Genomic DNA, 57,671 nt, shown 5'->3' on the forward strand with positions numbered 1-57,671 from the left:
GTGAAAGTTGCACGCTGGGTTCTTAGGAGGGCGGCACTTGGTAACAAGTGTCGTCTATCCGACATTTCCGTGTTAGAAACCGAACCATTAGTTCCTAATTTTGTACAGCAATTACCACGTGTAGATACGGCCGTGACCGTCCATGACATGGACGTCATGGCCGAGCCTCCAGGGAAGGACTTGCTGCGTGTCACGGTAGTGTCTGCACATACCCCGCTGGAGGCGATGGATAAAAACATGATAGACAGGCATTGTTAATGGCATCAATAGGATTAATCATGCCTGGCTTGTTGGTTTAGTTATGTTGGTTTATCGAAGAGGCATCTAATGAATGAACATATTCACATGTTGTTTGTTGCCAATAAGGCCTAGGTTTGCCGAAGGGGTTTAACTTATGTGGTTTGTTTGGTATATTTTATACAATGAGTTCTGTGTGATGTAATTTTTAATAAAAAGGTAATATGATGGAAACAAATAGTACAGATTGGCGATATACAGTTATGCCGGCCGTGTTTACATGGCTAAAAGAGTCAGAATCCGGTGCCGTTGAAATAGACCTTGAAGCAACCCAAAAATACGCTGCAGATATTTTGAAAGTTCAAGGCAAGGGCGGAAGCAGAATGGGTGGGCTTGTCGGCTCTGGCACTCTGGGTGAGAATAGCTACCTAAGCTCTGAACAGCGTCTTTCTTTACTTAAAGCCCTTTCTGATGTTGCTAAACAATATAATGTTCCATTAATCAGCGGCGCTGCGGCCGAAACTAAAGAAGAGCTGGCTAAAATCGTTGCAGAACTCGCGACGGTTGGAGTGGATACTGTAATGGTGATGCCACCCAAAACTAAGGAAGCGCCTTCTGATGAAGAAATGTATGCTTACTATGAGCTTTCTGCAATAGCTGCAAAAGAGGCGGGCATAACAATTATGCCTTACAACAACCCAGATGCAGCCGGATATCATGCGCTTTCAACAGATATTCTTAGAAAACTTGCAGCTCTACCTGAAGTAACGGCTCTTAAAATATCAACTACAGATGTTTCAACTATCGAAACGCTGATGTTAGAGAACAAAGATTTAAAAATCTTGGCAGGTGTTGACACTGTAACTGTACATGCAGGACTTGCTGGCGCATGCGGTGGTATTACCGGTGTAGGGTGTATATTCCCAAAAGCGAGTGTCTCTATGCAAGAGTACGTTAATAATGGCGAATGGGCTGAGGCAAACAAAATTTCTCAGGCTATGAATTCTATCTCATACCTTGATGCTCAACCATTGCTTATGGAATACCTTAAGTTTGCTTTTGGTATTCACCATAATGACGCTGATGGCGGTCTTCTTACCCTTGGTAAGAAGCTAACTCAAGAGCAAATTGATGATGTCCGCGCAAGATATCTTCTAGCGAAAGAAAGACTTGAAGTTCTGGGTTTAGCTGACTAATCCTTTCAAATCTTCAAAAAGAGAAAGCTCCGTTTTTACGGGGCTTTTTGTTTCCGCCTTCAGAATTAAAAAGCGTGCTTAATTTGGAGGGATTATCAAGATATTCCTTTTTTAAATCTTGTAGCCTACAGGCAATTCATAATCGGTTATGCCTATTGCACCAATATCATGGTCTATTGCTTTCTTAAATAATGTAACAACGTAATTATCCCTGTCAGTCCCATTTTCGCCACTCAGGACCCTTAGGGTAAATTTGCATTGTTAACTCCATTTAAAATTAAAACTTTTAGACTGAAAACATTTAGGTGCCTAAGAAATTAGGGTCTTACCAGACCATCCAGACCATTCAGACCATCCAGACCATCCATGTTTCTCGTTCGTAGCACAAAGCTTTGCTTTACTCGCTGGCTTCAGTAATGTTTGCGCATGCGCCCGCAGCAGGCGATTGATAACCATGAAGCAATAATCCAGAACACACTTCCCCGTAGCGAATACAAAAAATGCAATCAGCCTTCATTCGAAGGTAAGCATATTTTTTAAGCTTAAATTAATAAAAGGCTATTAATTCTTATTTAGATCCGCTAAAAATATTATTACCGTTCATCAGTTTTTGAGTGCAATGCAACAGGCCTGCAGTTATAAACCACATATGAGGGTAGGTGATCAGTCATATCCTGCCTATGAGCTAAAGAACTTACTTTGCTATCTTAAACAGCATTATTCGCCAGCATCTGTCGCTCAGCTATATGCAGATATTGGCATCGGTGAGGCTGAACTTATGCTGAGTGAGTTTGTGTATGTGTGGCAGGTTGATTATGCAATGAGTTATATCCGCCGCTTGAGCCAAGATCCTGAGGTTGCAGCAAAAGCTGCAACGGCATATCGAGTGATAGATCTGGCTGTATTACTGCCTTATTTAGCTGAATTTAACACTTTGGGACAATGCTTACAGTTCGCTGTCTCTCACCCTGAACTTGTAGGCAGCTTTTCTGACACCTTGCTGAGAAATTATGACGGTAAGCTGCATGTTAGATGGTTAAATACCAATAAAGTCGATACAGAGCGTTATAGCAGTCAGTTCCAGCATAGTCTCTGCTCTTTGTTGGCATTTGCTAAGGAGTTGACTGGGAACAATATCCGGCTCTGTCAGGTGAATTTTGCTGAGGCTGAACGTGGGGCTGAGTTTCTCATTAACCAGTCTGGTGCTGACGTTCATTTCAACTGTGAATTTTTTGAGTGGTCGATTGAGCACCGATATCTTAATTTGCCGATAATCTTTAAGTTTGAGCAGCCTGTTAATCGGCTATGCATTGATAATTCGGGATCTTATGTTTCTGATGTTTTGAGTGTTTTACGATTACACGCACCAGAGCTACCGAGCATGGAGGCGATGGCTGAAACACAAAATATGAGTGCTAGAACCTTTAGGCGTAAGTTGGCCAATGCTAATACCAGTTATCAAAAGTTGGTGGATCAAGTTCGCTGCCAAATGGCGATAGACTTGATTTTAACCAGTGATTATTCGATTGAAGCGATCTCGGAACTGATGGGCTTTAGCGATGTGAGCCATTTCAGACAGAGTTTTAAGCACTGGATTGGTCATCCTCCTGGTCACTTTCATCGGTTAAATCGCCCACTTACAGAGAGTGTTACTCGTAACTAGGCGACGGTTCTGCCGCCTATATCGCGAATTAATTTCAGTGCTGACAGTTACCTACCTCAGGTGCCATCTCATCAATCCATTGCTCAATGAGCGCTACTGCATCAGTATGAGCGATACTGCGGCCAATGGGCGGCATCCTGTCCTTGGCTGAATTTAACTCCTGTCGATACACCAAAATCGAATGGTCTCCGTCTCCAGGAATAATATCGTAAGACAGTCCTCTTGCACCGCCATCCCAACCAGGAGGTTGTTTACAAATCCCGTATTCAAAGCTGGTATGGTCAACATAGAAGCCCAGTCTTAATCCTGAAATACTGGCAAACCCTTGCGGGTTATGACAATGGGCGCAATTAATGTCGAGATAGCCTTTTGCTCTGCTTGTGAGTGGTGCTGACTCATCAAAAATATCATAAGCCTTACCGACATTGCCAAGAGCGGGTAAACCCGTTAGCCTGCCAGTTTGTTGCCAAAGGTGGAGCTGGTTTATCTGAGAACCTTGATAACGGACTTCGCGATTAAGCAGGTGCGCTTTTAAGCCGATCGGCTCAATACGACTGCTATCGCTACTGGTTTGGTGGCATAACTTACATTCAGCTCGACTGGGAACGTGATAATCAAAACTTTGGCTCGTGCCTTTATGGTTTAGTGTATGTGAAATGTCTTTTCCGGCGACCTGCAGTGTAGCTTCTCCGTCTTGCCAGATATAGGGCAGCGTCGTCCAGCCAGTGTCTCTGTGGATCAAAAGCCGTGTTTCAATCAATACTTCGTTATTTGCACCGGTAACTTGCGTATCAAATGGCAAAGAGAAGGTTTTCACCAGCACCGTTCCAACTGGCATATCGAAGGTTCCGGTAGGGTCAAAAGCGATAACTTTATCTTCAGGCACAAAAATAAAGCGGTGTTTGCTGGCATAGTTAGAGAAAAGTTGAGTCGATAGTTGGTAGTTTATCCCCGGAGCCACAGGGGAGCTTGTAGGGATACTGGGGTCGATAAATAAGCCATATTGAGCCAAAGTGTCACACTCTTCATTCATCAATGCGTCCCAATTTACCTCAGTCGTATTGGCTTCGCAGGCAGAGCTTGGAGCCGAGTCAGGTGTGGGATCTGGAGTGACGCTAGGAGTATCTGGTTGTATAGCCACTTCAGCCGGCTCATCAGAGCCACCGCAGCTCATTAAAGGCATGAGTAGGGTAAGTAAAATGAGTTTACGCATACATCACCTAGGGTTATTTTGGTGTTAGAAAAAAGGCCGGGAGTTCCCGGCCTTTATATTAATGAGTGCTGCGCTGACTTATGTAAGCTAAATCATTAGCAGCGCTCTCATACCATTACTCTTGCAGTCAGTCAGTTAGTTAGAGCAGCTTGCTTGTGGTAAGCGCTTAATCCACTCGTTGATGAGGGCGACACCTTCAGCGTGGGATAAGCTACGTCCAATCTCAGGCATTCTGTCACCAGGGTTATTGGTTTCCATTCTAAAGTGAAGAATTGACTCCTCAGGTTTACCTGGAACGATATCAAAACCGAGTGAACCACCGCCATAAGCAACAGGTGACTTACAGGTACCGTGGGATAGACCCGCATCATCAGCATAGGCTCTCCAATACTCGAGCTTGAGGCCGGTATTCGATGCATTACCCTCAGGGCGGTGACAATGGGCACAGTTTATATCTAAGTAGCCCTTAGCTGCATCCATGAGATCGCTATCTGATAGCTGAGCAACACTGGCTTCATCACCATCGTTATAAGCGGGCACTGTATCAATGGTCGCAATATCTGGTACACCTTGCAAAATACCTGCTGCTTGCCACTTTAATAGCTGGTTCATGCTGCCGTCACTGTAGGCGTAATCTTTATTCAGATGACGTGCTTTAGGACCAATAGGCACAAATTTAGCGGGGCTGTCAGCATCAGGTTTAAACTGATGACACTGCTTACACTGGTTCATGCTCGGTACAACATAGTCAAACTCCATGTCTGCACCGTTATGCATAACGCTCTTGCCTTGGATTGCACCAGCTTTTGCTAATACGGCATCAGATTTTTGGGCATTCCACACATAAGGTAGTGCAGTCCAACCTGTTGCACGGTTGATTAGTAGACGTGTTTCAACTAAATCTTCGTTAGTAATACCGCGTTTGCTGGTATCTGCAGGTAGCGCGAATGATTTCACTATGACAGTACCCACAGGGAAGTCCATTGATTCTGTTGCCGAGTAGTTGGCTTTCATTCCTTCAGGCACAAATACATAGCGGTACTTACTCGAATAATCGGTAAATAGCTGGGTATTCATATCGTAAGGAATACCGCCAGAGTTTGGCGCGTCGGTTGGGTTGCTCATATCAGAGAACAGATTGTAGTCAGATAGGTTCGGGCAGTTAGCCTTGAGTAGGGCATCCCAAGATGCGTTTGCCCCTTCAGCCTTACAAAGACTTAAGTCACCATCACCCTCTAAGCCACCTTCGTTTTCGCCGATGCTGCCACCGCCGCCAATGAGGTTACCGCCATCACAGCCTTCGGTTTCATCATCGACACCGCAACCAAAGATTTGGTCACCAAAGGTAACGGTATGAACAGGCAAGCTGACTTGTTGACACTTCATGATGTCGGCTTGAGTTTTCTCATACAGGAATTCAGGGCGGGCCACATCTGTGTTGTCATTTGCATATAAACGACCAAAAGAGACGTCGCCATTGTCGCTGGCACACACGTTATCACTCCCGTCGGCGGCGAATGGCAGTTCTTGTAGACCTAAATAAGCGGCGGTACCGTTGTTTGACAGTAACTCACCGAGTCCATCGTAAAGAACGCCCGGGAACTGACCGTGAGTAAACAGATAGCCTTTAATAATATCGTCAATCAGATAGCCGTTTGGCTTTTTGCCGTAACCTTCAATAACATTATCGTGAAGGTAGATATTGCGTGGCGTAGGTCGCCAGCCATCTTCGATCGGCTGACCTGGTTGACCGTAGTTAGCAACAAAGGTCGAGATATCGGGCTCTGCGATGAAGAAACTTGAGATGGTTACACCCATGGTATCGTGGTTAGTGATCTCATTGTTGAAGATCTCGACATCATCGGTAGACAGAATAATCATCCCAGTTCCCGGTGGAACGATATGTACACCTGCTGGGTTGGCTGAGGCGTTAGCAAAGTTCTTTGTATTGTTATCATAAACTTTGTTATTAAAAATTCGCACACTTGAGCCGTACCTGTGGTTACCAATGGGTAAGTCAAATACTAAAATACCACCGGTATTACCCATGGCTTCGTTATCATATACGTCGGCATACTTTGAATTTTCAATCTCAATACCAGCCACGTTTTCTTTGGCGATATTGCGACGTACAACGATATATTGTGACTGACCGACATAAATACCAGCGTCTGCACTACCACGGACATAGGTATCTTCAATAAGGATGTTTTCACACTCTACCGGGTAGAGACCGTAGGCCCCGTTGCCTTCATCTAGCTCACCTTCCCATACTGTCGCGAGGCGGCGTAAGATAATCCCATTAGTATTTTTGAGCTTAATACCATTGTTTTTGGCTTCGTTAACCGATAGATCCTGAATGATAATGTTGACCGCATTCTGAACAAAAATACCATCACCTGAGTTAGCGTTTGAGAAGTCTAGAACCGTCTCTTCCATGCCGTAACCCATAATGGTCACGTTCTTTGCATAGCTGCCGTCACCATCAACATCGCCATCAAATAGCAAGGTTGATTCGATCTCAAAGTTGCCCTTAGGCAGAACGATGACATCGCCACTTTGGGCATTAATCAGCGCTTCCTGAATACGGATAGTTAGGTTTTCACCCTCTTCTATCATGATGGCGCCATCGGGGAAGGCGGGACTCGGTTCTGGTGCAGGTGTTACGACTTCTGTCGTTTCGTCTACTACCTCATTTTCGTCATCTGATGAACAAGCCCCTAAGCTTATTGCAATAGCGCTGGCTATCAAAGTCGGCATGAGCCATGAAGGTTTCTTGTTGAGCATAGCGTCTCCAAAATTATTGTTATTATGCGACTACTAGATTGCACTGACGTACAATATAAGCAATGTGAAATGTGGACAACAATTTCGCAACATGGTGTTATCAATTGGTTTTTGGGCATGGCTTAAACAAGGCCGGTGGTTTTAACTACTGAAAAATATTGTGAAGACGGTCACATTTAAACGCGCGTGTTAAAACAGCATGATTGAATGTATCGATTGATATTTTACCGAACCCTTACTGGTTTATTGGCCTCTTTCACTCAATTCATTTAGTGGCAGCTGAGCAATATGCAGCGTAGATAAAGGCCGGGAGACAGGCAAATACTGACAACATAACCAAAAAATCCCTGACATGGATCATGGCAGGGATTTTATTTAAAGCGTCAATACACTTACAGCGGATCTTAGATATCGATACCAAAACCGACGATAAACTGATAATCGTCTTGCTTAGGGATAAAGCCATTTGAGTCTGGCTGCGGATTATTGATGCGATCCCAAACAAATGACAAATCTAAGTCGAATATGCTCGTTAGCTCAATCGCTAATGTTGCAATTGCATGGTGGGTGTAGCCACCTGATTTTTCGTTGCCGTACTGAATGCGGTACAAGGTATTGAAATCGATATCACTGGTGATTTCGGTGTCATACACAGTTTCAACCACCATGGCGGCACTGCCGTCGTCAATTTTTTCGCCTGCTGCTACTTCATCAAAGCGAGTGTAAGTATATGCAGGACCGCCACTGATACTCCATTCTGTTTTAGAGTTGTCTATGATGTTGTAACCCAAACCCGAACCGACTGTGATTCGATAAGCGATGTTTGAGAAAGGGTCTTTATAGACTTCGGCAAACACAGGTCTTAAGTAGAACTGCTTTGAGATAAACCAGTCAAAGTTAGTGTTGATACGGTGGTTATTAATGCGGTTTTCACCATCAGTTTTAGAGTAGTTACCGATGTAATCTAGGTTAAATCGAGACTCGGTTGTACGGCGCATCGTTTTTGCTAGTGCGCTGTAATCGATTTGATCTGTATTTCCACTTCTAAAGTTGGCACCTAAGCTGATTTTACTCGACCAGTAATTGGCCTCAGATTGATCGCCAGCAATAATCGTCATGATCTGTGAGTTATCAAACTCCTCACCATTGATATAAGACTTACCGTTCTCTACTAATAAGTGACCCGTTTTAGTCGTAAGATCGGTAAAACCTATGCTGACGAGATTGCTACTTTGTAGCACTTTAACGTCTTCCCAGTCGATATAAACGGTATCGAGTTCATCACTTTCAAACTCTAGCTTATCGTCATAAAGGTTTTTAATTTCACCTTTAAGTAGTTCAAGAGACGTGAGCTGTAGCCAATCATATTGACTATCCACTGGTGGGTAGAGCAGCTCTGGTGTCATCGACTGTTCTTGAGCGACGGCTTGTGCTTTTAGTGTGGTATCTTCTGCAGACAAGGCAGAACTGGAGTAAACGGCGGCGAGACAACTCGCCGCTATAAGTGTATAGCGCATTTGGTATTCCATTAAAATCGTCCTGAGTTACAACTGTCCTATGGCTGACTTTATTATGTTGAGATCAGCTTTTATTAAGATACGAATTCGCGAGTCAGGTTAAATATTAAACAATTGGTGCAATGATTTAATGCAGATTATAAGGCCTGCTCAAACCATGGCAACATAAAATCGGCAATTGTTGGCTGCGCTTTTTGGTTAGGATGAATACCATCTCTTTGCATTAATGAGGAGTCGGTGACTATCTGCTCCATGAAAAATGGCATCAAGGTCAGCTCATGTTCTGTTGCGAGCTCTGTAAAAACGGTACGTATTTGTGACGCATACCTTGGCCCATAATTTGGGGGCACCATGATCTCGCTAAGCAAAATAGTGATTTGCTGCGCTTTTGCAAGCTCAATGATTTTTGTAAGATTTGTTTTCAACTGTTTTGGTGGAAAACCACGTAGTCCGTCGTTACCGCCAAGTTCAATTAATAAGACTTCAGGCTGAGCAGACTCAAGCAGAGCGGGCAGTCTACGTAGACCGCCTGCGGACGTTTCGCCGCTAACCGAGCCATTTACAATGGTGTGCTCTGGCATTTTTTCACGTAATAATTGTACCCAGCCTTCATTTTCAGGCATACCATAACTTGCACTTAGGCTATCACCTAGGATTAATATAGGGGCAGCACTCAGTGGAAAGCTGCTGAAAATCAATAATAAGACCAAACCGCCGAGCCGGCTTTTTAAGTCGAAGAAGGATTCTATGTCTGAAAATAGCGCCATAACCGTAAGTCACCTAGTTAAATCAGTTGTTACTCAAGAGGGAGAACTGACTATCCTCAACGGCATTAATATGGATGTCAAGCAGGGAGAGAGTGTGGCGATCCTTGGACCATCGGGTTCGGGTAAATCAACCTTGTTAGGACTACTCGCCGCATTAGACTCACCAACCAGTGGTTCGATACACCTCGATGGTGTGGCTTTAGAAAAACTAAATGAAGAGTCTAAAGCTGCACTACGTAAACAAAAGGTCAGTTTCATTTTTCAATCTTTTATGTTGGTCGACACCTTAAATGCACTTGAAAATGTGATGTTGCCGGCTGAACTTGCCGGTGTAACGAAGGCTAAGGAGAAAGCCGAATCGATGCTTGAACGAGTGGGATTAAGCCATCGTTTAACTCATTTTCCGAATCAGTTATCTGGTGGTGAACAACAAAGAGTGGCGATTGCCAGGGCGTTTATCTGTGAGCCTAAGGTGTTGTTTGCCGATGAACCAACAGGGAATTTAGATTCGGCTAATAGCGATAAGATTGCTGATATGCTGTTTGAACTGAACCGTGAAAGTGACACGACCTTGGTTCTGGTGACTCATGACATGCAGCTTGCGAGTCGTTGTGAACGTCAGTTAATTATGGACTCAGGCCATTTGAGTGAAAAAGGTGTGCAACAACCGACCAAGCAAGATGTTAGTCATACCGAGGCGGGTACGGATGACGCCGAAGAGGCAAGCGCATGGAGTTAAGTTTAGCTTGGCGATTATTTAAAAGAGAGCTGTCCCAGGGGCAATTGTTGCTGATTATTCTGGCCATTACCTTGGCCGTATTGTCGGTAACAGGGCTTGCGAGCGTGAGTGAGCGCTTGCAGTTAGCCATTAACGGTCAAGCCTCAAAGTTTATTGCCGCTGATCGTATTATTGACTCTCCGGATCAAATTGATCCGACAATATTAACCTTGGCTGACGAGCTAGGTTTAGCTCGCGTAGCAAGTATGCAGTTCAACTCGATGGTGTACGCTGGCGATGCGTTTCAGTTAGTTACCGTCAGAGCGGTCGAGCAGGGATATCCATTAAAAGGGGATATCGAACTGAGCAGTGGCGCAGCTAATGGCTTACCTCTACCAAACACTATCTGGTTTGAAACCCGCTTAGGCGGCTTATTAAGTTATCCAGAGCAGATAGAACTTGGCAATGCGAACTTCACTTTATCCAATGAAATTATTCGCCTGCCTGATGCTGGCTTTAATCCGTTCGCATCATCCCCTGTGGTGTTGATGCGGATTGAGGATGTGGCTAAAACGAAGGTCATTCAACCGGGTAGTCGAGTGACTTATCGTTACCAATTTACGGGTGACTCAGGGCAATTAGCGGCATTTGAACAACAGGTAAAACCGCTGCTAAATACGAGCCAACGTTGGGTTGATGTGCAGTCTGGAGATTCTCCTATTGCCGAGGCGGTAAAGCGTGCTGAGCGTTTTTTACTGCTAGCCAGTTTGTTAGGAATTGCGCTTGCCTGCGCAGCCATAGGTATTGCAGCGCAGCGTTATTGCCAGCGCCATTATGATGTGGTGGCCATGCTAAAGACATTTGGCGCCTCAGCAAAACAAATTCGTGTTCTTTTTGGTACTCATCTATTGCTGGTTACCGCCGTCGGTGTGCTGCTTGGTTTACTCGGTGGTTTTGTCTTAGATAGAGGCATTACCGCATTTTTACCGGCAGAAATTGCTGCTTATATGCCACCAATCGGCAGGCCAATTATGTTGGGGATAGGCACGGGCTTTATTAGTGCTTTTATGTTCTCGGCATATCCACTGATGCGTTTATTGGCCATTCCCCCTTTAAGAGTGCTTCAACGTCAGCTTGAAGGGTTACAGCTAGGCATGTGGTTGCATCTTTTGTTAAGTCTTAGCGCCATGGCACTGCTTGGATATTTATATTCGCAAAGTTTAGCGCTGACATTAACCGTTGTTGCTGCGGTATTGTTACTGGGGCTTTTACTGAGCGTGCTGGGTTTTTTCATGATCCGCTTGGGCCACAGCGTGGGCATGAAAACGACTAACCCACTGCAATTGGCATTAGCGGGTCTTAGACGCCGTGCTAAACAAAACGCGGTGCAGCTTGTCGGCTTTAGTAGTGCGCTAGTATTACTACTGACGATTTTGGCCCTTAGGCAAGATTTATTGCAAGAGTGGCAAAAGCAGCTTCCTGAGTACTCACCTAACTATTTCTTGGTTAATATCGCACCGGAAGAGACACAAACCATTAGCGACTTCTTGGCGCCACACCTTAAGTCTGCACCGGTTATTTATCCAGTGATCCGTGGTCGGTTAACGGCGATTAATGGACAAGAGTTGATCTCCAGAGCACAAGAGCAAGATGGCGTAGAGGGTAGAGTCGGAATCTCCAGAGAGTTGAACTTAACCTATAGAGAGAGCATGCCGCCCAATAATGAAATTTTAGAAGGGCAGTTTAACCAAGATAAGTTCGATGTATCAGTTGAGTCCGGTGTTGCCGAGCGTTTAGGCTTATCAATGGGGGATAGCTTAACTTACACCATAGATAACCAAGATCTTACGGTAAATGTTGCTAGCATTCGCGCCGTTCATTGGGAAACGCTGCAGCCTAATTTCTTTATGATTTTTACTAAAGAAGCGCTAGCCCCATTTGCGTATACCTCGATGTCGAGTTTTCATTTAGAGGATTCTCAGCGTGGGCTAATTCTGGATTTGATTAAGCAATTTCCGACGGTATCAATTATTGATGTGGGGGCCATGGTAAGCCAGCTAAGGCAGATTATCGACCAGGTTTCCTTATCACTCACTCTTGTATTGATATTGGTGTTACTTGCTAGTGCCTTGGTGATGATAGCTCAGACTGAAGCAGGTATGGCAACCAGACAAAGAGAGTTGGCTGTATTACGTACTTTTGGTGCATCAGGCTGGTTATTGCGCGCAGCAACGGGGCTTGAGTTTGCGCTGCTTGGCACCATAGCGGGGGTACTGGCGGTGATCGTTGCCGAGTTCACCTTATATTTATTAAAGACACAGGTGTTTGAACTTAACGTGTATATGCACTGGCCATGGTGGGGAATTGCGCCTTTATGTGGCGGCTTAGTGGTTGCGCTATTGGGTATTTGGCGTTGTAGACAATTGCTCAATAAGTCATGTGGTGAGTTACTTAAAGGGCATTAATGGCGGTCCATTGAAAAAGAGAACAGTTTCGAGATTCTCAATTCGAGCTTCTTAATTCGATAATAAAAACCCAAAAAGAAAAGGGGTAGCTTAGCTATCCCTTTTCTTTTTTGCTTTTTAACTTTTTATTGTTGTCGATTTTGATGGGGTATTATTGAGATCTAAGTAACGTTACTTAAGCAGCACCTGCTTGAGTGCGAGTTCCAGTTCTGGATATTCGAACTGGAAACCAGAGGCTAATGTGCGCTTAGGCGTAACGTATTGCCCCTCAATTAATAGGCAAGACATCTCACCGAGAGCGAATCTCAGTGCAAAGGCCGGCACAGGAATAAAGGCGGGTCGTTGTAATACGCTAGCAAGAGTTCGGGTAAAGTATTTGTTGCTCACAGGGTTAGGGGAGCTGCCGTTGTATACGCCTTTACAATCAGGGCTGTTGAGTAAGTGAAGGAACAGTTGAATAAGATCCGATTGATGGATCCAGCTCATACCTTGCTCCCCATCGGCAATGGGGCCACCAAGTCCTAATTTAAATGCGGGTAACATCTTAGCGAGTGCTCCGCCCGCACTGCCAAGAACCAGCCCAATACGGACAATGCATACTCGAGTTTGCTCACTATCTGCCGTCAATGCGCCTTCTTCCCAGCGCTGACAAACCTGGTGGGTAAATTCGGCTAAATTGGTACTGCTGGTTTGATAGTTTTCATCGACCGCGTGTTGACCTTGATTACCGTAATAACCCACAGCAGAAGCACTTATAAAAGTGTGTGGAGGCGTGGTACTTTTCGCAATCAATGAAGTTAGCTGCTCGGTGAGGGTCCATCTACTGTTGCAGATCGCGAGTTTTTGTAAGCCGCTCCAGCGCTTGGCTGCGATGGGCTCGCCTGCGAGGTTAATTACAGCATCAAATTGATCTAAGTTATTTAGCTCATCGAGCGAAATGATGTAATGATGTTTAGCGCCGAGCTTAATGGCTGAGCGCTGGGGATCACGACTAAGGATGGTTAATTGGTGTTGCGGATCGATGGCATTAACCAGTTGCGTACCGATAAACCCGCTGGCGCCAGTCATTAATATATTCATAGGCTTAAATAGATATTCTCAATTTAGGGGCTAATCATGATGATTAAGGCCATGACATTTAGTACGCCAGAGAGTGAGTGTTAGATCTATTGCTTTTGATAGCATAGCTCTAGTGACACTGAATCTGCGAAGCGTAAAGCATGTGGTTTATCAATTTCTACTTTAGCAAAGTCGACCCATGGGTGTTCACTGGCAATATCTAAGACTTGGCTAGTAAGGTTTTCCAATAAAGAAAAGCGGTTGTTTTCAACTAAAGCAATGATCTTTTTCGTAATCGTGCGATAATTCAAAGCATCATCCATATTATCGCTGTTTCTCGCTCTATCAGCACAGTAGTGAATAACTACGTTAATGGTGACATCTTGCTTATTTTGTATTTCGTCTTCCTTAATGCCAATAAAGGTACGTAATCTTAGGTTCTTAATACGGATCACGGCGATTTCTGGTTTCATAGATAACGATGTCCCTGTTGTAGTGTTATAAGAAGCAGTTTATATAACCCTATCAATATTATAGTGAATCAAGAAGGATTTTATTGTAATGACTCGATTTGAGAATCAAGGCGTGGCATTTAAGGGCTTTGCTATTTCAGCGTTTATCGTTGTTATTTTAGCAGGCATTAAAGCTGCTAGCCCGATTGTGGTGCCTTTTGTGCTATCAGTGTTTATCGCAGTGATTTGTAATCCAATGATCAGTTGGATGACACGTCACCGAACACCACGTGGCTTAGCTGTGCTGCTGCTGATGGTGTTTATTGTGTTGATGGGGCTATGGCTTGCATCGGTGGTGGGCACCTCGATTAACGAGTTTTCGAAACAACTCCCTTTTTACCGCGATCAGCTGATAGGGCATTTTTCTTGGGTAGTCGAGAAGCTCGCGTCGTTTAATATCCACATCTCCAAAGAGCAGATCTTGGCATATTTCGATCCTGGGGTCGCATTGTCGATGACGACAAATATGTTGTCTGGTGTGGGCAGTGTGATGGCTAACTTATTCCTGATTATTTTGACAGTTGTATTCATGTTATTTGAATCGAATGGTTTTTCGACCAAAATGCATTTGGCGCTGGACGATCCAGATATGCGCTTAAAGCAGGTAGACCGATTCTTACATTCAGTGAATCAATATATGGTGATTAAGACGCTAGTCAGTTTAGCGACCGGCCTTATTATTGGTGTTGGTCTTTACTTTATTGGCGTCGACTATGCTTTGCTATGGGGCGTGATAGCGTTTCTGTTTAACTACATTCCTAATATCGGTTCAATCATAGCCGCTATTCCTTCTGTACTATTGGCATTTATCCAATTAGGCCCTGGAGCGGCTGGTGGCGTGGCGTTATTGTATCTTGGTACAAATACGGTTATGGGCAATGCCGTTGAGCCTAGATATATGGGCAAGGGCTTAGGTTTATCGACCTTAGTGGTATTTTTATCATTGATCTTCTGGGGCTGGTTATTAGGCTCTGTAGGCATGTTATTGTCTGTGCCATTGACTATGATTGTAAAAATAGCTTTAGAGTCGAGCTCTGGCGGCCGCTGGCTAGCGGTGTTACTCGGTGATGATATCTCAGAGGCACAACTCCAAGAGGTAAAAGAGCCCGGATCAGCTACGTCAGAAAATGAACTGTTAGAAAGTAATCCGTTAGAGGGAGCTCAATTAGAGAGTTCAGAGTTAAAGAATAGAGAAAAGTGAGTTTGATGCAGTTATTTATTGAAGCAGTAAAGCAAGTTGAGCTGTCAGAAGATGTGAGCAGACTATTTCATGGGCGAGGAGGGCGTTTTAAAGGTTCAGAACATCTTTGTCTAGATTGGTTCTCACCTGTGTTGTTGTTAACCAGCTTTAAAGTGTTAGAAAGTGATGACTTGAGTCGCTTATGTGATGCGATAGAGCAGCGCTGGCTTGAGCTAAAAGGTGATGAACCACTGAATTTGGTATTCCAGTATCGCCGAGGTGGAGAAACTCATACCGAGATCATTGAGGGGGAAGTCCCTGAGAAGCATATTGTCAGTGAAAATGGTGCTCATTTTCAAGTGCATCTTATGCGCGGTCAAAACCACGGCTTGTTTTTGGATATGGCAAATGGACGTCAATGGATCCGTGAACATAGCGCCCATAAAAAGGTGTTGAACCTGTTTGCTTATACCTGTGGTTTTTCAGTCGCAGCGCTGCAGGGTAAGGCTGATGAAGTCGTTAACATCGATATGAGTAAAGGTGCCCTGTCTATAGGTAAACAGAACCATCTGCTAAATGATTTAAAAGCGGGGGCGCGTTTTCTTGGTCATGACATCTTTAAATCTTGGGGAAAGCTGACCAAACTCGGTCCATATGATTTGATCATTGCGGATCCGCCAAGTAATCAAAAGGGCAGCTTTGTCGCGACTAAAGACTATGCTCGCTTATTAAAGAGGTTGCCAGAGCTTCTAGCCGATGACGGTGACATGTTACTTTGTTTAAATGCACCAGAACTCAGTATTGAGTTTTTAATGGAGCAGGTTAACGAGTACAGTCCAAGCTTAGTTTTCTGTGAACAGCTTGATAACCCCGCGGTGTTTGAAGATATCGATCCTAACAAAGCGCTTAAAGTGCTACGTTACCAAAAGAGTTAGTCTGTAGACTGAGATCTTAAAAGCCAAACATCATGTTTGGTTTTTTTATGCCCTAACATTTAGAGGCTCTATTTGATGATGAGAGGAGGGCACTATTTGGTAGATTTTTTCGACGTATAAAGTTGGCTGTTAAGTTCATTTTTGAATTAAAAGGTGAAAGACTTTCATGTTGATCGACAGGAACACGTGCTTTATCGGGTTATTTTGTATTTAAGCGCTGCCTTTGAGTGCTATTTCTGAAAGTTTTCTGTAAGTCTCTTGGCGATGCTGTTATACTCGCGGTTAGAAACAAAGCATAATTGGCATGTTTTTAAAAAAAGGCAAAATGACACACTTTTGATGTCATGCCTTTGTACCCTACACCTTAATCAAAGATCCGGAGTTATTATGGAAGTTCAGGAATATGAAGGCGCATACTATCAACTACAAGATGAGATGTTAGAGTCTCTACCAGTTGAAATGGATGAAGAAGCGTTTTTAGATTAAGGACAATATCCTAAAGCCAGAAAATAGCTGAGCTTTAAAGATAAAATAGCAACCACTAGGTTGCTATTTTTTGTTGAGCTTGGAAGCTGGGTTTAGCCATTCACTTGGCGCTTTTCTGGCATGATTTCTACAATAATCCAGTTTCCCTGACGCTTGTGTAAACGAAGCGTACGATCATCAATCCAACTTCTTCCGCCACGTAAGCCTTTAATTTTGACGATGACAGTAACGTCATCGGTGAATTTTCTAAAGAAATCGATATCGACTTCATCTACTTCAAGCTCAACGTCTGTCATCGACAGGTTCAACATATTACGCTGCACTGAAGCTGCAATATAATAATGACTCAAGATCTCTTTAAGTGAGTCATCAACATAAAATTTGGCATTTTCCACATTTCTATCGATGTAAACCGCGCTTAAGAAGCCTATAGAGGTTAATTCTGGCGTTCTAAGGGATTGCTTGGCTGAAAGACTTGTGTCATTGCTGTGCTGCTCTGAGGGGCTACATGCTACAAGCCCTAAAATTGCTGCAAAAAGTAACGGTTTAATCATGTTATAAGTGATGAAGGATTTGCTGCAGTATTACGATTCTTTTGTATCAAGGCAAGTCATTCATAAAAGATCGCTTGAAAAGCTTGACCTAGATAAAGATCTGAGGCATATCTGTATAGATAGCTTAAACATGTTATCCACAGAATCTGTGGACAAGTATGTTGAAGACTATTTTTAACTTGTTTAAGTTGTTGATATATAGCAAGTAAAAGTGCTGGTTATTTTTTGACTCATTCCTGGTTTCCCTCTTTTTTCGCTCTGCAATCTTTGTTAATAGCTAACTTAATATTTGTATTAGCGATCTCTCGATTTATTTTTATCCCTATCAAGAAGCCTTATCTATCTAGTGGATTTATTTCAGATTAACTTGACGTTATTCAATGGTAATCACTCATGATTACTCCGAACTTTCTATACAGCGTTTTCACTAAACGGATTTTCTACATACCGACTTGGTACATACAAACTCTCTATTTACTGACGTTCCTTATACTGAGAGGGTTGTCTTTAGGGATGTTGCATGAGGTCGACTGACAATAAAGTAAGTTTATTATTGAGAAGGATTTTTTTGCCATATGCGGCAGAAGCGCTCAAAGACAGGCACTGCACTCCTGAAATCGCCAATTTTTACAACTGCTTAATAGACTTTGTGGCGGAAGAGGGTAATCGCTTAGAACCTAGAAATAGAGGAGGCTAGCGTTAAATCGGCATATCGATAGATACAAAAAAGCCTGCTGATGCAGGCTTTTTAATGGCTTGATTAGATAGGCTAATTAAGCTTGTTCGTTTTGTGCCGCTTGAATTGCTGTTAGTGCAATCGTGTAAACGATATCGTCAACTAATGCGCCGCGAGATAGATCGTTCACTGGCTTACGCATACCTTGAAGCATTGGGCCAATAGAGATCAAATCAGCACTACGTTGTACCGCTTTGTAAGTTGTATTCCCCGTGTTTAGATCTGGGAATACAAATACTGTCGCTTGGCCTGCTACAGGGCTGTTAGGCGCTTTAGAGCGAGCAACGTTTGGCATAACAGCTGCATCGTACTGAAGAGGACCGTCGATGATAAGATCTGGGCGCTTCTCTTTTGCAATACGGGTCGCTTCACGTACTTTATCGACATCAGAGCCAGTACCTGAACTACCTGTTGAGTAACTGATCATCGCTACACGTGGCTCGATACCAAATGCCATTGCAGATTCTGCAGATTGAATTGCGATATCAGCTAATTGCTCAGCACTTGGATCTGGGTTAATTGCACAGTCACCGTAGATGTAAACTTGATCAGGCATTAGCATGAAGAAGATAGAAGACACTAGGCTTGAACCTGGTGCAGTCTTAATTAACTGTAGTGGTGGACGAATTGTGTTAGCTGTAGTGTTAACCGCACCCGATACGATACCGTCTACTTCGCCTTGAGCAAGCATCATAGTACCTAGTACCATGTTGTCTTCTAATTGCTCTTTAGCAACAACTTCAGTTAGACCTTTACCACGACGTAGCTCTAGCATAGCTTCAACGTAGCGACCACGAGATGCTTCAGGATCAACGATTTCTACGCCATCACCTAATACAACGCCTTGCTGAGTAGCAATACGTTCAATTTCTTCGCGGTTACCTAAAAGAACACAACGAGCGATACCACGTTCAGCACAGATAGCTGCAGCTTCGATGGTTCTTGGCTCATCACCTTCTGGTAGCACAACAGTCTTACGCGCAGCTCGAGCAAGTTCAGTTAGCTTGTAACGGAATGCTGGTGGCGATAAACGGTGCTCACGTGGAGAGTTTTTAGTGATGCTCTCAACCCAGTTTTGGTCGATATGGCTAGCAACGTACTCTTGAACTTGTTCAATACGTACCGCGTCATCTACAGGCACTTCATGATCAAAACGCTGAATGTTTAGCGCAGTTTGCCATGTGTTAGTATCGATTAAGAATACTGGTAAGCCAGTTTCAAAAGCTTGCTCACAAAGTTCCATGATCTGTGGTTCAGGCTCATAACCGCCTGTTAGCAACAAGGCGCCGACTTTTACGCCGTTCATTGATGCAAGACAAGCTGAAACGATAACGTCTGAGCGGTCGCCTGAAGTCACTAATAGTGAATCAGTTTTAATATGAGAAACCATATTAGGGATGCTGCGTGCACAGAAAGTCACTTTGCGCATACGGCGAGTGTTCATCTCACCAGCGTTGATGATTTTAGCGCTCAAGTGCTTAGCAAGATCTGATGCACGTGGTGCAACAAGATCTAAGTTGTAAGGCACGCTACCTAAAATACGTAGTGGGCTCTTACCTGGCAGTTGGAACATGCTCGCTGCATCTGGGCGTTGCAGTTCGTCGTGATCAAATACTTCTGATAGATCTGGACGTGCACGGCCTTCGTCATCAACCGGTGCGCCAATCTTGTTGACGATAGCACCGATTAAACGTTTGTTTTCGCTACCACCCCAAGAGTTGTGTGAAATCTCTAGGCGGTTCATTAATGCTGTTGCACTTTCGTTACCTGGAGTGGCAACAAAAATGATATCAGCATCAAGTGCTTTAGCGATTGCATGGTTAACATCGCTAGAGAAAGGGTGATTACGAGTTTGGACTAAACCTTCAACGATCAACGTTTCAGTATCATCAGCGCATTCTGTTGCACGAGCAATGATCTGCTCCATCAACACGTCAGTTTGGTCTGCACGAATTAGTTTTTCTGCATGCTCCATCTCGAATGGCTCGAGTGGATTAACGGTTGGAGACTTGCTCAAAATAGTCGTTGAGCGCTCTGGACCATTGTCGTTTGGACGTTGCTGGGCGATTGGTTTGAAAAAGCGTACTTTAACGCCATGGCGTTCAAGTGCACGAACCATACCTAGGCTGATGGAAGTTAAACCAACGCCTGTACCCACTGGAATGAGCATAATGTTACGAGACATATTGACCTCTTGAAACTCGGTGATGCCATACAAGGTATGGCTAAAATCTATACAGCGCTAACAGCAGCTAATACGAGGTATTAGCTGCATTTTGTTGCTTAAATTACTTGATTAGTTCGATTGCGTCTTGCGCAATAACCCACTCTTCATTAGTTGGGATAACCATAGCAACTGTACCTTCGTCGGTAGTGATCTTGCCACCATTACCAAAACGTGCAGCAGCGTTACGCTCTTTATCAACGTTGAAGTTGAAAATCGCTAGAGAGTTAAGTACTTTCTCACGGATTAGGTCAGAGTTTTCACCGATACCGCCAGTGAATACTACAGCGTCTAGACGCTCTAGTGGCACAGTGTAAGAAGCGATGTACTTAGCTAGACGGTAGCAGAAGATTTCTAGTGCTAGCGTTGCGCCTTTATGACCACTTTCGAAACCTTCTTCGATGCCGCGGCAATCGTTAGTTAACTCAGAAATACCGAGTAGACCACTTTGCTTGTTCAGTACAGATTCAACTTCATCTAGCGTGTAACCAAGACGGTTAACTAGGTGGAAGATAACTGAAGGATCAACGTCACCACAACGTGTACCCATTACCAAACCTTCTAGTGGAGTTAGACCCATAGAAGTATCAACACTCTTACCGCCTTTAATAGCAGTAACAGACGCGCCGTTACCTAAGTGAGCACAAATGATGTTTGTGTCAGCTTCATCTTTACCTAGTGCAGCAGCAGCTTCGCGGCTGATGAATAGGTGGCTTGTACCGTGCATGCCATAACGACGAATAGCGTTTTCGCGGTATAGCTTGTATGGAAGTGCGTAGATGTATGCTTTTTCAGGCATAGTTTGGTGGAACGCAGTATCGAACACAGCTACTTGTGGTAGTTGTGGGAAAGATGCTTGCGCTGCACGAATACCGATTAGGTGAGCAGGGTTGTGAAGTGGTGCTAAAGTTGCACAATCTTCAATACCGTGAATCACAGAATCGTCAATAATGACTGAGTGAGTGAACTTCTCACCACCGTGAACAACGCGGTGACCAATTGCTTGGATCTCTGCAGCGATTTCTGGGTGAGCACCTAGAATGTCTTTAACAATGTATTCAACAGCTTCTCTGTGAGCAGTGAAAGCACCTAGGCTCGCTTCACTTTTCTGGCCGTTAACTTTCCATTTGATTCTTGAATCTTCAAGACCAAAACACTCAGCTAGACCTGAAATTTGGTCATCGCCAGAAAGCGCATCAATTACTGCAAACTTTAGAGATGAACTACCGCAGTTAAGCACCAATACCAGTTTGTTTGACATGTTTAAACCTTTCGCAATAAAGGGTGAAGCCGTTTGACTCACCTAATAACAAAACTTCATATGGCAACTATAGCCGAAGTCGTAAAGTATGCTCTTTAAAAGAGCAAAATTGTGTCTTACTCTGCGCTAGCCCTTGGGGCAGGCCGAGTGTTTATGCTAAAGTTAGGCTGTTAATTTTATTTATAGGTGCCATCGTTGAGCATTCAAGTTCTCAAAACATTGGGCGAAGGTCGTCGTTATATGAAAACCTGGCCTATGGTTCGACAACTCAGTTTTTACTTTCCTGAGTATCGCGTTATGCAAGCGACTAAACTTGCATTGCCTTTAATGCCTGTGTTGGCTATTTTGGCGGCAGCGAGTCAGCTGTATCTTCATGGTTGGGGCTATCTGCCCCAGGCCATAACCATCGCATTATTCTTTATCAGCTTGCCTATTCAAGGCTTACTCTGGTTAGGCTGGCGTTCTCGCCACCCTTTACCCTTATCTCTGCTTGACTGGGGTAACCAACTATCGACTAAATTATTGCAAATGGGCGTTAATTGTCGACCACTTGGCGCTAAAGCCTGTTACTTCGATATGGCGTTAATACTAAAAGCGGCTTTTGAACGCTTAGATGCCAGTTATTGGGAAGAACTTTAGTTTAGCGCTGAGGATTAAACGCGGTTAATAAACTGCGTTTATTCCCATATCGGTAAAGACTTTCTTAATCTGTTCCATGGTTTCGGTGCTTGGCGGAGAAATAGTATTAAGTTCATATTTCTCTCCCATGGCTTCCCATTTATGTTTGCCTAGCTCGTGGTAAGGGAGTAACTCGACCTTTTCCACGTTAGTCATAGGCTTAATAAATTCAGCTAACGCTTGAGCTGATGGGATATCGTCGGTATAGCCACCAACAACCACATAGCGAATCCATGTTGTTTGCCCACGCTTATGCAAATATTCTGCAAACTGCAGCGTGCGCTGGTTGCTGACATTGGTCAGAGCGATATGCTGTGCATCATCAATCTGCTTAATATCTAGCATCACTAAATCTGTATTATCGAGAAGTTCATCGATAATGGGGGTGTGTTTACGAACGAAGCCATTAGTATCAAGACAGGTATGAATACCTTCTTTTTTACAGGCTTTGAAAAGTTCAGCAACAAAATCAGCTTGTAAAATCGCTTCTCCGCCGCTTGCGGTCACACCACCGCCACTGGCTTCAAGAAAAGGTCGATAACTAATGATTTGACTCATTAAGTCATCGACTTTCATTTCTTTACCACCGTGTAAGTCCCAAGTGTCGCGGTTATGGCAGTATAGGCAGCGCATTAAGCAGCCTTGCATAAAGGTGATAAACCGAATGCCTGGGCCATCTACTGTTCCAAAAGATTCGATAGAATGAATCCGACCGATAACTGCCATTGATACTCCTGTTAGGCTGACGTGTGCTTTGCACAACATCAGCCGAATCGACACTTAAATTAACTTACAGACCTTTAGTAAAGGTACGGGTAATAACGTCTTGCTGTTGCTCTGGTGTTAGTGAGTTAAAGCGTACTGCATAACCAGAAACACGAATTGTCAGCTGTGGGTACTTGTCTGGGTTAACCACGGCATCTTCAAGCATTTCGCGGTTCATTACGTTAACGTTTAAGTGTTGACCACCTTCACGGCTATCGTTATGTGCGAAGTAACCATCCATAAGCGCTGCAAGGTTAGTCTTACGTGCATCATCATCTTTACCTAACGCGTTAGGAACGATAGAGAATGTGTAAGAAATACCGTCTTGTGCGTGAGCAAATGGTAGTTTAGCAACTGATGTTAAAGAAGCAATTGCGCCTTTCTCATCACGACCGTGCATTGGGTTAGCACCTGGAGCGAATGGTGCGCCAGAACGACGACCGTCAGGTGTGTTACCTGTCTTCTTACCATAAACCACGTTAGAGGTAATAGTTAAGATAGACTGTGTTGGGATCGCGTTACGGTACATCTTCATGTTACGGATCTTCGCCATGAAGCGCTCAACCAATTCAGTTGCGATATCATCAACACGTGGGTCGTTGTTACCGAACTTTGGATAGTCGCCTTCGATGTCGAAATCAACAGCAATGCCATTTTCATCACGGATTGGCTTAACTGTTGCGTACTTAATCGCAGCAAGTGAGTCAGCAGTGATAGAAAGACCTGCGATACCACACGCCATAGTACGACGTACGTCACGGTCATGAAGCGCCATTAGAGCAGCTTCATAAGAGTACTTGTCGTGCATGAAGTGGATAGCGTTAAGTGCAGACACATACTGTGTAGCAAGCCAGTCCATCATAGTGTCTAAACGACCCATAACGTCATCATAGTTCAGTACTTCGTCTGTGATTGGAGCAGACTTAGGACCGATTTGAGCGTTAAGTTTTTCGTCAACACCACCGTTAATAGCGTAAAGCATCGTCTTGGCAAGGTTGGCACGCGCGCCGAAGAACTGCATGTGCTTACCAACAACCATTGGGCTAACACAACAAGCGATAGCGTAATCGTCAGATTCGAAATCTGGACGCATTAGGTCATCGTTTTCGTACTGGATAGAGCTAGTATCGATAGATACTTTAGCCGCGTACTTCTTGAAGTTTAGTGGTAACTGCTCAGACCATAGAACCGTGATGTTTGGCTCTGGGCTAGGACCCATGTTGTATAGAGTGTGCAAGAAACGGAAGCTTGACTTAGTAACAAGTGTACGACCGTCAAGACCCATACCCGCGATAGACTCTGTTGCCCAGATTGGGTCGCCAGAGAATAACTCATCGTATTCTGGAGTACGTAGGAAACGAACCATACGTAGCTTCATTACGAAATGGTCAACCATTTCTTGAGCTTCTTGCTCAGTCAATGTGCCATTCTTAAGATCGCGTTCGATGAACACATCTAGGAAGCTAGAAGTACGACCTAAAGACATAGCCGCGCCGTTCTGGCTCTTAACTGCAGCTAGGTAGCCGAAGTAAGTCCACTGGATAGCTTCTTTAGCGTTAGTCGCAGGTAGAGAGATGTCGAAGCCGTAGCTTGCTGCCATCTTCTTCATTTGACCTAGTGCTTTGTGCTGTTCTGCAATTTCTTCACGAAGTTGCATAGTGTAAGACAAGTCTACGCCAGTTTCGAAATCAGACTGTAGAGATCCGAATTGAGCAAACTTGTCTGCCATTAGGAAATCAATACCGTATAGTGCGATACGACGGTAATCACCAATGATACGGCCACGGCCATATGCATCTGGTAAACCAGTCAATACGCCAGACTTACGACAACGCATGATTTCTGGAGTGTAGATGTCAAACACACCTTGGTTGTGTGTCTTACGTAGTTCTGAGTATACGTACTTAACGTCAGCATCTAGTTCGCGGCCGTATGCAGCACAAGAACTTTCAACCATACGAATACCACCGTTAGGCAACATAGCACGCTTTAGTGGCGCTTCAGTTTGCAGACCAACGATAGTTTCTAGATCTTTAGTAATGTAACCGGCTTCGTGAGAAGTGATTGTTGATACACGTGAAGTATCAAAATCAACAGGTGCGTGAGTGCGGTTCTCTTCCTTAATGCCAACCATAACTTTGTCCCAAAGTTCGGTTGTTGCTTCAGTAGCACCAGCTAGGAAAGACTCATCGCCTTCATAAGGAGTGTAGTTAGCTTGAATAAAGTCACGCACATTGACTTCAGTTTTCCAATCGCCAGCGGTGAAACCTTCCCACGCGGTTGCAAACTGTTCAGTTTTATCGGTCATCGTACTATTACCTTCTGTTTTAGATAAAGGTTATTGGGTATCGATAAGGCTCAAAAACGAGGCGTGCGATACACCAATAGCTAAGTCTTAAACGCCCCAAAAGGCTGGAAGCCTAATTTAACTTGGCGCGTTTTCGAAGTGAATTCACTTCATTGTAATCTGTATTGGTTAACCATCTTTCGTTCCCCAGTATATATTCTGACTGAAGATGTGGAATTGGTAAGACCAATTAACCATGAATATATTAGCATAACCTAGGATGCGCTGCACTTAAATCAGCTTCCAATTGCTTGAGAAATGCAAAAACTGTTACCAAGGTAGCACTTTTTGCGCGAACGAGGTTTTAACGCCCGATCTTATTTGCTTGAGTTTAAAACTGGTCTGATTTTCGCAAGTGATTTTTCGTCTAGTGTAAAGTCACCTAACACTAGCCATTAAAAAATCGAACGGCGATAAATCTCATTAGATTAAAGGCCATATAGATGCCTTATTATGTGACGGCGGTATGAATTATAGATGAAATAAACGCCAAGTTAAGGCAGTTAACAATGTGATAGTCATTATCTGAAGCGGCAAAGCGTTGAGTGTATTTCTAAGCTTTATAGTGGTGCGCGCACGAAAGATTGCATGGATTGCATATAATAAACATTTGTTTCTAAGGCTTAACCACAAGGTTTTTGAAGGCGTTAATGGTTTCGCTTTGCTGTGTCAAAGCGAGGTCGTCTGGTGTTTTTGACCTCTATGGTAAGGGCTGAGTAGATTAATATCTTGCTATTGTTGCTACATTATCAGTCTTTTGTATCGGCTAAAAAATAGCTCTGCTAGCACGAGTGGTTTATTGGGTTAGTGTAAATCAATCTAAATCTAACTCTGGCTGTTGCATTCTATTTTGGCTATGGAACCAAAATATAGGAGCTAAGCTATTACAAAAAATGGAGATCAAGCGTTGTGCCTACGGCCTCGTTATTTTACGTTACCCTATGCGGATAAGTGAGCAAGATAAAGTCATTAGATTGTTGTGTAACTGGAACGGTTTGGCTGCGTGGTAGATAGAGGTTAGTACTGTTCACTGAGCGCTGAACACTGCTTTTTAGTTTGTTAACTTTGAGATCCAGTACAATAAAATAGACAGAGTTAGATCTAGATTAAACTATGATTATATTTCCCTATATTAGTAAGGCGTTTTTAATGCCTTTAGTTTGCAGCTATGTTATCTTACCAAACTTAAAATGCAATTGGTCAGACCAATTTACCTTTCGGGTTTATCTATTAACTGATTGTCATTGATTTTACACAAGTTATTTCTAGGCTTATTTTATAGTACGTGATTGATGATTACGGGTGTTGTGGAGAAAGTTTATGCGATTTGTATGCAGTTTTGACAAAGTTAGTGGCTTTAGGTGGGCACAATGACAGTTAATAATCAGCAAAGTCAAAGTGTTCAGGTAGAAGGTTCACTTCAAACGTCTAATGCTAACCCTGCGGCTAAGGTGAGTCTTACTCAACAAGCTGCCCTCTACGGTGCAGATAAAGTAACCAAATCTAAATGGCAATCTTTTGGCCTAGCGATATTTGCAGGTGCATTTATTGCTTTAGCGTTTGTTTTTTACATTACTGTTACTACAGGTAGCGACGGTTCTTGGGGGCTAACGCGTTTCGTTGGCGGACTCGCTTTCAGTTTAGGTTTAATCCTTGTTGTGGTTTGCGGGGGAGAACTGTTTACCAGTACCGTGCTAAGTAGCGTGGCGTGGGCTCAAAAACGTGTGGGTCATATCGCATTGCTGAAGTGTTGGGCTAGAGTTTATGCTGGTAACTTTGTTGGCGCTATGCTCATGGTGTTACTGATCACTCTGGCTGGTATGTATCAGCTTGATGGTGGTCGTTGGGGCTTGAGTGCACTGAACATTGCACAGCACAAATTACACCACACCTGGACCCAAGCTTTTGTATTGGGCATTTTGTGTAATATTATGGTGTGTCTTGGGGTGTGGATGACATTCGCCACTAAAGATGTACTGACAAAAGTTGTACTCATTATGTTACCCGTTGCTATGTTCGTAAGCAGTGGTTTCGAGCATAGCATTGCCAATATGTTTATGGTTCCGTTAGGGATTGCAATTCAACAGTTGGCCGATCCTGCTTGGTTTGAAGCGTTGAATATCAGCCGTGAGCAATTTGCTGATTTGACCGTAATGAATTTTGTTCTAAATAACCTTATCCCTGTCACCTTAGGTAACATTGTTGGTGGTGGTGTGTTTATAGGTTTAGGCTATTGGATGATAGAGAATGGCGCTAATCGTTATTCTGCTCAAGACAATCCACAGCAGATTGCGCCAAAGACGAACGCTGACAATTAAGCGAGTAGGCTAATAGCCGCATTCGAAAACAAGCAGTTCATTTTTATGAGCTGCTTTTTTTTACCCATCAAATAGTTTATGGCATGCTTAATACTGAAGTCGCAGCGATTAATTGTGACATTACGCAATAATTTAATGGTTAGTTTGTTTTCCCATCATGTTTCTAACGCTGTTTGTCAGCGGCTGCTGGTATCACTCATTAATATTGATTAAAATCCCGCGCCTAACTCTTCCATTGCGTGACTGCCTGCAATTATATGCGCTTGCTTACAAAAACCTCACTCGTGCTGACCTTTAGTTACTTTTTTCTCTGGTGCTTTGGCCCTTTATGGCTGAGAGAACTGGGAAGTTGGTTCGGTTTACCCCTATGGTTTTGGTTTTCCTGTATTGCAGCACCAATTTTATTGATAGTAAGTCTTAGCTTTTTCCTGACCAATATGGCTGACAAACAAGATGACTAGTTTGCTTCCCGTGCTTATTTATCTCGCTTTGAGCCTGGTTGTCACCCGTGTATGGAGCGCACGTCAATCTAAACAATCTCAGGCACTGCATGAAGATAAAGCCAAGCGCTTCTTCATAGGCGGTCCGTTTTTGGGGGGGCCGTTACTGGCACTCACCTTAGTTGCAACTTATACCAGCGCAGGCTCTTTTATTGGGGGGCCAGGGGCGGCGTATAAGTTTGGTTTGGGCTGGGTTTGGTTAGCACTTATTCAAGTACCTGTGGTTATTCTTACTCTGGGGGTTTTAGGGCCTAAATTTCTTGCGCAAAAAAAGCAATACAGCACCATTATTGAATGGCTAGATATTCGCTATAAAAGCACAGGATTAAGCATTATTGCCATGTTGAGCTTAGTCGTCGGCTTTATTGCCATGATTTCGGTGCAATTTATAGGTGGTGCGCGGTTACTTTCTGGTGTGACAGGCATTAGCTACGAGTTAGGCCTAGCGGTATTTGTCATCACGGTAATGGCTTACACAATTACTGGTGGCTTTAGAGCTGTGGTGCTTACCGATGCACTGCAGGGTATGGTGATGTTAGTGGGACTGATGATATTACTACTGGTGATCCTTACGCAGCCAGAGCTCAGTGCGCAGCTTAGCGAGGAAACGGCAAAAGCACCTCAGTTACTTAGCCCTCACGGCATGGGTGACTATCTTGGTTGGCCAATGATGCTCTCATTTTGGGTATTGATCTGTTTTGGTACAATGGGCTTGCCACACACGATTGTCAGGTTACTCGCAGTTAAAGATAACCAATCATTAAAGCGCGGTATGATTTGGGGAACGTTAATCTGTTTCTTGATGACATTACTGCCGCATCTTTGTGGATTTTTAGGGCGTGCATTATTTCCAAACCTTTCAGTTCCCGATGAAATTATGCCCACCTTAATTGCAGAGTTAATGAGCCCATTTTGGGCGGGTATTTTATTAGCGGCGCCGATTGCTGCGGTCATGTCATCGGTTGATTCAATGTTGCTCCAATCAGCGGTAAGCATTGTGCGTGACGGCGTGGTGAAAACCCGACCGAAGATGAGTTCAACAGCTCAAGTTCGTTTGACTCAAGTAGTGATGGTACTGATCACTGCCTTAGCCTGCTTTTGGGCAATAAAACCGCCGGATATGATTGTTTGGATTAATCTTGCGGCTTTTGGTGCACTGCAAGCGGTATTTTTATGGCCGATTATAGCCGGGTTATTTTGGCCTAGTGTGAATGGGCAAAGCGCTTTAGTGGCGATGTGCAGTGGTATGGCAAGTTATCTCGCGCTGCAGTGGCAAGCACCACTGACATTCAATATTCATCCTATTGTCCCCGCGCTGCTATTCTCGCTATTGATGTTAGTGATTAGTCATGTCATACAGTTATCACGAGCAAAACGTTCACTGCAGAATGATTATTAAGCTGTATTGCAAGCCTGTTGTAAGCATATTGTAAGACTAGGGTAAGCAGTAAGCTGTCTAAGGTTAACCCATTGCTGGAAAAGGGTTGGCCATTGGTTTATATTTGCCGCCATATAATAATAAAATGGTGGCATAATGGACCCTGTTAGTACTTCAAATGACACAACTAATCAAACGGTTAGTCATGGTGTTGCTCAATCATCTGAGCAAGCCTCTCAACTGCGTAAATCATGGCAAATGCCTGATACCTTAGTCATTATCTTTTTTGTTGCAATCGCGGCTGCGATTTTGACCTACTTTGTTCCAATTGGCTCGTTTCAGACTCAAGATGTCAGCTATGTTGTTGATGGGGTAGAGAAGAGTCGAAGCGTTATTGATCCCAATTCTTTTACGTATGAAGTTGATGAACTGGGCGAGCCTATTCTACAGCCTGTTGCGTTATTTGAAGGCCATGGAGGCGTTGGCTTTTTTAATTTTGCCTTCGAAGGTCTCGTTTCAGGGTCTAAGTGGGGCAGCGCCATTGGCGTGATCATGTTTATGCTCGTGATTGGCGGCGCTTTTGGCATTGTGATGGCAACAGGTACCATAGATAACGGGATTTTGAAGCTAATAGATGCCACACGTGGCAAAGAAGGCTTGTTTATTCCGGTTATATTTATCCTGTTTTCACTTGGCGGTGCGGTATTTGGTATGGGGGAGGAGGCGATAGCCTTTGCCATTATTATCTGCCCGTTAATGATCCGTTTAGGCTATGACGGCATCACCACTGTAATGGTCACCTATGTGGCAACTCAAATTGGCTTTGCCGCATCTTGGATGAACCCGTTTAGCGTTGCTATTGCACAAGGCATTGCTGGCGTACCTGTATTATCGGGCTCGGGCATGCGCTTTATTATGTGGACAGGTTTTACCTTGATGGGCGTAATCTTCACCATGCGTTATGGTGCAAAAGTAAAAGCCAAACCTGAGCACTCTTTCAGTTATCAAAGTGATAGTTATTTTAGAGAAAACCAAAAGCAGGCCAATTTAGAGAGCCGCTTTAATCTTGGTGATATCTTAGTGTTATCGACTATCGTTGTGACCGTTGCGTGGATCATCTGGGGGGTGATAGCAAAGGCTTGGTTTATCCCCGAAATAGCCAGTCAGTTTTTTACCATGGGTATTATCGTCGGTTTAATCGGTGTGCTGTTTAAGCTAAATAACATGAATATTAACACCGTTGCAGTGAGCTTTAAGCAGGGCGCTGCCACCATGCTTGAACCTGCTGTGTTAGTGGGTTGTGCATCTGGTATTTTGTTGTTACTAGGTGGTGGTGATGCTAAAACACCAAGTGTATTGAATACCATTTTAAGCGCCGCAGGTGAGTTTATCGGTCAGCTGCCAAGTGTGATGTCAGCTTGGTTTATGTTTGTGTTTCAGTCGGTGTTTAATTTCTTTGTGACCTCTGGTTCAGGTCAGGCTGCACTCACCATGCCACTCATGGCACCGCTGGCTGACCTTGTAGGTGTCACACGTCAAGTTGCCGTATTGGCTTTTCAGCTAGGTGATGGCTTTACTAACGTTCTAGTGCCAACGTCTGCAACCTTGATGGCAACTCTGGGTGTATGTCGAGTGGATTGGGGGCAGTGGCTTAAGTTTATTTGGCGCTTTATGTTGGCGTTATTTACTGTATCGAGCGTGATTGTTATCGCTGCGCACTATATGGGATTTAGTTAAGCGAGAATAGATTGAAACGTAAAATGAACTGATAAAAAACGGCATCTTAGGATGCCGTTTTTAGTGTGAGTAAAGCGATAGTTAGCTCTTAAGTAAGTGCTTGCTTAGAACTTCACTTCACCTTCAACAAACCACTCACGACCACGTGCATTGTATATGCTGCGTGGGTAGTGCGGCCATGATGTTGCAGTTGGGTCAAAGTTAGGGCCTGCATCAAGCAAGTTAACAACACCCGCTTTAACTTTTATTGAATCAGAGATGGTGTAACCTGTCGTTAGGTTCCACTTAGTTTGCGAGGCAACTTCATGGTCCTCTTCAATAAATACATCGCCTGCGGCTTCTGCAGCTTCTTTGAAAGACTTATATTGTGAACCGTGCATGCGCGCAGTGTGGTAAGCGCCAAGTGTCGCCTCAAAGTCTTCAATGAAATAACCAAGTACTAAGTTGGCACGGTACTGTGGCAAACCACCGTTTTCGATATCATCTTCAATAGGGTCGCTCTGAGTTAGCTGATACTCTGAATTCAAGATATAGGTACCGCTAAAGTTAAGCTTTAGTTCACCAAAATTATTTAGATCCCAGTTATAGCCAGCAGTTAAATCAAAACCACGTACTTCTTGGTACGCCAAGTTTTGGGCTGTTGCATTGATATGAGTAATGGTGCCATTATCGTCACGGGTGATCATGTCTTCATACAGCTCATATTCACGAGCAGCTTGTGAAGCACTGATGTCACTTACCATGTCGTCAAGCTTCCACTCCCAAAGATCGAACGATGCGTTAAATGAATCTCCGCCCCATACCGCGCCAATGTTTGCTGTGTAACCTGTTTCAGCTTCTAAGTCTTGGTTAGCACCAGTTGTGGTATCGATGTGAAGTTCATTACAGATAGCATTGAGGTTTTCATCTGGGTAACTTGTACCTGGTGTTCCGCCCATCGCTTGGCACTGCTTAAAGTCAATAACGGTGTTAAAGCCGTTTGTAGGATCGCCATATACGCGGTGCATATCTGGAGCGCGGAAAACTGAGCTCCAAGAACCACGAACAAGTAGCTCTCTTAATGGACGATACTCAACTGCGATTTGTGGTGAAAGGTTACCACCAAAATTGTCATAGTGGTCATAACGAAGCGCCGCATCAATGGTTAAGTCATCCAGCACTGGAATACTCAATTCTGCATAGGTTGCCCAGTTTTTACGCTCACCAGCACCTGACGAACCGCCTTTACCTAAGATGTTACCGTTTTTAGATTCAGAGTCTGAGTCTGTTGAGTAGTCTTGTATCGTGTATTCAGCACCGTATGCGAACATCACCTCGCCAGCGTCCATATCAAATAGTGCGCCTGTGATATTTGCTTGAATGTTCTTCTGTGTTGATTGAGCGCGCTCAAAAGAGCTGTAAGATGCTCTTTCTGCATCTTCTGCAGACATGTTTTCTAGTAGAGAGTTACCATTCTCACCGGCAGTTATGTAGTTAAACATACCAGCCACAGTCGCGTTACCGTTGCCAAATACATCAACACTGGTGCGGCCATAGTTAACTGATGCATCCCAGCTATATTCATCAGCAATCATGCCTTCAAGACCAGCGGTGAAGAAATAGTTGCGGGTCTTGGTTTCAGTTGTGCGGTTACCTAATTCATGTAAGCGACGAGCATAGTAGTAATCACCATCTTCAGCATTGGCAAAGTCACCGTTTAGTGCGGTTGACTTATCATCAAAGACCTTGCTGAGGTAGTTATCTGCGCCAACTTGGCCATAGCTAACCGTTAATTGATCGCCATCAACAGCAATATCGTAGTCATCGATTGCAGAAGGTTCGATATTAGTAACAGATTTAGCTTCTGCAAAATCTAAACGACCCACAAAAGTTACATCTTCAGCAAGTTCATAGTTAAAGATGGTTGAGCTGATAAAGCGTGTGCTTTCTGGTTGTAAGTCACGCCATTGAGAACGGTCGAATCCACAAGTGCTACCAGTCCATAGGAAACCACCAGCTTCACATTCGGCAGGGGTCAGTACGCGTTGACCCGTTGGTGTCACACCATCTACAGCTACACCTGCGATTCTGGCACCGTATGAACTGTAGCTTGAAAAGTCACTGTGAGGGACTTTGTCAGTATGTAAACCGAAGTTTTCTCTATCTGTTGCTTTTAGTGACTCATTGTCTGTAAATTCGATAAAGCTTGAAACGTTACCTTTGTCAGAAGAAGCACCTATCGATAGTGCAACGCGATCGTTGCCTCCGCCACCATTTGTTGTATCGCCGTGACGGTATTTAACCGCAACACCTTCGAAATCTTTTTTCAAGATGATATTGATGACACCACCAACGGCATCGGCACCATAAATAGCTGAACCGCCTGACTGCAAGATCTCAATACGTTGAACTGCTTCCATCGGCAGGTTTGCTGTATCAACGAAATTATCAGTACCGCCAGCGGGCTTTGGATATTGGTTTAATCTTTTGCCATTGATCAGTGTCAATGTACGGTTTGCACCTGCGCCGCGAAGGCTAATAGAAGAAGCGGCAGGTGTGAAGCCATGAACTGATTGCGTCGTCATAGCACCTGTAGATGAGGTTAAGCTTTCTAAGGCATCTTGAATGCTAGTGAAGCCCTGATTAGCCATTTCATCAGCACTTAACACTGTAACAGGTGTTGCTGTTTCCATATCGCTACGCTGAATACGAGAACCCGTCACCTGGATGCGTTCTACATTTTCATCATCAGTTGCTGCAAGTACTACTGGCGAGCTTAGTGCAGCAGCCGCTGCACCTGTTGCTAACGCAAAGCGGATCGCTTTGGCCAATCTTGAGTTACGCTTCATATTGTTTACTCCCTTGGAACTTATAATAGTTATATGTTTTGTTTAGGTTCTGCTTCTTAAGATGTTGCAAATGTATTTAAAAAGAGGTCCCGAGAGTGGATGTAAGCACAACTAAATAACTGGGGCAACATGCTATTTACAGGTGTTGTGTGCGCAAGTCTTTACGTTAGTTTACGAGTGAGTAACATGCTCGTAACTGTGTTGTGACTTCGGTGTTTTTCGTGTAATTAAGTTGGTGTTGCTGTTGTCTATTTTGTTGTGAAGGTTTACTTGGTGTGATCGTTTTGTTTTTACTTGTGGCACTTACTGTTGCTGATGTTGGTGTGTTTTTGCTGAGTGTTAAGCTGTATACGCGTTAGTGTAGCGTCCTATATAAAAAACCCTAAGTGTGATGGTGGTCACACTTAGGGTTTCGGGGAGTAGGTGTTGATGGTAAATGTTACATTTAGTTTACCGGTTTTAAAGGCTAAATGAGGAACACCTAAGTGGCGTAATTAACATCATTTTTTAAGCTGTAACTCGACCAAGAATGCTTGCCTTATAATGGATTAAGTATTTTATCGCAACATAGGTAACAACGAGCGTTGCAACGATAAGCTCAAATTTTGCAGCGATGAGTAAGTCAAAAGAGAGCGCACTGCTACCGTATGTTGCAACGACCCAGTTAACGGTTTTAAATAAAGCTGTAGCACCAATAACCATAGGAAAGGTGAATGCGGCGTAACCTGGTGAGAAAGGCAATCGGAGTAAGTGAAAGAAAGCCAAATAAATTACGCTGGTCATTAGCAATGCAAGCGTGAGTAATACACCCACTATAATCAATGAAGGTTGAGCTGAAATTGTTAAGTAACCAGCCAAAGAAAGGCTAGCGGGTGCAGCTAAAATTGCGATGGTAGGTTTAGCGGCTTCAGCAATGGGTTCACAGAAGATCAAACGATAGAGCATGATAGGCAGCATCACTAGATAGCTCAGCATGCCAAAGGTAAGAATTGCATCTGCTAACCATTGATACTGCATTTCAGCACCATGAGGAAAAGAGACTGCGGCAACAATAATACCGATAGGTGGCACAAACCAACTTGGTACCATATGGTCGAGTTTAAAATCGATGGCACGGTAATAGACGAATAAGGTTAAAAATACCATATGAATGCCAATCGCTAATAACCATATTACTACAGCAATACTGTGATTAAAGTGCCCGATGGCAGCTGAAACCACCATGAGTCCCATCGCAAAAGTAGGGATGACACTACCCACGACAGGATGAGTTAATTCTTGCATCAGCACTTTGGGGTGAAGCACGAATTTGGCGACTAACATCAATAACATAACACTCGCGATTGAAGCGCCAGCTAATTGAGCCTGACCACCAAAACTCGGCATCATACTTTCCCATGCCCAACCTAAGCTACCAATAGCCAGTGCAAGGCCTGCCATAGGGCTAGGTAAACGTGATACTCGGTGTCTTAATTTTGTGTGTGATGTGGCCATAGTATTATCCTGGAATCAATCTTATAAGCTTATTTTAGAACCGTTACTTGGTAATTAAAATTGAAACTAAATTAATCTTAACTTCAATTTTATTGATGAAGTTGGCCCGATTCTTGGTTCTTGATTTTGACTGATGGTTTTATTAGGTGATTAAGGCTTGAGCTTACAACGGAGTAAGGTGTGGCCTAGACCAATGTTGTCAATATCTTCATCAACAAAGAGCCCTGCTTGGCTGATTAGCTTAAGTAAGGTTTTACTGTGATACATGCGGCTGTTGCCGTTGGCGATGGCGGTAAAGTATAAAGAGGTTGCGTTGACGCAATAAGCACCGGCCTCAAAGGGCTGACGATCCCAGAAGGTTTCTAAGATACAAAGTTCACTGCCTGGCTGCATGACCGATGCAGCACGTTTTAAAATACTCAGGATTTCAGCTTCGGAGAAACAATCTAAGAATTGGCTCATCCAATAAAGATCACCCTTTTCACAAAAGGGTTTATTTTCATCGAGCAGATCGGTGACATAGGCATTAACTCGGTCAGATACTCCGGCATTCACTGCGTTTTCCATTGCGACCTGTAATTGACCGGGCAGATCCATAATGGTGATCTGGACCTGGCTGTCATAGCCTGTGCAGGCCAATGCCCATTTGCCAGTATTACCGCCCACATCGACAATATGTTTGGGTTTAGCTTGAAAAATTAAAGGAAGCAGCGATTCAAACGCATGATCTGAGTAGTAGTGATCAAACTCAAACCAGCTTTTTTTTATCTCATCGGGAAGTTGACTCAAACCTGGGTAAATCGTTGGCCAGTCGCCAAGGGAGCTTAATCCTTTAGGCTTACCTTCTTTTAACGACGCTTCTAGTTCAAATAAACCTTGATAGCACACATCATGGGTAAAGTTTAAGTTGGTTTTTGCCATATCATCATGCAGCAAAAAATGGCCAATTTTATCTAATACATAAGCGTCTTCATTTAAATAGAGCAGACCCATACTGAGTCCCATATCGACCAATACTCCCACAGCATACGCTGATAACTCAGATTGCTGTGCCAAGCTATTTACGCAGCAGCCTTTATCGCCGCTTTCGGAGATGAATTGTAAAAGGTTAAATTTTAGAAGACAGCGTGCTACTTGAAAGCTAATTGGTGCAAAAGCAATTTTTTGTGCTTCAAACTTTGCATCAAAAGCACTAATAGAAAGGGGGGAGCGATAAAAAGACATAAGTTAAACCAAGTTAAGCTTCTAGAGTATTAGTGGAGCCAAATTTTACATGTTACAGTTTGTTTATTGTTTGAAGTTGATCTGACTTCAGACGCTTACCTGTGTGCCTCACAAGGTATGAAGCGAGATTAATGGTGAACCCTGCGTATTTTTAGTCTGAAGGAAGTTGATATGCTCGTACCTCTGACCTATGTCGGTCGACAATCAAGCCGCAGTGATGGCCAAGCTCGGCGTATAGAAATTTTAGAAGCCACCTTACGGTTAATCGTCAAAGAGGGGATCCGTGGTGTTCGTCATCGCGCAGTGGCCAGTGAGGCTAATGTACCGCTCTCTTCAACCACCTATTATTTCGATGACATTAAAGATCTGATCAGTGATTCGTTAACCTATTTTGCTGAAAAAACCTTGTGGATGAATAAGGCATTAGAACAAAATAGTTACGCGTTGGTAGAAAGTGTCATATTGGAGCAGCAAAGGGCTGATGAGCAACAGGTCAAAGCATTTATTATTGATCATTTAAGCCAATTCATTGGCGAGCATATAAAAGAGCAGTTATCACATCGAGACGATAGAATACTTGAGCTTGCATTCCATGAAGAAGCATTGCGTAATCCGCAGCTTGCTTTGGCCATCAGCTTATTAGATGAGACGTTTCAGACCAGCATTAAGACATTTTTTAGCACTATGGGTTCTTGTACCGCTCATGCGGATGCATATCAAATATTAGCGATTATTAAGTTGCTAGAATATCAATATCTTATTCGCGGCAGTATCGACGAAAAAGAGATGTTGGAAATTATTCGCTCGAGTGTGAACCACATAGTTAAAGCGATTACAGTCAAAGCAATAAAAAACCCAAGCTAATGCTTGGGTTTCTTGGCAATTGGCTACAGTTTACTGTACGTTTTCAGCGTCGCTAAACTGGCCTTGGAACAGGGCTGATGATAAGTAACGCTCTGCTGCTGAAGGTAGAATAACTACGATATTCTTGCCTTCAAATTCAGGTAATGCAGCGATACGGTTAGCGGCTACTACAGCTGCGCCCGAAGAAATACCCACTAAGATCCCTTCCTCTTTCATCAAACGTTGAGCCATTTCAATAGACTCTTCATTGGTTACCGCTTCAACGCGATCAATAAGGGTTAGATCTAAGTTTCCAGGGATGAAGCCAGCGCCAATACCTTGGATCTTGTGAGGTCCAGGTTGTACCGTTTGGCCAGCTAAAGTTTGTGCGATAACGGGTGAGTCAACAGGCTCAACAGCAACCGATGTAATCGCCTTACCTTGAGTGTTTTTAATATAGCGGCTCACGCCGGTAATTGTACCGCCCGTACCGACACCCGCAACAACAACATCGACTTCACCGTCGGTGTCATTCCAAATTTCTGGTCCAGTCGTTTTTTCGTGAATTTCTGGGTTAGCAGGGTTATTAAACTGCTGTAATAGGACATACTTTTCAGGATCTGATTGACGGATCTCTTCCGCTTTATCAATAGCGCCCTTCATGCCCTTAGCGCCTTCAGTCAAAACAAGGTTAGCGCCAAGTGCTTTAAGTAATTTTCTACGCTCTAAACTCATGGTGTTTGGCATAGTTAAAGTCAATTTGTATCCGCGAGCGGCAGCAACATATGCTAGAGCGATACCAGTATTGCCTGACGTTGGCTCAATAAGCTCTTGCTCTTGAGTCAGCAGACCTTTTTTCTCTGCATCCCAAATCATATTGGCACCGATACGGCACTTAACACTGAAACTTGGGTTACGCGCTTCTACTTTAGCAAGCACTCTACCATTGCTCACACGATTTAGACGGACAAGAGGGGTGTTACCAATTGTTTGTGAATTATCTTCAAAAATTTTGCTCATGGATTGCTTGCTCCTTTATATGCTCAGCTAAATCATAATAGGCTTTCACAGCAATAGAAGTGATAGTTTGTTCTTCATTATGCTTTTTAGTTATTAAAGCGTTTGCTGTTATACATAAACGTCAGGTTTAAACAAAAAATATTATGTTAATGTTGTGTAAGTCAAGTCGATTACATTCAATAAAATTAACGGTTTATATGCCTATTGTAAAAGGTGATGAGGGTTTTGATGAACCAGCAGAAAATAACTAAGCAGGATGATCCTAAGACCTGGGTAACACCATTTGCCTTTGATGTGGCGCCCAATATTCTTTACTTGCCATTAGCAAGTCCGGTTAAGCGAGGCTTAGCTATGATGGTCGATGGACTGTTGGTAGCTGTATTAGCCGAAAGCGCAGGCTGGATTTTTGTTGTACTGGTACTGGGTACGTTAATTATCCAAAAACAGAGTAAAACCGTGGGCAGAGTGTTTAAGTGGGGCTTATACCTACTGATGTTGCTTGCGTTGGTCTCGGCACTAGTGGGCTACTATGGCGATGTCACGGCTGACTTATCTGAACAAGGCAGTGACCTAACCAGCAATCTTCACCAACTGCAGCCAGAAAATAGTGACGCAGACTTAGCAACTTTGACTGAAATGATAGGCTACATCCCGGCCGTTTTTGTGGCGAGTCAATGTGAGGATTTAGCCTGTGCACAATCGAAGCTGGCCGAAGTGGAGCAGGCATTATCTCAATCAAGTTTACCAGCCGCAAAGCAGACAGAAATCATCAATGACTTAGTCGCAGGGTTACCGCTTTCGAGTATTGAGAAGCAACCGCTTTATCGACAGCAGGGGCTTGAACAAGTTGCGCCGCACGTTAATGATTCAGATCTTAATGACTCAGACTTACATGACGCTGCCGTCAATAAGCTAGACGTTAATCACTCAGATGCTAATGGCTTAGGTGTTGATGATGTAGGCGTTAATGATTTAAACATCAATTCAAATACTGCGATGAGTACCAATCCCGCCATAAATAAAGATACCATTATTAAAGCAGCCAAAGACTTAGAGCTTGAGATTGGAGCTGGTTTTCCTGAGTCAACAGTCATTGAAGATGAGGACTCGACAACCAGTCCACTGGCATGGATAAAAGGCCTGTTAAACGATCTGGGTCTAGGCTTTGGTTGGGCAGCTTTTTATTTTACAGTGTTCACTGCCTGGTTTGATGGTCAAACTTTAGGTAAAAAACTATTTGGTATTCGTGTTATTCAGCTCGATGGCACTAAAATTTCACTCTGGGATGCATTTGGTCGTTATGGTGGCTACGCAGCTGGCTTTACCACGGGTTTATTGGGTTTTTTCCAAATTTACTGGGATGCTAATAGACAAGCGATTCAAGATAAAATCTCGGCAACTGTGGTTATCGATGTGCGTAAAACAAAGCATGAAGTGGCACTGGAACATGCATCTATTGATAACAAGTTTGTTAACTCTGATATCGAAAATGGTGCAAACATTTGACATAAGGATACCGTTTTTTACCAACATTCGTTAAGCTTGCCGCCATAAGAAGCGCGTAGATGCATTATGCGACAGCGTAAATCTCCCATTTTATTATGTACAGTTAACACATCAGTCAAAAATATTGATTAATGTAGAGTCGGTTAAGAAGCTCGTTAACTGCACATAAAAGGAGTATGGGAAGAAGGAGAGCAAGTTTGCGGATATTAGTGGTTGAAGATAGCCAAGTGGTTTCTCGGGTAATGCGGCACTTACTGACTCAAGAGTTATGTTGTGAGGTCGATGTCGCCCCGGATATGGCCAGCGCTAAAGAGCTGTTGGCACAAAATGAGTACTTTGTGGCGATCACAGACTTAAACCTTCCTGATGCACAAGAAGGTGAGATAGTGAAGTTTGTGTTGGCAAAACAGATCCCTTGCATTGTATTAACCGGTAGCTGGGACGCCGAGCAGCGCGCTCGACTATTGCAGCTCGGCATTGTGGATTATGTATTTAAGGAAAACCGCTTTAGCTATGAATATACCGCTAAGCTGGTGAAACGTTTAAGCCGTAATCAAAGTGTCAAAGTGCTGGTTGCCGATGACTCGGTTGTTAGCCGTAAGTTTATTCGTAGCCTGTTGGAGCAGCATCTATTTCAGGTTATTGAAGCTGACGACGGAATTGCAGCACTAGAAACCCTTAATGATAACCCCGACATTACTTTACTCATCACTGATTATAATATGCCAAGGCTGGATGGTTTTGGGTTGATTATTAAGGTGCGGGAGCGACTGAGCCGCGAAGAACTCGCCATTATCGGCCTATCTAGCGACAGTGATGAAAGCTTATCAGCACGCTTTATTAAAAATGGTGCGAATGACTTCCTGCAAAAGCCGTTTGTGCATGAAGAGTTTCATTGCCGGGTGTTAACAACACTGGACTCGTTAGACATGGTCACAAAACTGTGGGAACAGGCGAATCTCGATTACCTTACCAACGTGTTTAATCGTCGCTATTTCTTTAATTTTTATCAAGAAAAGTTAACTTTGATTGCTCAAAAACAAGGTTCTTTAGCGTTGGCATTACTGGATATCGACTTTTTTAAAAAGGTGAACGATACCTATGGTCATGATGTTGGTGATGAGGTGTTAATCGAGTTTTCTGCACGATTGAAGCAGTCATTTTCACAGCATTTTACGGTTGCACGAATTGGTGGTGAAGAGTTTGTGGTGGGATTTAAAGGCCTTAATGTAGAGAAAGCGTATGCCTTGCTCGACAGATTCCGTATGCAACTTGAGGTCACACCGATAGAAACCTCAAAAGGGACGTTAAATATTACGGTCAGTACCGGTGTAACAGAGTTTACCGCCAACGAAACCGTAGATGAGTTGCTAAACCGCGCTGATACGAGTTTGTATGAAGCTAAAAGTGCTGGACGTAACCTAGTTTGTATCGCGCAAAGCTAGCTTTTAAGCTTGATTGCAACCATGAAAAAGCAGCCTGATGGCTGCTTTTTCTCAAAGTATGATTTTTAGGTTATTCAGGGGCAATAGCATCGTTTTTATAGGCGGTGCGATACTTATCGACCCACATGGCCGTCGCGCCACAAATTGCAACGGGCATGACCACAAAGTTTAAAATGGGGATCATCGAGAACAGGGTGACTGCGGCGCCAAAACTAAAGCTGCTGCCCTTGGTCTGATTGAGCGCAAACTTCATGTCCTGAAACGGCACTTTATGGTTATCAAATGGATAATCACAATACTGAATTGCCATCATCCAGGCACTAAACAGGAACCACAAAATAGGCGCAACGGTTTGCCCTACAAAAGGGATCCAAAATAGCAGTAAGAATACGATGGCTCTAGGGAGATAATATTTAAGCTTTATCCACTCTCGGCCCATGATCCGCGGCAGATCTTTAATCAGATCGATACCGCCACCGGTGTTAAGAGGCTTACCCGTAAGTTGCTGCTCTACCTTTTCGGCTAATAAACCATTAAAAGGGGCGGCAAGCCAGTTCATAACCGAGCTAAAAATAAACGACAGTACGACTAATAAAGTTAGTACAGCTAATGGCCACAAGATAAAGTTTAGCCAGCTTAAATAGTCGGGAAGTTGACCTGAAAGCCAGGCAAACACACTCTCTAATTGACCAATGGCAAAATAGACTAGACTACCAAATAACAATAAATTGATTGAAAGTGGAATAAAGACAAATCTTCTAAGGCCAGGCTGCTTGATTAGACGAAAGCCATCGAGAAAATAATTAACACCGCTTTTTTTTTGTACTTGATTGGTTTTATTCATAGAAGTATTACGTTGTTAAGAATGCATATTCGTACGATTGTGAGTCAGTCGGTATTTAATCACAAGTTAAAAGCGCTTAATCATCAATAAAAAGCGTTACAAAATGCAGTGAGCTTTGGTAAAGTTACACTCCATATAAATGCGATTGCTAGCTATCCAATGCTAGGCGTCGAACTTAATCGCTAACATGTTAGCGAGGAAATGACAAAACGGCACCATGAGACTTAAACAGATTAAACTTGCCGGATTCAAGTCATTTGTCGATCCAACCAAAATACCTCTACTGAGTCCACTAAGCGCCATTATTGGCCCGAACGGCTGCGGCAAATCCAATGTGATTGATGCGGTGCGTTGGGTATTGGGTGAAAGTTCTGCCAAACATCTGCGTGGCGACTCTATGGCGGACGTTATTTTTAATGGCTCTACCGCAAGACGTCCCGTGTCAGTTGCCAGCGTGGAATTGCTATTTGACAATCAAGATGGGCGCCTAGTTGGCCAGTATTCCAGTTATCAAGAAATTGCCGTTAAACGCCAAGTGAGCCGAGACGGTGATTCTAGCTATTTTCTCAATAACCAAAAGTGCCGCCGTAAAGATATTACCGATCTTTTTATGGGCACAGGTCTTGGGCCCCGAAGTTACGCCATTATTGAGCAGGGCACTATTTCACGGCTCATTGAGTCCAAGCCTCAAGACCTAAGGGTTTTCATTGAAGAAGCGGCGGGGATCTCTCGTTATAAAGAACGTCGTCGAGAAACTGAGAATCGCATTCGTCACACCCGAGAGAACTTGGCGAGGCTCGGTGATATTCGCTCTGAATTAGCTAAACAGTTAGATAAATTGGCCGAACAGGCTGAAACCGCTAAAAAGTATCGTGAGCTAAAGCAAGCTGAGCGCAAGTGCGATGCCGAATTATCGGTATCACGCTATCATGAATTGTTGCAGCAAACCGCAAAAATTGATGAGCAACTGGGTAAGTTAGGGGTGCAGCAAGCACAGTTTTTGGCTGAAAATCAGACCATAGAGCTGAGATTAACAGAGCTCAATTTAACGCTAAGCGAGCTTGATACTAAAGAAGCACATCAGGTCGAAGACTTTTATTTGACCAAAACGCACATCGCGAAGTTAGAGCAGTCTCTCAAGCACCGTGAGCAACAGGATGAAAGCCTGAGTCTACGACTACAAGAGCTTTCGGCGCAGATGCTCACTTACCGTGCCCGTTTAGCCGACGATGAAGCAAAACAAACTCTGCTAACTGAGCAGCAAACCAGTGCTTTGCCTGAAGCCAGTCTATTGCGACAGCAATTGGCAGAACATGATGCCGAGCTTTCTACCTTAGTTGAGCAGCTTGACTATCTGAGCGAGCAATTAACTCATTTAAATGAGGCTCATACTCAGGCAAACCTTGCCTTTGAGATGAATCGTAATCAGCTCAGCCATGCTGAAACGGATATTGCTAATAAACATCAACGGGTCGCGAGACTAGAAGAGCAAACACTGCAAACGGCAGCAGAGCTTGAACTGTTGACGTCGCAAGATATCACTGAGCAGGTGAGTGAGCTTAGTGGCGTTATTGAGCAAGAACAAGAAATTGTCGATGAACTCAATTTCCAGCTGGAAGCCAAACAACAAACTGAACAAACCTTGCTCGCCGAACAGGACGCTCTGAAAGTCAAACTTGCAGATGAGCAAGGGCGGCTATCGGTCGTGTCTCAGTTATTACCAGCCGATAAGGACGGTGATAGCCAAGAGCTATGGCAAGTGATCGATGTTACTCCCGGCTGGGAAAGCGCCGTTGATATTTTATTGTCAGGGTTATTGAGTGCACCAGTATTACCCCAAGACGACTCGCAACGTAATAGTCTAGGTGATGACCAAGATAAAGATACTAATCAAGCGCAGTTTGGTTTTGAAGCTGGAAGCACACAACTTGCGGCCATCAAGGCGCCGGTAAACCTAGCTCCCTGGTTAAAACATGTCACCTGGGTTGAGACAAAAAACCACGCCATATTGCAACGAAGTGCACTCAAGGATGACGAGTTAATTGCGACCGCCGACGGTTATCTTATCGGTGTCGATTTTATCATTGAGAAAACCCAGGCAGCAGGCTCGATTGTCGAGCTTAAAAATGAACAAATTGCCTTGCAGCAAAGTGTGGCTAATAGCCAAGCGAGCTTAGCAAGATTAAGCGAAAATCTCGCCGAGATAAAGTTATTGCTGGCGCCGCTTGTTAGCCAAGCTCAGCAAAAACAGCAGTGGATTCAAACCAAGCAGATAGAGCTTGCCAGTTTAAGTTCACAACTGCGTTCGCAGCAGCAATCGATAACGGATATCGCTTCTAGACTCGCAAAAATTGAGCAAGAATTAGTTGAAGCTAAGCAAGAGTTACAGGCCTTTGAACTCAGCGCTGAGCAGCGTAAGCTGCAACATCAGTTACTGAACGAGACACTGGAACAGACGCAGCGGGCTAAAACCCATGGTCAGCAGCAAAAAGCACAAGCGGTTGAAAAAGTTGCACAGCTAAAACCACTACGGCAGCAGTTAGAAGCCAAAGTGACGCAAACCTCAATGAGTGAGCAGAGCTTACACACTCAGTTAGTGCTCATTGAACAGCAAGTAAATCAACACCAACAGCGTTTGCTAGAGCTTGAACAAAATGAGTTGCAACTACATAAGCAATTAGAGGCTAAAGACAACGAGCTTGAAGAGGGACAGTCACAATCCCTTAAAGAACAATTAGAGCAGGCTCTGCAAGCGCAACAAATTAAGCAAGAGGCGTTAACGGTTTTAAGACAGCAGCAGGCTGAGTTACAAGAACTGTGCGATAGTGCAGGAACGAATAAAAAACAACAGCTTGCAAAGTTAGAAGACTTGACTCAATCCTCCAGCACGTTAAAGTTACGTCGTGAAGGTATAAAAGGTCAAATTGACAGTCAGCAGCGATTGTTAAATGAACAAAACGTTGATGTTGAACTAATATTATCTACATTAGACGATAAGAAGACCATGTTGTGGCGTCAAAAAGAGCTAGAACGACTACGGGCACAGATAGCACATTTAGGGGCTATCAACTTAGCGGCTATTGAAGAGTACGATCAGCAAAATCAACGTAAGTTGTATTTAGACAGTCAAGATGGCGACCTTAATGCCGCGCTAACCAGTTTAGAAGAAGCGATTCGTAAGATTGATAAAGAGACCAAGAGTCGCTTTAAAGATACTTTTGATAAAGTGAATACTGACTTAGGGATCTTGTTTCCTAAGGTCTTCGGTGGCGGAAGCGCATATTTAGCGTTAACCGACGATGACCTATTAGAAACTGGCGTGACCATTATGGCTAGGCCACCGGGTAAGAAGAATAGTACTATTCACCTTCTTTCTGGTGGAGAAAAAGCGTTAACCGCTTTATCATTAGTTTTTGCTATTTTTAGATTGAATCCAGCACCATTTTGTATGTTGGATGAGGTTGATGCACCTTTGGATGACGCCAATGTCGAACGTTTTTGTCGTTTGGTGAAAGAGATGTCCCAAAGCGTACAATTTATATATATTAGTCACAACAAGATCACCATGGAATTGGCCGATCAACTTATCGGTGTGACTATGCATGAGCCCGGTGTTTCGCGCATCGTGGCTGTTGATATCGATGAAGCGGTGGCATTAGCCGACGCAGGATAAACATAAGAAATACAGGGTAATCAATGGAAAATTTGCAGCTGGTATTGCTTCTTATAGGTGCGATAGCCATTATCGCCGTACTTGTGCACGGCTTTTGGTCCATTAGAAAACAGCAACCTAAGGGATACAAGCAAAGCCCCATGGCGGATATCAACCGTGAGCGTCGCGATGCCGAAGGTTTTGATAACGATGGGATTGGTGAAGTTAGAGTGGTCAAGCCAACGTCAGTAGACACGGCAACGAGCGATGTTAACGAGCAAGAGCCGCTGTTCACTGAGCCGGTTGAAGAAGCGTTTGAGTTAAGCCAGGCTCCTGCGGCTAAAATGAATAAGGCTCGTGTAGAACCGTCTCTATCGGCAGAAAATCCGGCTTTTAGTGATGAAATGCCAGTGCAAGAGTCTTTGTTTGCAAGTGAAGAGTCTTTATCTGCAGCTGCCGTTGAACCTCAACCAGCGCCTTTAAAGCCGGCAGCACAAGAGCCAGCAACCGTAGAAGAGCCAAAGCAAGCGGCTACAGATGAGCTAGGTGAACCACAAGATGTGCTGGTCTTACATGTTGTGGCTAAAGAGGGCGAAGAGCTTAGTGGCGCAGAGTTATTGCCATGTTTGCTAACACTTAACTTCAAGTTCGGTGATATGAATATTTTCCATCGTCATGAAGATAATGCTGGTACTGGAAAGGTACTGTTTTCGATGGCGAATATGGTTAAGCCTGGCGTATTTGACCCGGATAATATGGAGCAATTTAGCACGCAAGGTGTAGTGCTGTTTATGACGCTACCTTGTTATGGCGATGCGTTAATGAATTTCTCTATTATGCTGAACTCGGCTCACCAAATTGCCGATGATTTAGGTGGTGTGGTGCTCGACGGTGGCCGTGATGAGTGGTTAGAGAGTACTAAGCAAAACTATATCCAGCGGATCAGAGCGCAGGCCTAAGCGCAAATTGAGCATAACCATAAAAGCGAAGTTTTGAGGAACAGGGCAAATCAGATCCCAAGCCTAGGCTTTTAACACATATACATATTTGAAAGGCCGCATCAGCGGCCTTTGTTATTATTTGGACATTAAGATGCACGCTATTCAAACTGAAATTGCTCAGCTTACCGCTGAACTTAATCAACACAACTATCGCTACTATGTTGATGACAGCCCCTCGATCCCCGATGCTGAGTACGATCGCTTATTGAACAGACTGAAAGCGCTAGAGAATGAGCATCCACAATTTTGTTTAGCTGATTCGCCGACACAAAGGGTTGGCGGCGAGGCTTTGGCTAAGTTTGAGCAAATTAAACATTTAAAACCTATGCTCAGTCTAGATAACGTATTTGATGAACAAGAATTTACTGCGTTTAATCAACGTATAACCGATAAAACCGGCAGCTTAAGCTACTGTTGTGAACCTAAGCTAGATGGTCTTGCAGTGAGCATTATTTACCGTGATGGTGTGTTTGAGCGAGCGGCTACTCGCGGTGACGGCCAGACTGGCGAGAATATCACTGAAAACGTGCGCACAATTAAATCTATCCCATTGCGTTTACGTGGCGCTAACTTTCCGCCGCTACTTGAAGTGCGTGGTGAGGTGATTATGCCGCACAAGGCATTTGATGCACTTAATGAACGTGCTCGTGCTAAAGGTGAGAAATTGTTCGTTAACCCACGTAACGCAGCAGCGGGTAGTTTGCGCCAGTTAGACAGTAAGATCACCGCGAGCCGCGCTCTAGGCTTTTATGCTTATGCGTTAGGTGTGGTGGAGCCTGAGTCTTGGGAACTTGCCGACAGTCATTATGGTCAGCTTGAACAATTGCGCTCATGGGGCGTGCCCGTTAGCCAAGAAGTTAAAGTGTGCGAGTCTGTGGCACAGGTGATGGAATATTATAATGATATTCAACTGCGCCGTAGCAGCCTAGAGTTCGAAATTGACGGTGTGGTGATCAAGGTTAACCAAATTGCTCACCAATTAAGTTTAGGTTATGTAGCAAAAGCACCGCGCTGGGCAACAGCATTTAAGTTCCCTGCACAAGAAGAGATGACCCTATTAGAGGGCGTCGACTTTCAGGTGGGGCGTACTGGTGCAGTCACGCCGGTTGCTCGTTTAAAGCCGGTGTTTGTCGGTGGCGTAACCGTATCAAATGCAACCTTACATAACGCCGATGAAATTGCCCGACTTGGCGTAAAAATCGGTGATACCATCATCATCCGCCGCGCGGGTGACGTGATCCCGCAAATTGTTGCCGTTGTGGCTGAAAAGCGTCCTGATGATGCCAAAGAGATCTGTTTCCCTGCGCATTGTCCAGTTTGTGGCAGCGAAGTTGAGCGCGTCGAAGGTGAAGCGGTTGCACGTTGCACCGGTGGACTCTTTTGTGAAGCGCAGCGCAAAGAAGCGATTAAACATTTTGCATCACGTAAGGCGTTAGATATCGATGGTATGGGCGATAAAGTTGTTGAGCAACTCATTGATAAAGAGTTAGTTGCAAGCCCTGCCGATCTATTTAAGTTGACCGCCTCTGCCATGACGATGTTAGAGCGCATGGGCATGAAGTCTGCGACTAAACTTGTTGCCGCTATCGATGTCGCTAAACAAACCACTTTTGCCCGTTTCCTCTATGCATTAGGAATACGCGAAGTGGGTGAGGCGACAGCCGCAAACTTGGCTGCCTATTTTAAAACCCTTGATGCACTTAAGTCGGCGAATGAAGAAGCCTTCATTAGGGTCGATGATGTTGGCACGATTGTGGCGGCCCATCTTGCTCACTTTTTTGCCCAGCCTCATAATCTTGACGTTATTGATAAGCTGATTGAAGCTGGCGTACATTGGCCTGCAATAGAAGAAGTGGCAGAAGAAGATCTATCACTTAAAGGCCAAACGTGGGTATTAACGGGAACGTTAACTCAATTAAACCGCAATGATGCTAAAGCCAAGCTACAGGCACTAGGTGCTAAGGTAGCTGGGAGTGTATCGAAAAATACCGATTGTTTAGTCGCGGGTGCCGCGGCAGGGTCAAAACTGACTAGGGCGCAAGAGCTAGGGGTTAAAGTTATCGATGAAGAAGCCTTGATTGCTATTTTGGCTTAAGGTCGATTTGCTCTAAAAGAGAGATAAATTTAACACGTGAGTTGGATTAATTTAAACGCTCCTATGCTGCTTTGGCTAGGAGCTTTTTTATTGTCTGTTAATACCAATTGGATTAAGGAACTGTTCATTCAGCGTGAATTCAAAGGGCTGAGGGCAAGTTGGGAATTTGATGCGAATCGTTATTCTCGGCTCTGGGCTCCTGCTTCGCTCTACCTCTTAAATATATGTAATCGTATATGAAGAGTTTCCGGCGTAGCATGCAGTGCTTTGCCATGTTTTAAATATCACCAGCCAGTGGGAAACGCTCAAGCGTTCCACTTCTGCTTTGCATTGACTCACTAGGGAATAACCATTCTGTCATCGATGCGCCTTGAATTGAAAAGCTCAAGCGCTTCTGAATTGAATAAATACCTAATGTAATTGGTATAAAGCTTGAAAATCATTTAATTGCCACCACATCTAACAGTAGGTTTAGCTTAAGCACTGACTTGTCGTCTTGAGTCATCAATCAAAGGAAATGGTTTGAATTTTAGTAATATCACATGGCTCGATGATAAAGGACATGTAAAACCGCCAATCATGCTCTATCTGTTACTGGTGTTTATTGCCCGTGGTTGGTGTGTGTTTATCGCATCACTGACTCAAGCCAGCGATAGAGCTGCCTTAGTTGAATTATTTTACCCGCACAAAAGTGACTTCTTGCTGGCTTTAGCCGCAGGTGCAGGAGCCCTCATTGTTTATGGCGCCGTGATAGCAGAAAGAAAACGTGCGCCTAACTGGGTACGACCTGTTTTTCCATATATGAAGTGGATGCTGGTATTGCTGCTATTTATTGATGGTGGCTTACTTATCCAGCGTGTGTTGCATACATACTATGTGTACAGCTGGAGTATAGGGCTAGATGCATTGTTCTTATTCTGGAGTGGTTTATATCTATATAAGTCAAAGCGTTTGAAGCTGTACTTTAGTGACTGGAAAGAAAATGATAGCAAGGAAAAAGAATAAAAAAAAGACGCTGCAAGCAGCGTCTAAAGAATCTTGATTCAGAGAGTCACTCTGTACATATGATCCAAAGAGTTACAATAAAAAACCTTTAAAGATAAATAATAATCAAACTGCGACTATGACTTAGCAAGTTAAAGGACAATTGACAGTATTGCTTCTTAAACATCATCTTCGGGGCGACCGATCTTAAGAAACAGTTTCAGTATAGGGGTGTTGAATATTGTATGCAATATTCAATTTGTGGTTATTCTCGATAAAATGAGATAAATAAGGAATAACATATACTCAAACAGCGTATTTTTAACCAGACTCACTTGAATAAAACCCTCATATTGAATTTTAACGTGTCAATTTAGCTCTATTTGTCATAAAGTTGACACCAGTCTGCAGTCTAGTGAGTAAGATAATCATTATCGACTTGGCTCAGATCTAAAGCAGCATTGCCGTTAGGCTTTGGTATTAGTTGTGGGTTTAAAGAGTGCTTAAGCTTATGTACTCTGATTGGTTAGCAATAAAAATCGGCCTAAATGCCGATGCTGGAGTGACTTAAATGTCAAAGGCTGCCGAGATGCAAATTCCTTTGTCTGAGTTGAAAGTTGGTATGACCGTTAAGCTTCCTCTTTCATGGACGAACCATCCTTTTCTATTCAATCGTATCGAAATAGAGAAATTAGCACACATTGAGTTAATTAAAACGCTTAATGTGTCATTCGTGTACCTGATTTCCGGTGTTGAGTTGCTGTCAAAAAAATCTGCACCAGTCAAAGTCAAAATCGCCCCAACCCCAGAAGAGATCGCTGCTGAGTATAGTGCGCTCGTTAGAAAGTCTATTCGAATGGGCCAACAAAGGTTTACCAAGGGCGCGAGTGATTGCAGAGCAACTTTTTCAAAGTTAGGCGCCGATCCTCAAGGCGCTTACCGAAGTGCCGCAACCTTAGTTGAAGAGCTAATGGATCACCTAAAGGAGATGGAAACTCCTTACCTAACGTTGGTGAATGCGGGCGACAATATATCGGTTAACCAGCACGGTGTATCGGTAGCGGTGTTATCTATGATCCTTGGCCAAGCACTGGATATGACTCACTCACAGTTGCGCGATATTGCCATGGGAGCGCTATTTCACGATATCGGTAAGCAGAAAGTACCGGACGTGATCCGACGCAAAAAGGGCCATCTATCGGAACATGAAGCCAATTTCTTAAATATGCACGCCCAGTTTGGCTATGACATGCTGAATAAGTCAGGTTTATTTCCAAGTGCCGTGTTAGATATTATTTTGCATCACCATGAATGGATTGATGGTAGCGGTTATCCTCATGGACTGAAGGGGCAGCAAATCGCCATTGAAACGCAAGTGGTGAGTTTAGCGAATGATTTCGAGCGCTTACTTAGGGCCGGTGAGGCTAGATCGCCACAAGTGGCGCTAGGTTACCTATTTAAGAACCGTGTCGATAAACATGACCCAAAGTTAATTTCGACTTTAGTTAAAGTGCTGGGGATCTACCCGCCAGGAACCTTAGTAACCCTGTCTTGCGGTGATGTAGCCAAAGTGATGGTAACCACATCTCAGGTTAAAAAGCCCATAGTCTGGAGTTGTAGCATTGATGGTAAAAATGGTCAGTTGCGATTTTTAACCGAAGAAGAGCAAGAGATTGTCGCTGTAATAAAACTTGAAGCGCTTTCATCTGCAGCGGTCAAAACACTCGATGCAACATCACCAGTAAGCTTTTACTTCAGCACCTTATAACAAGTTTCCTTATCTGTTAGCACAAAGCTAGCCTATCTCTTAGCTTGTGCTTTAAACTGACACGTATTAAGAGTTATAAATTCAGAGACAGAAAATATGATTAAATCAGTCTGTATTGTCGGCTGTGGTTGGTTTGGGCTTCCGCTCGCAAAGGCTTTGGTTGAACGCGGTGTGACTGTTTTTGGCAGTAAGCGGGAGTTAGCACAAGCGCAGGCATTAAAAGAGCAGGGCATTAATGGTTTTAAGCTTGATTTAGATGATGCACAGCTGCAACAGCCGAGTGCAGAGAAAAATGCTGAGAAAAGTGCAGAGATAACCCGGGCACTGACTGTTGACTGTTTAGTGGTTAATATTCCTCCGGGGTTAAGAAAAGATCCCGATGCCTATTTGTCACGGCTAGCTAAGTTAAACCAACTCATAGATCATCACAGTTACAAAAGGCTTATTTTTGTGAGTACTACGGGCGTGTATCCGTCTATCGATGGCGAACTTACAGAGCAAGACGCTAAAGCTCACTCAGAGAACAGTGAAAAACTTTTACAAGCTGAGGCGCTCTTTGCCGCTAAAGACAATGCCTGTATTGTTCGATTTGCCGGGCTGGTTGGACCTAAGCGGCATCCCGGGCGTTTCCTTGCGGGTAAAACAGAACTTGCTGGTGGCAATAGTGCGGTGAACCTTGTTCATCTAAATGACTGCATTGTTGCCGTGACGACGCTATTGTTTAGTTCACCTGAGAATACAATTTATAATGTATGCGCACCGACTCATCCTACGCGCGAAGCATTTTACGCAAAAGCCGCCAGTGACTTAGGCTTAGTGATACCGCAATTTATAAAGGATGGCGCAGCAACTAAGCTTACTGGTAAGTCGATTAACAGTGATAGATTGATGACAGAATTTAGTTTCGAATATCAATTTAGTGATCCTATGGATATGCTGACCAGTTGCCACTAATGCAGAGATTAATCATTCAAGTTCGTTGAGCGCTATGCGACTCAAACTCTCAATAGACTCCTTAACGGCTGTTAATATAGAGTCCTTAACGGTTTTTAATATAGAGCCTTAAACTTGTTGTGATACAGAGTCCTTAACGGCTGTTAATATAGAATCCTTAACGGCTTTTGAAATAGAGATAAACGCCAAATTTGAAACTAGGGGTAAATATGAAGTCGTTTAAACAATCACTTGGTCGAATGTTTGTTATTTTCGCCATGCTATGGCTGCCTTTGCAAAGTGCATCGGCTGCTCCTTACCAAGAAGGTGTAGATTACGTCAAAATTGGCGGGATCCCAGAGACGACGACGCCAGTAGTACGTGAGTTCTTTTCATATAATTGCGGCCACTGTTATCGCCAAGATCCATTCTTTAAACAGACTGCAGATCTTCTCGGCGAAGAGGTTCAATTTGAGCGAACGCCTGTCGGTGCTGGTCGCACTAGCTGGATTTTAAGTCAGGAGGCTTACTATCTAGCGCAAAAGTTTAATGTGACCAAGCAAGTTCACGGTAATATCTTCACCCGTATACATGAGCAAGAGGGCGCTTTTACACGGCCTGAACAGTTAAGAGACTTTTTTGTAAGTCAGGGGCTTAATGCACAAGAGGTTGAAGCGGCGATGAATTCGACAGACGCTAAGCTCGCCTTGATGAATTATGATACTCAGGCTCAATTAGCTGAAATTCGCGGCGTACCCTCGCTTGTGGTTAACGGTAAGTACCTTGTAAAGAACCCGGGTAAGACACCAGAGGATTTAGCCAAACTGGTACGCTACTTGAGTACACTTGAGGAAGACAGCAAGCCATAACGGATTTTGCCTTATAGCCTTCTTGTTATTGATAAGCTCACTTAACCGTGGGCTTTTTGTTATTCAAACCCCAATAATCACAGCGTTCAAAATCACAGATGTTCAAACTTCACAGCGCTCAAAATTACTGATATTCAAAAATCATATTGCTCAAAATTACAGGCCACCATAATCACTAATACCTCTTCCCAAAGGATAATCTCACCACATCACCAAGCGCGATGCTTTCACAAAGAATATGAAGGTAAAGAACACGCACGTTAAAGGCTTGAACTGTGCCTTTCTTCGTGCGAACAGTGTTCTTCGTACTGAGGCGCTTTTAGTTAATAATGAGCTCAGCTGAGGCGAAACATACCGCTATGAAAATTGTGAGGGATGTGATAAAACCAAATAAAACTAGAGTCTTATGCTCGATAGTTTACCGTGAAATTGATAAGTTATTGAAAATAAATTGTTTGAGGAAAGGATGTAGAGACCTCTACATCCTTTCCTCAAACCGCAAAAGTACTGTTTGGCGTAATACTGTTTGGCAATGATGGAGTATGAATGAACATTGAAGTTAATCTCGACAGGAATATAAATGAAGATGAAGTTATCGATTTATATAAGGCGAATGGATGGTCTTCTGCTGATAAACCCGTAGAACTGATGGCTGCATTAACAAACTCTCACTCTTTAGTAACCGCTAGGTTTAATGGCAAATTAGTCGGTTTAGGAAATGCCATATCTGATGGCCACTTAGTAGTTTATTATCCTCACATGCTGGTTCATCCGGATTATCAAGGGAAAGGTATTGGGCGAAAAATGATGGCAGCGTTCCAATCAATATACGGTCATTTGCATCAACAAATGCTAACGGCAGACGGCGAGGCTATAGATTTTTATAAAACCTTAGGTTTTGTGCGCGCGGGTAAAACTGAGCCTATGTGGATATACTCGGGAACGGAGCATTAACGGCATAACAAACACGGCTAGGCCGCTTTCTCATCGCGTATGTTGAACATGCCCTGACTCGTTGCAGTGATGTGTTACTGTGATTTGTTTTTGGGCGTTTTACTTGAGGGACATACCATAAAGCGGGTTGTTACGTTATATTGACACCATTGACTTAAGTACGGGCTTGCAACAAAGAAACTGCTATGGAACAAGAGGCTATAAAAGAACACATCCAGCTATGGTTATCTCGGACAGTTGCAAGAGGAGCTGTTAGAGACTTGTTCGATTCTTCAATCGCAATGGGTTGTGATATCGGCAATATTAGGCCAGAAAATCAAGATAGAGTTGCATGCGTACAAGTGCAAGTATCTGCTACTCACTCTTTCATCATTGGGATTTTATGTGATGGAATGGGGGGAATGGCCTCAGGTGCACAATGTGCTAGCCTAAGTATCGGTTCATTTATAAGCAGTTGTATAAGGAATCGACAGCGTTCCTTGGCTGAGCGATTAATAAAGGCTGTTGAAGATGCAAACACCGATGTTTATTCACTCTTTCAAAGTAACGGCGGCGCGACCTTATCGGCTTTTATTTACGATAGTCATGGCCAATTTGAAGCTATAAATGTGGGTGACAGCCGTATATACGCAAATTTTGCTCACGGTATTAAACAGTATTCTAAAGATGATACTTTTGCAGGGCAAAATGCAGATGCGGCAGGGGTACATTTAAGTAAAGGCTTGTTGCAATATGTCGGGGTTGGTCCTGAATTAAAAGCACAATTAGTGGGCTTGCCAAAGTACCGTAATATAAAACGGCTCATTTTGACGTCTGATGGCGCGCATTACATTGAAGCGAATACCTTTAAGCAAATTTTGAATCAGAAGTTACCGGCCTGCGAGCTTTGTAACAGACTCATTCAAGTTTCAAAGTGGTGTGGTGGCTATGACAATACCTCAGTGTTAATTGTAAATGACGTGCTCAATCTTTTTGCGCAGCCAGAGCAAACATCTTTACCGCCTGGAACGGTTAAGCTTTGGGACCCGTTTGGGGAAATACAATTTATCGGTGCGATAGCACCAGTTGACAAGGTATAAAACTCTGTCGACTAGGCTAACCTTAATTAATATCTTACTGATTTATAATGGTTAGCCTTTTTATTGAGCCTAGTTTCAGTTTTGTACTTGCTAGTGGGTAAATAACACTGCTGTCTTTGATGTGAATGTTAATCATGAAGTTATTTTTGAAGCGGTTGTTGTTACTGTGGATCTGGATTCTCTTAAGTTTTAATCTTGGTGCGAATGCTGGAAATACCGCGGTATATGGCGTCTTAATGCCTTTGGGACCATCATTTATGGCTGGTGATTATGTTAGCTATGGCTTTTGGTCTAATGATATTGAACTTTATATGCTGCTTCTGTGGTTTATCGGGTTAGTGACTTTTTTATTCAATCGTAAACTGATCGTTTTATATTTTTTAGTGTTAATTTTAGCTCAAGCCGTGTTCATTGAGATGGTTAATGACCAATTATTAACATTGACCGGTTATCTGTTGCTTATTCCCGTAGAGCTTTGTTATTTAATGGCATCATTCATAGTCCTCAAAAAACATCCTACTAAAAAAGCTCTAGGGCAGGCATAAGGCTATTGTGGCTTAAGTTTAATTGGGTCAGTCATACGCCTTACTGCCCAATCTTTCCCTGATCAGTCTTGGCCGCTTTACTGAATTTGTTACCGAGCTCTTTGCAATTTAAGTATGTAGTTGCTTTCGCATATTATTAGTCTGACCTTCTTAAATCCATTTCCAGAATAGGACCGTTTAACGTAGTTTTGTAATCAGTCACTAGGTATGAGACATGTTGTTTTTTTGTTCGCACGCGTTATTTTGTGGTTACATTTGATGTGGCTTAAATAAAGGAGTATGTAAAACTAGTTCTGATGTCATGTTTACTATATTTTTCAGCATATTCTAATGCAGGTAATATTAATCCCTACCCTTACCCTGTAATTGAGTGTAAGGCATGCAGCATAGAAGAGATAGAAGTTGTAGTTTCTACATTGGCAAAGCTTGATGAAGTTTTGACTGTTGCATTAGTTGACCCATACAAAGGGAAAGCATATGCGTATAGTGTAGAAAATATATAGATAAGCATAGCGTAGCTGAAGATGATAACGCACGGCACCTTTGGCGAACTCAAAGATGCTGGTGGCAATACTATTGCAGTTACCGCTGAATGCCCCTGGTTAAACAACCAACAGGGTAAAAGCAGCATCCCAGCGGGCACATATCAAATAAGCCGTCATCAAAGACCGAGCAAGGAAGTCTGCCTCGCTATTATAGGCCTTACACTAGGCGTCTTTCCTAGTCGAGGAGTTGCTTGGCTTTAAACTAAATTTTTATCTTAATCACTCTAAGCCAAAGCTTGTGACTCGACTTTTGCCAAACTTATCGACCAACAGAAGTACAGCTTTTTTGCCAAACCACCCGAACCGTTCTGCCAAACTTCGCGGCGCGCTACAATTTTTGGCTATTTTCGATTACTACCTTGGTCTAAGGTTTTGCTTGAAAAACACTCAATCGTTACGTTGGCGTCAACTTGTAACTACTTGTTAATTAGTTGTTTTTTGGTTTGTGCCTCTAAGGTTTCCGTTAGCGTTAGACTAAGGTCGCGATTGTTGTTCCCTCAGTGCTTGTTAGATTAACTCATGACTTAATATAAAAATCAGCACATGGGAGTCACTATGAGTTTTGAAAGCAATGAGAAGGCAGAGGGATATTGGCGCGAGAATTTGCGTCTAGTACTTGGTTTACTGGCCATATGGGCTGCGGTGTCATTTGGCTGCGGTATTTTATTAGTAGATGTGCTCAATGAGATCCATTTCATGGGCTTTAAGCTAGGGTTCTGGTTTGCACAACAGGGTGCAATGTATGTGTTTGTGGCACTTATTTTTGTCTATGTCGCTAAGGCGAACGCATTAGACAAAAAATATGATGT

Annotated in this window: 41 protein-coding genes and 1 pseudogene (1 of these 42 running past the window's edge); 26 read left to right on the forward strand and 16 right to left on the reverse strand. The window is 43.5% G+C overall.

Features of this window, described 5'->3' with window-relative positions; translation table 11 throughout:
* The 3 genes and pseudogenes from ACVBJC_RS15095 to ACVBJC_RS15105 form a co-directional block, all read left to right on the forward strand.
* Positions 1-258 (forward strand): annotated as a pseudogene (locus tag ACVBJC_RS15095) (hypothetical protein); the annotation flags it as partial.
* 206 nt (positions 259-464) lie between these two features.
* Positions 465-1,433: a dihydrodipicolinate synthase family protein gene (locus ACVBJC_RS15100; protein WP_447161731.1), complete on the forward strand. Its 969-nt coding sequence runs from the start codon at positions 465-467 to the stop codon at positions 1,431-1,433.
* 649 nt (positions 1,434-2,082) lie between these two features.
* Positions 2,083-3,096 (forward strand): helix-turn-helix domain-containing protein, encoded by a 1,014-nt coding sequence (locus ACVBJC_RS15105; protein ID WP_447164946.1) that lies wholly within the window; start codon positions 2,083-2,085, stop codon positions 3,094-3,096.
* 34 nt (positions 3,097-3,130) lie between these two features.
* Here the strand turns inward: ACVBJC_RS15105 and ACVBJC_RS15110 are convergent, their stop codons facing one another.
* The 4 genes from ACVBJC_RS15110 to ACVBJC_RS15125 all read right to left on the reverse strand — a co-directional run bounded on the left by ACVBJC_RS15110 (position 3,131) and on the right by ACVBJC_RS15125 (position 9,380).
* Positions 3,131-4,309 carry an SO2930 family diheme c-type cytochrome gene (locus tag ACVBJC_RS15110; RefSeq protein WP_447161729.1) on the reverse strand — a complete coding sequence of 393 codons (1,179 nt, stop codon included), beginning with the start codon at positions 4,307-4,309 and terminating at the stop codon, positions 3,131-3,133.
* Positions 4,310-4,444: 135 nt separating this feature from the next.
* Positions 4,445-7,096, reverse strand: coding sequence for a parallel beta-helix domain-containing protein (locus ACVBJC_RS15115; protein ID WP_447161728.1), 2,652 nt, complete (start codon positions 7,094-7,096; stop codon positions 4,445-4,447).
* 404 nt (positions 7,097-7,500) lie between these two features.
* A complete protein-coding gene (locus tag ACVBJC_RS15120; protein WP_447161727.1) occupies positions 7,501-8,613 on the reverse strand; it encodes a DUF481 domain-containing protein in 1,113 nt (370 codons plus the stop codon).
* A gap of 137 nt (positions 8,614-8,750) precedes the next feature.
* Positions 8,751-9,380, reverse strand: a complete 630-nt coding sequence (locus tag ACVBJC_RS15125; protein ID WP_447161726.1) for an arylesterase — start codon at positions 9,378-9,380, stop codon at positions 8,751-8,753.
* Here ACVBJC_RS15125 and ACVBJC_RS15130 point away from each other — a divergent pair.
* Both ACVBJC_RS15130 and ACVBJC_RS15135 read left to right on the forward strand, forming a co-directional pair.
* Complete coding sequence (locus ACVBJC_RS15130) at positions 9,361-10,119, forward strand: ABC transporter ATP-binding protein (protein ID WP_447161725.1); 759 nt, start codon at positions 9,361-9,363, stop codon at positions 10,117-10,119. The genes ACVBJC_RS15125 and ACVBJC_RS15130 overlap by 20 nt on opposite strands.
* Positions 10,110-12,563, forward strand: a complete 2,454-nt coding sequence (locus ACVBJC_RS15135) for an ABC transporter permease (protein WP_447161724.1) — start codon at positions 10,110-10,112, stop codon at positions 12,561-12,563. The genes ACVBJC_RS15130 and ACVBJC_RS15135 overlap by 10 nt, the downstream gene beginning before the upstream one ends.
* Positions 12,564-12,734: 171 nt before the next feature.
* Here ACVBJC_RS15135 and ACVBJC_RS15140 read toward each other — a convergent pair whose 3' ends face one another.
* Together ACVBJC_RS15140 and folX are read right to left on the reverse strand one after the other, a co-directional pair.
* On the reverse strand, positions 12,735-13,643 hold the full coding sequence (locus ACVBJC_RS15140) for a TIGR01777 family oxidoreductase (protein ID WP_447161723.1): 909 nt from the start codon (positions 13,641-13,643) through the stop codon (positions 12,735-12,737).
* 86 nt (positions 13,644-13,729) lie between these two features.
* Positions 13,730-14,095, reverse strand: a complete 366-nt coding sequence (gene folX, locus ACVBJC_RS15145; RefSeq protein ID WP_447161722.1) for a dihydroneopterin triphosphate 2'-epimerase — start codon at positions 14,093-14,095, stop codon at positions 13,730-13,732.
* 88 nt (positions 14,096-14,183) lie between these two features.
* On the opposite strand from folX, the gene ACVBJC_RS15150 reads away from it, so the two are divergent.
* Complete coding sequence (locus tag ACVBJC_RS15150; protein WP_447161721.1) at positions 14,184-15,335, forward strand: AI-2E family transporter; 1,152 nt, start codon at positions 14,184-14,186, stop codon at positions 15,333-15,335.
* A 5-nt stretch (positions 15,336-15,340) separates the two neighbouring features.
* Complete coding sequence (locus ACVBJC_RS15155) at positions 15,341-16,249, forward strand: class I SAM-dependent methyltransferase (RefSeq protein ID WP_447161720.1); 909 nt, start codon at positions 15,341-15,343, stop codon at positions 16,247-16,249.
* Positions 16,250-16,827: 578 nt separating this feature from the next.
* On the opposite strand, the gene ACVBJC_RS15160 is transcribed toward ACVBJC_RS15155, so the two are convergent.
* The 3 genes from ACVBJC_RS15160 to ackA form a co-directional block, all read right to left on the reverse strand.
* Positions 16,828-17,286 carry a hypothetical protein gene (locus tag ACVBJC_RS15160; RefSeq protein WP_447161733.1) on the reverse strand — a complete coding sequence of 153 codons (459 nt, stop codon included), beginning with the start codon at positions 17,284-17,286 and terminating at the stop codon, positions 16,828-16,830.
* A gap of 776 nt (positions 17,287-18,062) precedes the next feature.
* Positions 18,063-20,210, reverse strand: a complete 2,148-nt coding sequence (pta, locus tag ACVBJC_RS15165) for a phosphate acetyltransferase (protein ID WP_447161719.1) — start codon at positions 20,208-20,210, stop codon at positions 18,063-18,065.
* Between the two features lie 103 nt (positions 20,211-20,313).
* The gene (gene ackA, locus ACVBJC_RS15170) at positions 20,314-21,510 is read right to left on the reverse strand and encodes an acetate kinase (RefSeq protein WP_447161718.1); all 1,197 of its coding nucleotides are present in this window, start codon (positions 21,508-21,510) and stop codon (positions 20,314-20,316) included.
* A gap of 195 nt (positions 21,511-21,705) precedes the next feature.
* On the opposite strand from ackA, the gene yfbV reads away from it, so the two are divergent.
* Positions 21,706-22,149, forward strand: coding sequence for a terminus macrodomain insulation protein YfbV (gene yfbV / locus ACVBJC_RS15175; RefSeq protein WP_447161717.1), 444 nt, complete (start codon positions 21,706-21,708; stop codon positions 22,147-22,149).
* Positions 22,150-22,173: 24 nt separating this feature from the next.
* Here yfbV and pflA read toward each other — a convergent pair whose 3' ends face one another.
* Positions 22,174-22,914, reverse strand: coding sequence for a pyruvate formate lyase 1-activating protein (gene pflA, locus ACVBJC_RS15180; protein ID WP_447161716.1), 741 nt, complete (start codon positions 22,912-22,914; stop codon positions 22,174-22,176).
* A gap of 64 nt (positions 22,915-22,978) precedes the next feature.
* Complete coding sequence (gene pflB, locus ACVBJC_RS15185) at positions 22,979-25,261, reverse strand: formate C-acetyltransferase (protein WP_447161715.1); 2,283 nt, start codon at positions 25,259-25,261, stop codon at positions 22,979-22,981.
* A 1,409-nt stretch (positions 25,262-26,670) separates the two neighbouring features.
* Here pflB and focA point away from each other — a divergent pair.
* From focA to yfcC, 3 genes are all read left to right on the forward strand, one after another.
* Positions 26,671-27,618 (forward strand): formate transporter FocA, encoded by a 948-nt coding sequence (gene focA, locus ACVBJC_RS15190; RefSeq protein WP_447161714.1) that lies wholly within the window; start codon positions 26,671-26,673, stop codon positions 27,616-27,618.
* A 453-nt stretch (positions 27,619-28,071) separates the two neighbouring features.
* Positions 28,072-29,517 carry a sodium/pantothenate symporter gene (gene panF / locus ACVBJC_RS15195; protein ID WP_447161713.1) on the forward strand — a complete coding sequence of 482 codons (1,446 nt, stop codon included), beginning with the start codon at positions 28,072-28,074 and terminating at the stop codon, positions 29,515-29,517.
* Between the two features lie 135 nt (positions 29,518-29,652).
* Positions 29,653-31,233 (forward strand): putative basic amino acid antiporter YfcC, encoded by a 1,581-nt coding sequence (gene yfcC / locus ACVBJC_RS15200; RefSeq protein WP_447161712.1) that lies wholly within the window; start codon positions 29,653-29,655, stop codon positions 31,231-31,233.
* Positions 31,234-31,337: 104 nt separating this feature from the next.
* Here yfcC and ACVBJC_RS15205 read toward each other — a convergent pair whose 3' ends face one another.
* The 3 genes from ACVBJC_RS15205 to ACVBJC_RS15215 form a co-directional block, all read right to left on the reverse strand.
* Positions 31,338-34,061, reverse strand: coding sequence for a TonB-dependent receptor plug domain-containing protein (locus ACVBJC_RS15205; protein WP_447161711.1), 2,724 nt, complete (start codon positions 34,059-34,061; stop codon positions 31,338-31,340).
* A 507-nt stretch (positions 34,062-34,568) separates the two neighbouring features.
* Positions 34,569-35,555, reverse strand: a complete 987-nt coding sequence (locus ACVBJC_RS15210; RefSeq protein ID WP_447161710.1) for a TDT family transporter — start codon at positions 35,553-35,555, stop codon at positions 34,569-34,571.
* A gap of 150 nt (positions 35,556-35,705) precedes the next feature.
* Positions 35,706-36,779, reverse strand: a complete 1,074-nt coding sequence (locus ACVBJC_RS15215; RefSeq protein WP_447161709.1) for a methyltransferase — start codon at positions 36,777-36,779, stop codon at positions 35,706-35,708.
* 171 nt (positions 36,780-36,950) lie between these two features.
* Here ACVBJC_RS15215 and ACVBJC_RS15220 point away from each other — a divergent pair, with 171 nt between their 5' ends.
* Positions 36,951-37,643, forward strand: a complete 693-nt coding sequence (locus tag ACVBJC_RS15220; protein WP_447161708.1) for a TetR/AcrR family transcriptional regulator — start codon at positions 36,951-36,953, stop codon at positions 37,641-37,643.
* A gap of 30 nt (positions 37,644-37,673) precedes the next feature.
* On the opposite strand, the gene cysK is transcribed toward ACVBJC_RS15220, so the two are convergent.
* Positions 37,674-38,642, reverse strand: coding sequence for a cysteine synthase A (gene cysK / locus ACVBJC_RS15225; RefSeq protein WP_447161707.1), 969 nt, complete (start codon positions 38,640-38,642; stop codon positions 37,674-37,676).
* 228 nt (positions 38,643-38,870) lie between these two features.
* On the opposite strand from cysK, the gene ACVBJC_RS15230 reads away from it, so the two are divergent.
* Both ACVBJC_RS15230 and ACVBJC_RS15235 read left to right on the forward strand, forming a co-directional pair.
* The gene (locus ACVBJC_RS15230) at positions 38,871-40,148 is read left to right on the forward strand and encodes an RDD family protein (RefSeq protein ID WP_447161706.1); all 1,278 of its coding nucleotides are present in this window, start codon (positions 38,871-38,873) and stop codon (positions 40,146-40,148) included.
* A gap of 197 nt (positions 40,149-40,345) precedes the next feature.
* Positions 40,346-41,593: a GGDEF domain-containing response regulator gene (locus ACVBJC_RS15235; protein WP_447161732.1), complete on the forward strand. Its 1,248-nt coding sequence runs from the start codon at positions 40,346-40,348 to the stop codon at positions 41,591-41,593.
* 70 nt (positions 41,594-41,663) lie between these two features.
* Here ACVBJC_RS15235 and cysZ read toward each other — a convergent pair whose 3' ends face one another.
* Positions 41,664-42,437 carry a sulfate transporter CysZ gene (cysZ, locus tag ACVBJC_RS15240; RefSeq protein WP_447161705.1) on the reverse strand — a complete coding sequence of 258 codons (774 nt, stop codon included), beginning with the start codon at positions 42,435-42,437 and terminating at the stop codon, positions 41,664-41,666.
* 217 nt (positions 42,438-42,654) lie between these two features.
* Between cysZ and smc the strand changes: the two genes are divergently transcribed.
* The 12 genes from smc to ACVBJC_RS15300 all read left to right on the forward strand — a co-directional run.
* Positions 42,655-46,110 (forward strand): chromosome segregation protein SMC, encoded by a 3,456-nt coding sequence (smc, locus tag ACVBJC_RS15245; protein ID WP_447161704.1) that lies wholly within the window; start codon positions 42,655-42,657, stop codon positions 46,108-46,110.
* 23 nt (positions 46,111-46,133) lie between these two features.
* On the forward strand, positions 46,134-47,048 hold the full coding sequence (gene zipA / locus ACVBJC_RS15250) for a cell division protein ZipA (RefSeq protein WP_447161703.1): 915 nt from the start codon (positions 46,134-46,136) through the stop codon (positions 47,046-47,048).
* Positions 47,049-47,181: 133 nt separating this feature from the next.
* Positions 47,182-49,185 (forward strand): NAD-dependent DNA ligase LigA, encoded by a 2,004-nt coding sequence (ligA, locus tag ACVBJC_RS15255; protein WP_447161702.1) that lies wholly within the window; start codon positions 47,182-47,184, stop codon positions 49,183-49,185.
* A 522-nt stretch (positions 49,186-49,707) separates the two neighbouring features.
* Positions 49,708-50,190: a DUF2919 domain-containing protein gene (locus tag ACVBJC_RS15260; protein ID WP_447161701.1), complete on the forward strand. Its 483-nt coding sequence runs from the start codon at positions 49,708-49,710 to the stop codon at positions 50,188-50,190.
* 550 nt (positions 50,191-50,740) lie between these two features.
* Positions 50,741-51,937 (forward strand): HD-GYP domain-containing protein, encoded by a 1,197-nt coding sequence (locus ACVBJC_RS15265; protein ID WP_447161700.1) that lies wholly within the window; start codon positions 50,741-50,743, stop codon positions 51,935-51,937.
* Between the two features lie 96 nt (positions 51,938-52,033).
* Positions 52,034-52,891, forward strand: a complete 858-nt coding sequence (locus tag ACVBJC_RS15270; protein ID WP_447161699.1) for an SDR family oxidoreductase — start codon at positions 52,034-52,036, stop codon at positions 52,889-52,891.
* 209 nt (positions 52,892-53,100) lie between these two features.
* Positions 53,101-53,739 (forward strand): thiol:disulfide interchange protein DsbA/DsbL, encoded by a 639-nt coding sequence (locus tag ACVBJC_RS15275; RefSeq protein ID WP_447161698.1) that lies wholly within the window; start codon positions 53,101-53,103, stop codon positions 53,737-53,739.
* A 546-nt stretch (positions 53,740-54,285) separates the two neighbouring features.
* Entirely contained in the window at positions 54,286-54,693 is a 408-nt protein-coding gene (locus tag ACVBJC_RS15280) for a GNAT family N-acetyltransferase (RefSeq protein WP_447161697.1), read from the forward strand.
* Between the two features lie 185 nt (positions 54,694-54,878).
* On the forward strand, positions 54,879-55,772 hold the full coding sequence (locus ACVBJC_RS15285; RefSeq protein WP_447161696.1) for a PP2C family protein-serine/threonine phosphatase: 894 nt from the start codon (positions 54,879-54,881) through the stop codon (positions 55,770-55,772).
* A gap of 134 nt (positions 55,773-55,906) precedes the next feature.
* Positions 55,907-56,317 (forward strand): hypothetical protein, encoded by a 411-nt coding sequence (locus tag ACVBJC_RS15290; protein ID WP_447161695.1) that lies wholly within the window; start codon positions 55,907-55,909, stop codon positions 56,315-56,317.
* A gap of 524 nt (positions 56,318-56,841) precedes the next feature.
* Complete coding sequence (locus ACVBJC_RS15295; protein WP_447161694.1) at positions 56,842-57,063, forward strand: DUF5675 family protein; 222 nt, start codon at positions 56,842-56,844, stop codon at positions 57,061-57,063.
* A gap of 354 nt (positions 57,064-57,417) precedes the next feature.
* Positions 57,418-57,671: the 5' portion of a DUF4212 domain-containing protein gene (locus tag ACVBJC_RS15300; protein WP_012277650.1), read on the forward strand. The gene runs 13 nt beyond the window's last position; only the first 254 of its 267 coding nucleotides appear in the window; the start codon lies at positions 57,418-57,420; its stop codon lies beyond the right edge, outside the window.

The organism is Shewanella sp. 0m-6, assembly GCF_052977325.1.

Excerpts from the sequence above, each read along its gene's own strand:
- ACVBJC_RS15285 (WP_447161696.1), top strand. The coding sequence starts at position 54,879 with ATGGAACAAGAGGCTATAAAAGAACACATCCAGCTATGGTTATCTCGG.
- focA (WP_447161714.1), top strand. The coding sequence starts at position 26,671 with ATGACAGTTAATAATCAGCAAAGTCAAAGTGTTCAGGTAGAAGGTTCA.
- pflA (WP_447161716.1), bottom strand. The coding sequence starts at position 22,914 with ATGGCAGTTATCGGTCGGATTCATTCTATCGAATCTTTTGGAACAGTA.
- pta (WP_447161719.1), bottom strand. The coding sequence starts at position 20,210 with ATGTCTCGTAACATTATGCTCATTCCAGTGGGTACAGGCGTTGGTTTA.
- ACVBJC_RS15265 (WP_447161700.1), top strand. The coding sequence starts at position 50,741 with ATGTCAAAGGCTGCCGAGATGCAAATTCCTTTGTCTGAGTTGAAAGTT.
- ligA (WP_447161702.1), top strand. The coding sequence starts at position 47,182 with ATGCACGCTATTCAAACTGAAATTGCTCAGCTTACCGCTGAACTTAAT.
- ACVBJC_RS15105 (WP_447164946.1), top strand. The coding sequence starts at position 2,083 with ATGAGGGTAGGTGATCAGTCATATCCTGCCTATGAGCTAAAGAACTTA.
- ACVBJC_RS15110 (WP_447161729.1), bottom strand. The coding sequence starts at position 4,309 with ATGCGTAAACTCATTTTACTTACCCTACTCATGCCTTTAATGAGCTGC.
- ACVBJC_RS15115 (WP_447161728.1), bottom strand. The coding sequence starts at position 7,096 with ATGCTCAACAAGAAACCTTCATGGCTCATGCCGACTTTGATAGCCAGC.
- ACVBJC_RS15210 (WP_447161710.1), bottom strand. The coding sequence starts at position 35,555 with ATGGCCACATCACACACAAAATTAAGACACCGAGTATCACGTTTACCT.
- ACVBJC_RS15290 (WP_447161695.1), top strand. The coding sequence starts at position 55,907 with ATGAAGTTATTTTTGAAGCGGTTGTTGTTACTGTGGATCTGGATTCTC.
- ACVBJC_RS15275 (WP_447161698.1), top strand. The coding sequence starts at position 53,101 with ATGAAGTCGTTTAAACAATCACTTGGTCGAATGTTTGTTATTTTCGCC.
- ACVBJC_RS15135 (WP_447161724.1), top strand. The coding sequence starts at position 10,110 with ATGGAGTTAAGTTTAGCTTGGCGATTATTTAAAAGAGAGCTGTCCCAG.
- cysK (WP_447161707.1), bottom strand. The coding sequence starts at position 38,642 with ATGAGCAAAATTTTTGAAGATAATTCACAAACAATTGGTAACACCCCT.
- ACVBJC_RS15295 (WP_447161694.1), top strand. The coding sequence starts at position 56,842 with ATGATAACGCACGGCACCTTTGGCGAACTCAAAGATGCTGGTGGCAAT.
- ACVBJC_RS15125 (WP_447161726.1), bottom strand. The coding sequence starts at position 9,380 with ATGGCGCTATTTTCAGACATAGAATCCTTCTTCGACTTAAAAAGCCGG.
- ackA (WP_447161718.1), bottom strand. The coding sequence starts at position 21,510 with ATGTCAAACAAACTGGTATTGGTGCTTAACTGCGGTAGTTCATCTCTA.
- panF (WP_447161713.1), top strand. The coding sequence starts at position 28,072 with ATGACTAGTTTGCTTCCCGTGCTTATTTATCTCGCTTTGAGCCTGGTT.
- cysZ (WP_447161705.1), bottom strand. The coding sequence starts at position 42,437 with ATGAATAAAACCAATCAAGTACAAAAAAAAAGCGGTGTTAATTATTTT.
- ACVBJC_RS15230 (WP_447161706.1), top strand. The coding sequence starts at position 38,871 with ATGAACCAGCAGAAAATAACTAAGCAGGATGATCCTAAGACCTGGGTA.
- folX (WP_447161722.1), bottom strand. The coding sequence starts at position 14,095 with ATGAAACCAGAAATCGCCGTGATCCGTATTAAGAACCTAAGATTACGT.
- yfcC (WP_447161712.1), top strand. The coding sequence starts at position 29,653 with ATGGACCCTGTTAGTACTTCAAATGACACAACTAATCAAACGGTTAGT.
- ACVBJC_RS15270 (WP_447161699.1), top strand. The coding sequence starts at position 52,034 with ATGATTAAATCAGTCTGTATTGTCGGCTGTGGTTGGTTTGGGCTTCCG.
- pflB (WP_447161715.1), bottom strand. The coding sequence starts at position 25,261 with ATGACCGATAAAACTGAACAGTTTGCAACCGCGTGGGAAGGTTTCACC.
- ACVBJC_RS15155 (WP_447161720.1), top strand. The coding sequence starts at position 15,341 with ATGCAGTTATTTATTGAAGCAGTAAAGCAAGTTGAGCTGTCAGAAGAT.
- ACVBJC_RS15140 (WP_447161723.1), bottom strand. The coding sequence starts at position 13,643 with ATGAATATATTAATGACTGGCGCCAGCGGGTTTATCGGTACGCAACTG.
- ACVBJC_RS15100 (WP_447161731.1), top strand. The coding sequence starts at position 465 with ATGGAAACAAATAGTACAGATTGGCGATATACAGTTATGCCGGCCGTG.
- zipA (WP_447161703.1), top strand. The coding sequence starts at position 46,134 with ATGGAAAATTTGCAGCTGGTATTGCTTCTTATAGGTGCGATAGCCATT.
- ACVBJC_RS15130 (WP_447161725.1), top strand. The coding sequence starts at position 9,361 with ATGTCTGAAAATAGCGCCATAACCGTAAGTCACCTAGTTAAATCAGTT.
- ACVBJC_RS15215 (WP_447161709.1), bottom strand. The coding sequence starts at position 36,779 with ATGTCTTTTTATCGCTCCCCCCTTTCTATTAGTGCTTTTGATGCAAAG.
- ACVBJC_RS15120 (WP_447161727.1), bottom strand. The coding sequence starts at position 8,613 with ATGCGCTATACACTTATAGCGGCGAGTTGTCTCGCCGCCGTTTACTCC.
- ACVBJC_RS15205 (WP_447161711.1), bottom strand. The coding sequence starts at position 34,061 with ATGAAGCGTAACTCAAGATTGGCCAAAGCGATCCGCTTTGCGTTAGCA.
- ACVBJC_RS15280 (WP_447161697.1), top strand. The coding sequence starts at position 54,286 with ATGAACATTGAAGTTAATCTCGACAGGAATATAAATGAAGATGAAGTT.
- smc (WP_447161704.1), top strand. The coding sequence starts at position 42,655 with ATGAGACTTAAACAGATTAAACTTGCCGGATTCAAGTCATTTGTCGAT.
- ACVBJC_RS15150 (WP_447161721.1), top strand. The coding sequence starts at position 14,184 with ATGACTCGATTTGAGAATCAAGGCGTGGCATTTAAGGGCTTTGCTATT.
- ACVBJC_RS15220 (WP_447161708.1), top strand. The coding sequence starts at position 36,951 with ATGCTCGTACCTCTGACCTATGTCGGTCGACAATCAAGCCGCAGTGAT.